A 57,671-nucleotide genomic window follows, 5' to 3' on the forward strand; every position below is an offset into this window, starting at 1 on the left:
TTTGGCGAAGTGCGTCGTCGCAAGCTTCCAGCAGCGGTTCGCGCTCTCGGGCCGGCAGTCGATCGGGAGTCAGATTCCGTCCGGACGCCTCCAGGAAGAGCAGCGGGCAGTAGTTGGCCACGAAGAAGTTCTTGAAGAACCGTTCCGGATTCCTGAACCGCCTCCGAGCCCAGCCCCAAAAACGCTCGCCGCTGACTTCACTGCGCCCGCACGCGAAGCCTTCGACCTTTCGCCTGGGATGCTCGCTTCTCGGGTGGCCAATCTCCGCATTGATTCCCAGCCAATCGCGGACGGCATGGACTTCGCCAAAGGGCACGCCGGTCTGGGCCATGCCCCACGGGCCGGGGTTCATGCCCAACAGGACGACGCCCCCGCCGCCCGTTGCGAAGCGGCGAAGGTATTGCTCGTACGCGGAGCGGGCATAGATCAGCGGGTTGTATACGTGTGAAACGGGGGACTCAAAGGAAAGGCGGCCGAGCCTCCGGCAAAGCCGGTCGGCAATCTTCAGCAGATCGTCAGCCGGATCGGCGTCCCGTCGGGAACTAGGCATTGCGCTCTCGGAACAGGGCGATGCTGGCGGTAAAACCGTGAATGAAGTTCCGCTGTCCGACGGGTCCGAATTCCCCTCCGCAGAAGAACCCCGCGACCGGCACGGGTCCGAGCAGCTCGCGGAGAACGCCCACGTCGTGACCGGCTTTGGGCCACATGTTTGTTCCCCGTCCGTTGCAGGAGAAGAGCATCGCCCCGGCGACTTCGCGCTCCTTTTCCGTCGCGAGCATCGCCCGCAGGTCTTCGTCGGCGCTGGCCGCGTCGCGCACGTGGAACTGCACCGTCGCGCCCACTTTGGCATGTCCGGCGATTCCCAGGGCGCCGCTTGCGCGATCGGCCCCGAGGATGTTCTGGATGAGGAAGTCGCCCCGCCCGAACGCGGCCTTGCGCTCGTCAATCACGCGGCCGAGGAAGAGCGCCTGCCGGGCCAGCTCGTCGTCCTCCTTGGGCAGTTGGACGATGACATCGTGCAGTTGTTCCAGTGCCGGTCGGCCGCCCAATTGCTGAATCACATTGCGCTCGCCCTTGGTGATCACGAAGGGCCGGCCGATCGGGCGGCATCCCTGCGAGACCACGGTGGACACATCGAGGCGCCCGGAGAGTGTTACGCCGACGATGCCCTCCTCGACCAGCTCCCCGGCGACGATCAGGCGATTCTCGCCCGGAGCGTGGCCTCCGCTGGCGATCCCGCCGACCACGGGAGAACCCGGAAAGAACTGGTTGATCTGCTCAATGAACTCGGCGACGTCCACGCGAAACGGGTCGGCCAGGGAGATGAACGTCGCCCCGCTCTCGGGAGAGACTCCGACGAGAGGTTCCCAGTCGAATTCGGTTCGCGCCGACTCGAGCTGGTTTTGGCGGATATGAAACGGGCGGACGGAAACCTCCGGCAAAGAGGCCGCGAGAAGCGACAGGGACGGCGTCCGCTCGACCTCCTGGTCGAAACCGATCGTGCCCTCGGCCGTGCACCCCAGCAGAACCGCACTCGGGAGTGTCGACAGGACCCGGTCAACGATCTCTGGAAGGTCGTCCTCGAAATGGGGTGTGACAAACAGCAGGGCCAGGTCGACCATGCCCGGCGTGACGCGCGAATCGATCGGGCGCAGGATCTCATCCACCGCCCGGTCGGCCCGGGCGGCGGTCGTCACGGAGGATGCGAAACGGATGGTCATGCTACCGGCCAACTCGGGACCGTCTGAGCATCGGCCCGCGTCTTCGGGTGGCGCGGCGCATGCGGCTCAGGTCCCCTTGAGACCTTAGTCCGAGGTGGCCCGGGAGGCAATTCGCCGCTAAGCTGAGGATGTCGCCCACGACTCGAATTTGACATGGCCAATCCCAGGGAAAACTACAACAATCTCAGCGGCGTGCCAATCGCACATCGTCACTGGCAGGTGTGCGTTCGGCCTGCCAACGACGCACTGGATGTCGCCGGGCGGGCCCTTCTTGCCGACGTCCATCAGGCTGAATTCCGCCGAATCAGCGCCGTGGGATCCAGCAAATATTATTTCCTCGTCGCCGAGCTCGACGCCGACGTCGTCGAACGACTGGCGGGCGAACTTCTGGCCGATCCCGTCGCCGAGCGTTTCCTCGCTGGTGAGGGATTCTCCAGGCGTGACACAAGCCGACCGGCGGTCGAGGTTCATCCGTTGCCAGGCGTGATGAACCCCGCCGCGTTGAGTACGCTCGACGCCGCCCGCCGCTGGCTTGCGAGGAACGGTTGGTCTCCCGACCTGCTCCACGCCGTTCAGACTGGCCGACGATACGAGATCGAAGGGGCCCGCGACGCGGAGGAACTGGAGCGCATTGCCGCCCGGGTACTGGCCAACGACTGCGTCGAAACCTGGTACGTCCAGGGGTTCGGGCGCAACGATGTTATTCCCGATGCACTGCCCGAGCCGCCGCAGCGGCCATTCGAACTTCGCCGCGTTTCCATTCGGGAGCTCGACGATGCGGAGCTCGAGAAGTTGTCGCGGCAGGGCCACCTGTTTCTCTCCCTGGACGAGATGCGCGCCATTCGCGATCACTTCCGAGGGATCGATCGCGAGCCGACCGACCTGGAGCTCGAGACGCTGGCCCAGACCTGGTCAGAGCATTGCGTTCACAAGACGCTCAAGAGCGAAGTGATCTATCGCGGACCCGACTTCGGGCGCGATGGCGAGGTCGAGGTTCGGTTCGAGAATCTGCTTAAGGATACGATCGCCGCGGCGACGCGTGAGCTCGCTCGCGAATGGTGCCTCTCCGTCTTCGTGGACAACGCCGGCGTCATCGCCTTCGACGACGAGTACGGTATCGCCTTCAAGGTTGAGACGCACAATCATCCTTCGGCGATCGAGCCCTACGGCGGCGCGGCCACGGGCATCGGCGGATGTATCCGCGATATCATGGGCTGCGGACTCGGCGCCAAACCCATTGCCTCAACGGATGTCTTCTGCCTCGCCCCCCCCGACTTCGATGCTGCCCGGCTCCCCGCCGGGGTGCTTCATCCCCGTCGCGTGCTCAAGGGCGTGGTGGCGGGCGTCCGTGACTACGGCAACCGCATGGGCATCCCCACGGTCAACGGGGCGATTCACTTCGACCCGCGTTACCTCGGCAATCCGCTGGTTTATTGCGGCTGCGTGGGACTCATACCCCGCAAATACATTAACAAGGAGCCGCGCGTCGGCGATCGCATCGTCGTTGCGGGCGGACGCACCGGACGGGACGGCATCCACGGAGCGACCTTCTCCTCGGCCGAGCTCACCGACACCCACGCCGACGAATTCTCGCACGCCGTGCAGATCGGCAACGCCATCGAGGAGAAGAAGCTGCTCGACGCCCAGTTGCGCGCCCGCGATCACGCCGATGGTTGCCTCTTCTCGGCCGTGACCGATTGCGGGGCCGGCGGATTGAGCAGCGCCGTCGGCGAGATGGGCGCCGAGCTGGGCGCCCGCGTGGAGCTCTCCCGCGTGCCGCTCAAGTACGCGGGTCTGCGCTACGACGAGATCTGGATCTCCGAGGCGCAGGAGCGCATGGTGTTCGCCGTCCCGCCCGATCGGCTTGATCGCTTTCTGAAGGTGTTCGCGGAGGAAGAGGTTGAAGCGACCGTCATCGGCGAATTCATTGGCGACGGCCGGCTCAGCGTCTATTTTGAAGACCAGCTTGTCGGCGAGCTCGACATGCGCTTCCTACACGATGGCCTTCCCAAGCGGTCGCGAAGTGCCACATGGACGGCACCAAGAGTCGGGTCCGTCGCTCGGCGCAACGCATCGAAAGCACGTCTCAACGAGCGCTTGCTCGCCGCGCTTGCCCACTGGACCGTCGCCTCGAAGGAGTGGGTGATCCGGCAATACGACCACGAGGTGCAGGGCCGCGGCGTGATCAAGCCGCTGGTCGGACCGCGAAGCGGACCTTCCGACGCGGCCGTGCTGCGTCCCCGCTACGACAGCGACCGCGGCATCGCTCTCGGTTGTGGACTCTGCCCCGAGGTGGCCGATGTCGATCCGTATTTCATGGCCATTGGAGCCGTCGACGAGGCCTTGCGGAACGTCATCTGCGTGGGTGCCGATCCGAGCCGCACCGCAATTCTGGATAATTTCTGCTGGCCGAAGGTCGATTCGGAGCAAGCACTCGGCACGCTGGTTCGCGCGTGCAGGGGCGCGGCCGACGTTGCGGTTGCCTACGGATTGCCGTTCATCTCCGGCAAGGACTCGCTCAACAACCAGTTCTCCATGAGCGCCGAAGAGTCCGCTCGCACCGGCCTGCCGCGAAACCTGGCGATTCCTCCGACACTCCTCATCAGCGCCATCGGCATTGTCGAGGACGTGAACCGCTGCATCACGATGGACTTGAAGGCTCCGGGAAATGTCGTCGTGTTGGCGGCCGCTTCCGAGGCACAGGCATTTCGAAAGGCACGAATGCACGAAGGTACGGAGGCACGAAGCGGAGAGGCCACGCATACTGGGATTCCGCATTCCGCATCCACCATTCAGCATTCCATCGAGCATCACCGCCGCGTGGCCGACCGTATCTGCTCCGGCACCGTTCGCGCCGCCCACGATGTTTCCGACGGCGGGATCGCGGTGGCGCTTGCGGAAATGTGTATTGGTTCGGGGTCCGGACTCGATGTATCGATTGATCCGGATACTCCCTTGTTCGATTCGCTGATCGCCACGTACATCCTGGAAATGAGCGAAGCCGACGCGAAGACGGCCGGGTGGATGATTCTCGGGAAAGTGACGGACGAGCCGCGCTTGCGCGTCGACGCCGGCCGGAACGGAACGATCGACCTGGGAGTCGATGAGCTGATTCGCACCTGGAAATCGCCGCTGTCCGAAGGAGGGCGATGATGACACCTCCGGTGCGCGTGCTCGTCCTTCGAACCGCGGGAATCAACTGCGACGAGGAGATCGTTCATTGCTGGCGGCTGGCGGGTGCAGAGCCCGTGCTCATGCACCTCAATGCGGTCGCGGCCGATCCTTCCGTGCTCCACGACGTTTCCGTCGTCACCATCCCCGGCGGGTTCAGCTACGGCGACGACATTGCCGCCGGGGCGATACTTGCTCAGCGGATTCTTCAGGATCTTGCCGATCCGCTGCGGCGCCTCGTCGAGCGCGGCGGCGGGATACTCGGCGTATGCAACGGATTCCAGACTCTGGTCAAAGCCGGCCTGCTTCCCGGAGGCGACTTCGGCCGCGATAGCGTAACCGTCACTTTCAACGATCGTGCCCGATTCGAAGCCCGCTGGGTCCGACTGGAAGTATGTGCGGACCACTGCGTGTTCTTGAATGCTGGCCCTGCTGCTGCTCCCCAGCCCCGATCAACACCGCCACGCCGATTCATGGAACTCCCCGTTGAGCACGCTGAGGGACGAGTGATCACCGCAAGTGCGGAAGTCACTCGTCGTCTCGGCGACCAGGGCTTGATCGCACTTCGCTACGTGGACGAGTCCGGCCGATACGACAGCTACCCCGCAAACCCCAACGGCAGCGTGGAGGGCATCGCCGGACTCTGCGACGCGACCGGACGCATCCTCGGCCTGATGCCACACCCCGACCGACACTTCGTCTCCACGCACCACCCGCTGTGGACGAGACGCCCGGCCGCGGACACACCAGACGGTTTGGCCTTCTTCCTCAACGCCGTGGAGTATTGGCGGCGCACTCCCACGGCTCGCTGAGTAAATAGGAAGACAACAGACTGTCGTCTCAGCGAAAATGGGGAATATCGCCGCTCAGTTCGCGCAACTCGTACAATCAGGGTGATAAAGCAAGGATTTTTTTCTTGACAAAATCGGAGGTTTGCGCAGACTTTACGCATTCTTCACGTCTGTTCGGGCCACATAGAGGAGAGAGGAAATGAAATCCCCGAAAAGTCGCTGCGCGCACGTCCTTGCCCGCTTCGGTGTCATTGGTCTGTTTGCATTTGGCGCGACGGGTTCGATCGCTCGCGCCGCGGACGAAATCAAAACGAAAAAGGAATTGCCCACCTGGTGGAAGACGCCCCAGCATCAGGACGACAACGCGGACTTGAACGACACCGAACAGCCCGACGGCACGCCGGGGTCGGACGGCCTGCCCGATGGCTGGGAGACGAGCGATCCGACCGTCGTGAATTCTCCACCGGGAACCTCGGAGACGACCATCCCGAGAGGGCAAAGTATCTGTCAGGTTGTTTCGAACGCGGCCGACACCGAGAAGTACAAGGAATACGCTTTCACGTTTTCCTACAAGACGGCTAATTTTGACAACGACGATGAAGTGACCGTGACGATTACGCCCCAGAATGCCGGCGGCGGGGCCGTGGCGTCGCCGGCGGTGGACACCCACACGTTCAAAGGGGGCAGCGGGAACTTCACCACCGTAACCATCTACACGCGATTCGAGGAACAGCCGGCACAGGAGGAAGTGTGTATTCAGAACAACGCGAATCTCGCCGGGGAGACACTGACCGTGGATTCCTTCGATTTCCGGACGACATGCGTCGTTCCCGCAGCGAGTACAGTGTCTTGCCCGAGTCCATCCGGAGGCGATGGCGGGTCGGATGTCCTGGTTACCTACGATCCGCCTTCGCAGACCCTGACGTTCTCGCTGGCGACCATCGACTTCCTCAATGTGGACGGAACGCGCCTGGATGACGGGTTGTTTCCGGATGATCCTGCCCGGGGAGCCACCGTTATCGTCGGCGAGTTTGCGCTGGGGGAAGTCCTGCCTGACGGCATCGAGTTCCGCGACGGTTTCATCACCGTCCAAAGCGGACCGGACATACTCTTCTCGGGGATCATTCCCCGCTTGTGGATTGACGATGAAGCCGCGGGCGACTTCGGTGCCAACATGTTCGGCGAGGTTCTTGAGCCCCTGTTTACCACCGGCCTTGGCTCCCTCTGGCTCGACCAATTCGCCGCCGGGTTCGAATCCAGTTGTGCGTGGCCCACGTTGTTCCTGTCGACGGCACTGCCCATCGAGCAGCCCATTCGCGACGGCCTCGCCGTAAGCTCTCCCGCGGAGTTGCAGCTTGGAAGTGGAGGGAACTGCGGGATGTGCGGGGTTACGGCCGGTGCCGTTCCGGCGGCGTCGACGTGGGGCCTGATCACAATGACCCTCGCGGTACTGGTCGTGGCGACATGGCTCGTGGTCGGGCGGCGCGAAATCGTCGAGAAAGCCTGACGCTACTTCCGTCCGATTCGCGGCATGACGGGGAGTCGGGATTTCCAACTGTACCGTCGGGGGCGGGGGATCATACGCTGGCGATATTGCTTAAAGTTCAATAGAGCAATATAATATTGCCGATGAGGATCGTCGACGATCAGGTCCGCCGTCTTGCCGCGGAAGGGCTCGGCCAGCGCCTTCGACGCATCCGTCGTGAAAAGGGCATGACCCAGGCTGAATTGTCTGCGGCTGCCGGCGTCAACCAGGGCTTCCTGTCCGCGATCGAGCGCGGTCGAGCCAATCCCCGCCGCCGCACGATCGACGCGCTCGCCGCCGCCCTGAACGTTCCGCAGGGAATCCTCATCGGCGGGGGGAGCCTTCACGACAATCCCCAGCCGCTGGTCACGCGGCAGCTTCCGCTGTACGGATCGATTCCGGCCGGACCGCCCGCTCAATCCCAGGAGCAGGCGGAGATGTTCCCCGTCCTGCGTCACCAGTGGTCGCCGGACCATTTCTGCCTCCGGCTGACGCAGGACAGCATGGAGCCGACCCTTAAGCCCGGCGACATCGTCCTCGTCCACTACCGGCCGGACGTCGATCCCGAGCACGTGCCCGGGCGCGTCTGCGCGTGCCTTGTCGACGGCGAGCCCACGCTCAAGCGGGTGGCCGTGGAGTGGCGCGAAGGCCGGCGCGTCGTCGTCCTGCGCGGAGATAATCCCCGTGTATCCCCCATCCTTCTCGACTCCACCCGCCAGTTCTCGATCCAGGGCGTTGTGCTGCGGCTGGTATGTCGGGAGCTCTGAGGATTCTCGCGAGCGGAAGCTGGAATGGAGGTATGACGCGGGTCCGGCCCATTGCGGCATGATATTCATAATTATTTATATAAAAGTAGTTTGCGTCGAATACGGCCGGCAATGTTCGTTTTGATATTGACAAGCAATATGCGCAGCACTATTGTTTGGTATGTGTTAGGTATTTAGCCTCGCCCCGGTCCGATTTCGGAGCGAACCATGGCCCGCAGTACCAAGTGCCACCCTTTTGATCGCACGCGAGAAACGACCCGCACCCGGCGCCGAAGCCGCGATGTTTTCGAACCCCGACCCCCGGCCCCTCGGCATCACGTCGAGCTCCGCTGTGTCCGCCGCCATCGATCCGCCCGACGCTCCCTGCGGACGGCCGATGTGGCCACGTCCTTCGGCCTCGATCTGCACGCGCCGCCGACCGTTGTCGTTGCGGACCTCGACATTGCTCTCGAACGTGGCGCCATCGTTCTTGTCCTCGGCCCCTCCGGCAGCGGCAAGAGCACCGTTCTGGCCGAGTTGGAACGCCGCTTCACCGCGGCGTGCAGCGTGCAACGCGTCGCGTTTCCGGTGACGAGTTCGGTCATTGATGCCGTGGCGTCGGACCGGCCGCTTTCCGAGGCGCTGTCGCTGCTGACCGCCTGCGGTTGCTGCGAGCCGCGGCTTTGGATTCGCCGATTCGACGAGCTGTCGGAGGGCGAGAAGTTTCGGGCCCGTCTGGCTCGCGCCCTCGGGCTGCTGCGCGAGCCTACACCCGCCGCACCGCTGCTGTGCGACGAATTCGGCTCCCTGCTCCATCGCCGCCTCGCCAGGGCGATTGCCTTCAACCTCCGCAAGCTGGTTTCGGCCCGGGGATTTTCCGTAGTACTCGCGGCGAGCAACGATGATCTCGTCGGTGATCTCCGCCCGGATGTCATCGTGCGGCTTGGCGGACAGGGTCGCGTGGCTTCGCAGCACTGCCGACATCGCGGCACGCATGTGTTCGGTCTTCGGCGCCGGCTGCGTGTCGAGCCCGGCTCGCGGCGAGATTACGACGACTTCGCCGCCATGCACTACCGCTCGGCGGACGAACTCGGCTTCGTCGACAAGGTGTACGTCCTGCGCGAGGGTGCGGCCGGCGATCTGCTGGGCATCGTCGTTTACGCCCACAGCCCACTGGAACTGTCCAAACGCAACACTGCGACCCAAGGCCGGTACATTCGCGACTCCGAAGCCGTCAACCGCGACTTCCGTATCCTGCGCCGTCTGGTCATTCACCCCGACGTGCGCGGCTGCGGGCTCGGCCATTTCCTGGTGCGCAAGACGCTTCCGCTGGTGGGCACGCGCTACGTGGAGTGTCTCGCGGGCATGGGCGCGTTCAACCCGGTCTACGAAAAGGCCGGGATGGTTCGCGTGGGTCAGTATGAACTGCCTCCGAAGACGAGTGCCGCAACTCTGGCACTTCGCAAGCTCGGCGTCGATCCTTTCAGCCGCAGCTTCGCCGTCGAGGTCGCCCGGCGGCGCGACGTCCGAGCGGTCGTCGCGGGCGTGGTCCGTGACTGGTACGCGGGCACCACCGGCGGTGGCGAGTCCCGCGTGGAGCGGCAATCGCCCGAGTTTCTTGCCCGTGCGTTCCGCGGCCTCATCGGCTCCAGGCCGGTGTATTACCTGTGGGAGCAGTAGCCATCGTAGCTGTGAGCCGAACCGCAGTTATTCCCGCGGTGGGACCTTGGTGCCGGGTTTTCTGACAGTTATCGCGTCGGTTGTTCGTCTCCTGGTCACAAGCGGCGTTCCTTCCGTATCTCAAGCCCAACGCCGTGGGAGGTGAAAAGTCGGTGATGATCAAGAAACACGTCTATATCGGGCTGGTCTCGGGGATCATGGTTCCCTGCCTCGCTGTGGCCGAGATCGCCTCAACACCCAGTCCGGAGGATGCCTACGCCCGCGCGGAATTCGGTTCACTTCCCGTCGAGTTTCCCATCACCATCGCCGGGAGCCAGATACTCATCGACGGCGTGCGCGTGAATGGCACCGGACCGTACCGATTTCTGCTCGACACCGGAGGCATGGGCGGCGGCAGGATTGATCGTTCGTTGGCCGAAAAGCTGGGGCTCATGCCCGTCGACTCGGTGCAGGCCGGCGATGGCTCGGATCGTCCCACGGTCAGCATGCCGATCTATGAACTCAACGAACTCTCCATCGGCCCGGCCACGTTTCACGGCGTGCGGGTGCTGAGCCGCGACTACAACGAGCATGGCGGCGCCGTTCGCGGACACATAGACGGCATCCTTGGCTTCCATCTATTCCGCGAGTTGCTGCTCACCATTGACTATCCGGCTCGGGCCGTCCGCCTAGATCGCGGATCCCTGCCCGAGCCCGACGGCAACGAGGTTCTCGCCCTGGCCGATGATGCGCCGGTCCCCACGATTCAGATTCAACTGGGAGACCGGTCCTACCCGGCGCACCTCGACACCGGCGCCATGGGCGCACTCAGTGTGCCCAAGGACATTTCGGATTCACTGCCGATCATGGGCGAGCGCCGCAAGATCGGCGAGGCCCGCACGGTCACCGGCACGTTCCCAGTCCAGGCCGCGACCCTCGACGGTGACGTGCGCATCGGCGGGAACGTCATCAAGAATCCCGAGGTCGTTCTTGATACGCCGATGCGAACGCTCAACATCGGCGGGCGGATGCTCGAGGACTTTGTTCTTTCGTTCGACCAGCGTCACGGGCGGGTGCGGATTGAGCGACGCGGCATGCGCGCCGATCCTGACGCACCGAAGCGCACGCACCTTCCCCGCGCGCCGATTGAACTGGCGATGCGGGTCGAGCGAGGCCGCCCGGTCATTCAGGCGTCCATCAACGGCAAGGGCCCGTTTCCCTTTGTTCTGGACACCGGTTCCGGCACCGTCATTCTCGCTCGATCCCTGGTATCCGAGCTGGCTCTGCAACCTCAGGGGAAAACGCGTGTCGGCGATCCCACCGATCCGCAGGCCATCGAGGCCGACGAATACACGATCGATGCGCTTTCCGTTGGAGACGCGCGCTTTGAATCGCTCACCGCCATTTCATGGGATTCGCCCATGCTTGAAACGGCGCTGGGCTCACCGCGTGGAATCATCGGCCTGCCCGTGTTCGCCCACTGCCTGCTGACCATTGACTACCCGGGGTCGCGCGTCGTGCTCTCGGATGGGATGCTCAGGGCCGGCGACGGGTCGGTTCCCCTCTATCGTGATAAGGGAATGCCCACCGTTCCCGTGCGGATCGGCGAGGTCATCGTAGATTCGCACATCGACTCGGGAAACATGGGCTCGCTTACCCTTCCCACAAGAATCGAGGACCGTTTGACAGTTCACGCGCCGCCGCGCGTCGTCGGCCGGGCACAGACGCCCAGCGGGAGCTTCGCGATTCGTGCCGCAAAGATCAAAGGCGATGTCGAAATCGCGGGGCAGGTGATCAAGGAGCCCGAAATTCAACTTACGGATCGGTTCGACTGGGGCAACATCGGCTATGACGTTCTGCGCCGTTTCGTTCTCACCTTCGATCAGATCAATGAGCGCGTGCGATTTGCCGAACCTGGCGGAGACGCCGCGGTCGCTCATCGCCCCTCACAATCCCCGGGGGAGAAAAAGCGCTACGGCATCCTGCTGGCACTCGCCGGCGACGGCCGGGCGGACGTTGACGGTGTCGTGCCGGGTGGAATTGCGGAGCGTTCCGGGCTGAGAGAGGGTGATCGCATCGTGGCGATCAATGGCGTGGCGTTGGCGAAGCTCGATCCCGACAAGCGCGATACGGCTCTGCGTTCCTCGCCGCTTCGCCTGACGGTTCTCCGTGACGACAAGGAACTCGAACTGACCCTGTCGTGGGATGACTGAGCATGTTCTTACGGAGACTTCCATGATACGCGCCCGGGCGGTCCTGATTGGGACACTGCTCGTTGTTGTTGTGGCATCCGTCCTCTACGCCGCGGCGGGGACCTCGGCCGACTACGTCGCGGTTCACGCGACCATCGATGCCTACTTCGAGGGCGCGGCGACGGCGAAGGCCGGGCCGTTCGAGAAGGCGTGGGATCTCGACGCCGGCCGGATGGTCTTCGTCCGCACGGTTGACGGTGTTGACTCGGTCCAGTCGGTGCCCGTGCATGACGCCATCCAGCACTGGACGTCTCGACCCGCGGAAGAGTCCTGGGGAAAGGTGCTCTCGATCGACATCATCGACGGGCGCATGGCCGTGGCCAAGGTGGAGATGCTCTATCGCGGACACATCTATGTTGACATGCTGTCGCTGTACAAGATCAACGGCGAGTGGAAGATCGTGAATAAGACGTTCGTGCGTCGGGGAGAGCCGTAGTGGCACAAACGAATCACGTGCCTGAACCAAATGGGAGTCGAGGCCATGGAGCTTTGGTCTCGCCGCACCAATGGGCTGTGGTACCCAGCGGATCGACGTCGACCCGAACGCAGACGTGGTCGTAGGTCTTCGTGTAGCCTACTTTCCCGTCGATGTCGAACTCCCGGAATTCGTATTCGAACTGGATTTCATGCCGCCCGACACCGAGTGTGGGACACAACAAATCGAACGCCGAACCCCAGGACATGCTACAGAATCCGAACTCGTAGAGTTCGCATGGCGCTTGCACGCCATCGATCCGACATTCGGTCAATTTCTCGCCGGTCCTTATTTTCATCGGGCGGCTCCCGATCTGATCCCCTGCAACAAGGAAGCCTATAGAGAAGCCCAAAGTGTCATTGGACGCCCAAACCGCGGAAACCTCGTCCTCATTGATTACCCCACGCCCTGGAACGCATTGGGCATTGCCACGCTCCATAATCGTCGGCCATTTAGTTGTCGTTGCCTTCTGGGTCAGTGGCGTCGAAGCCGTCCTTCCGTCCGCAACGCAGCCCGGGAGAATCAGTAACATGCCAGCGCCTAACCATGATAGTGTCGCACATCGCATGACGGGTCTCCGCAAATCGGGAATCTCGCTTGAGTGTTCCACCCGATTCTACACCTCTCTCAGCGTGTAGGTCTCGGACCGTACCAGAAGCATGCGCAGTTGCTCGTGCCTGGGCTTGGGGCCGATCGCGCGGATGTCGAAGATCAGCTTGCCCTCATCCTCGTGGAAGGCTCGCTTGCGGACGGACAGGCCGGCGTCGCGAAAGAGGGCGTCCACGCGGTCCAGGACGTCGTCGGACTTGGCCGTGGCGATGCGGAATTCCTGGATGTCGCGGTGCTCACCAATAACATATTCGACGCGATTGAAGAGCATCAGCGTGATCAGGATGACGCCCGTTCCTCCGCCGGCCAGGCCGAGCTCGCCGAATCCGCAGGCCATGCCGATGGCCGCCACCGCCCAGATGCTCGCCGCGGTGGTGAGCCCGGTGACGCTGCCGCCCTCGCGGAGGATGGCTCCGGCTCCGAGGAAGCCGATGCCGCTGACGATCTGGGCGGCGATCCGCGTGGACTGCTGCTCGGGTCCACCCACGGACTCGGATACCAGCGTAAATACGCACGCTCCCAGGCAGATGAGGACGATGGTGCGAAACCCCGCGGGCTTGTCGCGCAGTTCGCGCTCCAGCCCGACGATTCCACCGAGGACCACGGCCGCAAGGAGGTACACCACCTGATTGAGGTCGGGGAGAGTCGCGGCGGCGAGGAAGTCAGTGACGTAAGACATGAGTGAGCTTACCAAAGAAGCGGGGTAGACCGTACCCGCGGCCTATTCTATCACTTTCGCGCAGGCTTCAAGCCTGCGGGTCGGAAGAGGTGCATCGGGGGAACGCACGATGCCACGATTATGGAAAGGGCGGATCGTACCCTCTACTCGAGTCTTGAGCGGAGTTCCTTGCCGCATTCGGGGCAGCACGAGGACGTATAGAGCTTGGCGATGACCTGCTCTGCGAGGCTCATGGAGCGCGTGAAGGCCCAGATCATGCCTGCGGACGCGGTAATGACCAACCAGAATCCCAAGTCCTTTTCAAACTCGTGCCAGCTCACCTTTCCTTGCGCTAACTGCCAAGCGCCCATCGAAACAATTACTACGGCGCCGACAGCCGTCACAACAAAGCACTCGAGTAAGAACCGCCGGGCGCGCGTCTTGGTCTGCGCGTGTGCCCTGCTTTGGTCAATGAATTTTCGTTCCTCGGCCGTGAGCCCGCCAAGCGATAGAACTTCCATTTGGTATTCCTCCCTTGTCGTGACCCGCGCCCGCCTGTTTCGAAGATCGGGCTGCGTCCGACGCATATTTTATCGCGCCCGCGCAGACATTGGTCCGCGGCTCGGAAGAGGTGCGTCGGGGGACGCACCCTTCAACGACGGCCCGCATGGCGGACCCTGCGTCTTATTGAATCCCAGGAGGTGGCCTCGGGGTTTTCTCGTCCGGCCTCTTATCTCCAAGAGCGTACTTTTGCCACCGTCCGTTAGAACCTAATTCCCAGTAATACGTGCCAATGTCGGCGCTGTCCAACCAGATGCGATCCTCGGTGTCCCAGGCCACGTTCCACTTCAGTCGATCAGACGCGTCTGTTTGAATCCTGTCAATCACTTTTTCATTAGCATCATAAACGGTAAACACGAGGCAATAATACTGACCTGGTACCGCTTTACTCTTATTAACCGAAACCACAAGCGAGAATGCCCCGCTAGGAGAGACGATTGGTGGCCATTGGGAACGCCTACATCCAGGCACCGGAGTCACCATAGCGCCAAGCACGAGAAGGGTGAGCCATAATGGTTGACATTTCATGATCGTCCTCGCCTGGTTACACCAAGCCCTCCGCGCTTCGCCATTAACGAGCGATCGAGCCGAATGGCCAACCCGTCGAGCGGTCCATCCCGGCGCACCGTTTGTAGTGATGTAGGTCGGGCCGCGCCCGACGTTCATTCTACCACGCTCGCGCAGGCTTCAAGCTTGCGGCTCAGAAGACGGTTCGCATCTTGCACAATACCGACGGAGGTCACAGCCCGTCATACGCAGTGTTGCGTCACGCGACTCACCCTACAAAATCCTCTTCCCCTGCGTAGCTCTTCCCTCCGTGCCTTCGTGCCTGCTCCTACAATTTCTCCGTCACGCTCTTGCCTTGCAGGAACAGTTGCAGATAGTCCCGGCCGCCGGCTTTGGAGTCTGTGCCGGACATGTTGAAGCCGCCGAAGGGCTGCACGTCGACCAATGCCCCGGTGCACTTGCGGTTGAAGTAGAGGTTGCCCACGTGGAATTCGTGGCGGGCACGCTCCAGGCGCAGGCGGTCGGCGGAGTAGAGGGCGCCGGTCAGGCCGTATTCCGTGCCGTTAGCGATGTCCAGTCCCTCGTCGAAGCTCTTGCAGGGGATGACGGCCAGCACCGGCCCGAAGATTTCCTCCTGGGCGATGCGGGCGTTGGGAGCGACGGCGTCGATGATCGTCGGGGGGATGAAGTAGCCCTTCTTGGGGATGTTGGTCTCGCCGAGGACCATGCGTCCCTCGCCCTTGCCGATCTTGATGTACTCGTTGATCTTGCGATGGGCGGAGGCGTCGATGACCGCGCCCATGAAGAGATTCTCCGGCGTGACCGTGTCGCCGATGGTGAGCACCTTGGTGCGATCGATGATCCGCTCCATGAGGCGGGCGTGAACGTCCTCGTGGACGATCAGGCGGCTGCAGGCCGAGCACTTCTGCCCCTGGAACCCGAACGCCGCGGCCACCACGCCTTCCGCCGCAGCCTCGAGGTCGGCGGTCTCGTCCACGACAATGCAGTCCTTGCCGCCCATTTCCAGCACGGTGCGCTTGAGCCAGATCTGCCCGGGATGGACCTCGGCCGCCTTCTTGAAGATGCCGATACCCACTTCGCGCGAGCCGGTGAAGGAGATGAAGCGCGTCCTGGGATGTGACACCATCGTGTCACCCACGGTGGCGCCGGGGCCGGGCACGAAGTTGAGGACGTGCGGCGGCAGGCCGGCCTGGTGCAGGCACTCGACCATTTTCGCCGCGACAACCGGCGCCGTGCTGGCGGGCTTGAGGCAGACGGTGTTGCCCGTGACCAGCGCGGCCGTGGTCATGCCCGTGCAGATCGCCAGCGGGAAGTTCCACGGCGGGATCACCACGCCCACGCCGAGGGGCATGTAGCGGAGTTCGTTCTCCTCGCCGGGGAAGGGCGTGACGGGGTGAGCGCCCTTGAGCCGCATCATTTCCCGCCCGTAGAAGTCCATGAAGTCGATGGCCTCGCAGGCGTCGGCGTAGGCTTCGATCCAGGACTTGCTTTCCTCGTAGCACATCCATGCGGCGAATTCGTAGATGCGCCGGCGCATGATGGCCGCGGCCTTGATGAGGATGCGGGCCCGGGCGTCGGGATCCCAGCGGCTCCACTCGCGGAAGTTTTCGTGGGCGGATTTGACGGCGCGGTCGGCGAGGTCGGCGTTGGCCTTGGCAACGATGCCTACGACGCGGCCGGGATCGGCCGGCGAGGTGGACTGGAACGTGTCGCCGGGCAGGACTTTCTCGCCGTTGATCCAGAGGGGATAGCTCGCCCCGAGTTCGCCGGCGACTTTCTTCAGCGCGGCCAGCATCTTCGTGCGGGGGTTCTCCTGGCTGAAGTTCACGTAGGGTTCGGGGGAAAAGGGCATCAACATGGCAGGGTCCTTTCCGTACTGGTATGGCCGCTGAAGCGACAACGTGTTTCCGGTTTCGAAGCGAGCGGCGGTGCAGCCGTGATCGCGGCGCGGGAGCGCCCCCGGCGGTTGCGCCGCCCGGTCCGTCTCGTCCTGTTGTTGTATCTTCCCGGCAAGAATCAGGCCAGCGTGAGGCGGGGTGGGGTACCCGCAGACGAGGATGTGTCGGTCAGATCGCTCGCTTTCGTAGTCGGCCGGCGATGAGGAAAAGCAGGATGCCGTAGGCGGTGCAAACGCCGAATATGGCGACGATTCCGAGTGGTCCGGCCAGCCTCTCGTATGCCGTGGGAATCGCATTGCATAGGCGGCCCAGGTAGATGCCCGCGGCGCTGGCGACGCCGAGCACGACCAGCAGGATTCCGGCGAAGCGCGACCAGCCGCGTGCTCCGCGTCCCGACCAGAGTCCCAGCAGTCCCGCCAGGACGACGACGGTGCTCATGCCCTCGCGGACGTGGGCCGGTTTGAAGTGCCGGCCAAACTCCATCGCCACGCCGTATACGCGCCACGCGGCGTAAGCGAGCCCGAGCAACAGAAGGACCAGTGCGACGGTTCGGATGGCTCCCCCCAGCGCGCGTCCCCAAGCGAGTCCGCCCGCCAAAGCCAGGACCGAGGCAGTAAGCACCGCAAGCACCGGCCAGGCGTAGCGCGTGACGCCGATGACGATCTGCGCCGTTCGGCCGACAATGATGGGCGCATCTTCCCCCCGGGGAACGATGCCCTCGATGCCTACGCGCCGCCCGTTCGAACCATTACTTGCGGCTCCGGGCAGCGCTCGAAACAGATTCGTATTGGCCTCGCTAAGCTGAATTGCGGGCGTCTTGAGCATGACCACCATGTACAGTTCGCGATCCACCTTCCAGGGGACAAACCAGCCGAGCCCCGCCGCGGCGGCGATACACAGCAATCCCACGAACATACTCAGCGCGGTGCCACCTCCGCCCGGCCGCACGGTCCGCGCAGGTCGAACCGACTTCGGGGCGCGCTTGCCCGTGGCGCTATATATGACCTTGATGTCCAACGGTGCGGTAGGCATTCAGAACCGGCTGTTATGAAGACGGCGCGCCGCGCGGGCGGCGCTCTTCCCCATTCTACCCCGAAACGACGGGCCAGTTTCGCGGTCCGACGCTGGCCAGATGGCCCTCCCCCTGAATGGGAAACGCCTCCAGGTAGGCCGCGATGGATTCCGCCGAAACCGCGTCCACTTCCGCAAGAATCTGGTCGACCGTTCGCGGCTTGCCCCGATATTCAATATCGTCCATGAGCTGGGTGAGGCGATGATACGGCACTTCACCCTCGACCGCCACGGAGGTCCGTCGCCGGTTCTTCACCCGCTCCACCTCCTGCCGCGTGACGCCTTTCTCGTGGATTCGCCGCGCCTCGGATCGGATCGCCTCGACCAGCCGCTCGACGTTATCGGGCGGGCACGCCCCGTAGAGCATCATCGCGCCGCAGTCGGTGTAGTCGGCGTAATAGGCCCCCGCCCGGGAGCTGATTCCCGTCTGCACGATGTTCCAGAAGAAACGCGAGTTGTCGCCACCGAGGATGGTGGCCAGTGCCGAGGCCTCTTCCGAGCGCGGGTCGGATGCGCTCACCGCCGGGAACGTGAGCACCACGATCTGCTGCTTGAAGCGGTCCACCGGAAGAACGTCGACGCCGCCGCGAAGCGTGGGCAGCACGCGCTGCGGGACCGTTCCCGACATCGGCCAGGCTCCGCAGTACGACTCGGCCAGCTTGATGACCTTCTGCGGATCGACGTTGCCCGCCACGATCAGCACCAGATTGTCCGGCGCGTAGTTCTTCTGGAAGTGGTTCCACATCTGGTCGCGGGTGAGCGCCTTCACGGTGGCGTCATAGCCGAGGATGGGCCAGGCCAGCGAGTGCCCGGCGAAGACCTTCTCCTGCACGAACTCGATCGCCACGTGGTCGAGGTTGTCCTTGGACATGGCGATCTCTTCCAGGACCACGTTCTTTTCGGTGTCGAATTCCTCCTGCGGGATCTTCGAGCGGATCATGTCGGAGAGCAGTTCGAGCTGCGGCTCGAGGTCGTTCGAGCGGACCCAGCCGTAGTAGACCGTGCGGTCCTCGCTGGTGAAGGCGTTGTACGAGCTGCCCATGCGGTCGAAGTCGATGGTGATCTCCCGCCAGGAGCGCTTGGCCGTGCCCTTGAACATCATGTGCTCGAGGAAGTGCGAGACGCCGGCCAGCTCCGGGGTTTCGTCGCGAGCGCCGACGCGTGCCAGGAACCCGACGGCCACGCTGCACACGTCGGGCATGCGCTCGATGACGATCCGCAGTCCGTTGGGCAGCGTGTGCATCGTATATGGATCAGTCATGCTCAATTTCTTCATCCCTGTAGGGTGCGTCCCCGACGCACCTTTACCAGTTCTTTGTAGGGCATGCGGTCCGCATGCCTTCACTATTCAGGCTCCGGGTCAAATATCGCGGTAAGAATCGCGACCGGCCGGACATTCTTCCCCTTCATTCCCCATTTCCCATACACAATTCCGCATTCACTCCGCCAGCGGCCTCGGACCCAGCGTCACCACGCAGAGATTCTCCCGGCGATGTTCGCCGAGATAACGCCGAATATCCTCGATCGTGACCCTCTGCACTTTCTCGATCTTCTCTTCCCGCGGCATCGGCCGGCCGTAGAAGAACAGGTCGTTTACCAGCTCCACGCAGCGCGATCGCGTCGAATCGCCGCGCGTCTCCTGTTGGGCCACGATACCCGTTACGGCTCGAATAAGTTCGTCCGGCTCGATGTCCTCGGCCAGCCGGTCCACCTCTCGGAGCAGCGTCGCGTAGGTCTTGTCGCAGCGCTCCGGCGTCGTGGAAGCGCCCAGAAAGATCATGCCCACGCCGCGCGGTATTTCCTGCCATGCGCTGACCCAGTAGACCAGGCCCAGCTTCTCGCGAACCTCGGTGAACAGTCGCCCGCTCATGCCGCCGGAAAGAATCCCCAGCATCACCTGCTGAATGGGGAAGTCATCGTGGATGGCATCCACACCCGGCCAGCAGATGCCGATCTGCTCCTGCTCGAGGTCCTTGTTGTAGTGCGTCCGACCTGCGGAGAATGAGGGCGAGAACGCGTCCCGTCCGGTCCGCGTCTTGTCGCCGAATCCGTCGAAGCAACGCTGGAGCACATCGGCCGCGCGAGCGGGATCGATCGCCCCGGCGAGGCTGACCACGATCCGTCCCGTGCCGAAGTGGGTGCGCCAGTGGCGGACGAGATCGTCACGGGTGATTCGATCCAGGGTTTCCGATTCGCCGAGCGTATGGTGACCCAGCACCGGACCGAAGGCCTTCTCACCGATGTATTTGTCGGCCAGTCCCTGCGGATCGTCCTCCAGGGCGAGCAGTTCCTGCCGGGCGAGTTCGATGTTCGCGGTGAGCGACTCGGCCGGGAACGTCGGCGTGCGGATGATCTCGGCTTCGAGCTCCACGGCCTTTTCGAAATGGTCGGGGAGCACGGTGCAACTGAACGTCGTCGTCTCCCGCCCGGCGCCGATGCCCTGCCGGGCGCCGATGGCGTCGAACGCGTCGGAGACTTCCTGCCCCGTGCGGCGTTCGGTGCCCTTGTCGATGGTCTCGCCGATCAGCCGGGCGAGCCCGTAGCGATCCGGCGTCTCCATCGCCGCCCCGGCCAAGACGCGGATCTGAAACGAGACCACGTGCCGCTGGGGCAGGGGCAGCACGGCGTACTCGATGCCGCACGGCAATGTGTCGTGAACGTACTCGGACATGTCGGCTCCAGGACCCTCCGACCCCGGCCGGGACGATGCCCGCCGATCCGCGGAGGAAAGCCTTGGAGCCTAACGGCAGCGGGGAATAGCCGCAACGGGGGGTACGATCCCGGCGAGCGGCGTGGCATTAACCCTTGTAGCGTACGTCATCCAAGGCAGCTTTTTCTTGGGTGGCATGCCCACGCCTCGTGGGCATGTCTTCACCCCGAAGGGGTGATCGATAGCCAGGTAGAGTGCATCTCGATGCACCTATTGCTCCGCCCCCGCGCCGCTAATCCCTCCCGTTCGGCAGCGCAAGGGGGCAACTTGATACACCGTTTGGAATTGCGACAATGTTCGCGTGCGCTGATGTGCCTTCGACGGCAGGATCAGGGTGAGGGCGCGACTCATTACTTCACGCCTTTGGCGTGTGAACGTCGGCCGTGGTTTAGTCACGAAGAGGTGCATCAAGATGCACGCTTGGCTAAGTAGGCTAACAGCATGTCCTCCATGGATGGAAGAAATCCTCATCATAATTACCTTGCGCGGCATCGAAACCTTGCTTTTGTCGGCGCCATGATTGTCGGCCTGTTCTCGAGGTGGGCATGCCTCTATTTCTCCACCGTAGAAGACTTCTTTGTAACGAGGCTATACCAACCGATTTTTGGTCTATTACAAGTGTTTAGCTTCGTATCGCCACTGAATCCAGATCCGGAGTTGTACTTATTCAAAGTTGATACTCTGGATTGCGCATTCTATCTAAGCAGACTTCTTGTCGCAAGCCTATCGACTTCCGCGGCAATTCTGATGTTTCACATGTTTGCCTTTCGTACAGTACGGACGTCTGAGACGCGTTGTGGCCGATGCGCGTACCGGCTTCATGGCCTGACAACTCCACGATGTCCGGAGTGTGGCCAGGAAATATGAGACATATATTCAGAATACTATTGGTACTCTTGGTCTCTTTGCTGATTGGGGCAACAGTACACTCCCTTGTGACATGGCCCTTTTCGCCCGGATGGTTTTTTGAGAGGAATTTGACAGATTTTTTGCAAGGCCATTCGCACATTAATCAAGATATCGATTTTATTCTTGCCAAGACGTTGATGTCTTTACCTGGTATCACGGCTGGAGTTATTGCTTATCGCGTTTTGTTGGGTCGGTGTTACTTGGATGGATACACACGCTGCGGGGCTTGCCGGCGCATGCTACGTAATCTCAAGGAACCCGCCTGTCCATACTGTGGTCGCCCATTCTAGACGCGGTGCTCCTTGGCAACTAGGCCAGCCAGGCACGGTGTATCTTGACGCCGGGTGCCATGCCCACGCCTCGTGGGCATGTCTTCACCCCGAAAGGGCGACCGACAGTAGCCGCGGGCCAGCGCCGGGTGCCATGCCCACGGCGTCCTCGGCGTGGCCATGGATTGACAAGCCAGGTTAGATGCGCCTTGAAGCACCGATTGGAATTGCCACAATGTCCGCACGCACTGCGGCGCTTGCAACGGCAGGAGGAAGGTGCGACTTATTTTTTCACGCCTTTGGCGCGTGAACGTCGGCCGTGCTTTAGTCACGAAGAGGTGCATCAAGATGCACGCTACGCGGCTTGGAGGAGAAGGGTCTTGTACCGCACAGCGTTCGTATTCCCGGTGGTATCGAGCCTACTATTAATCGGATGCGTACAATCTGTCCCGTGTTTCGCTCGGCTAGAGCTAAGTGATCTAACGACTGGAGAGAGAATTACAGAGATTTTTCTCGAGTTCGCCACAATAAACACCCTTGGTGACTCGACGCCCGATGAGATCTTAGACTCTATCGGAAGGCGATACCCCGTCGTATCCGAAAGTTCAGGGACGCCTCGCCAAGCGGGTCGTGCCACGGTTGATGTTAACGTACGCGTCCTATCGTCAGTGGACATTTCCAGCGGGCAGGTTGATCGGTTTTGGTTGGTGCGGTTTGAGCGAAATGACGGACTGACAGAGACAATCATCATTGAGTCCCCACTAGAGACTCCAGATTTTGCAGATTTCGTGGGATTGAGGGGAAGCGGATCCCGCACCCGGGTTACGGTGGTCGGACAAGGATGTGGGAATCCAGCTAGGTAGGGTGCATCTCGATGCACCTCTTGCTCCGCCCCGGCGCCCCTATTCCCTCACGGGCGGAAATTCCACCGCCGACGTTCCGGGCCATTGGGGGTCGATCAATCCCGACCGAATAAAGCGGTGGATGCTCGACCACCGCCAATCCCGCGGAACGTCGACCAGCCCATGCCTGACCGGATTGAAATGAATGTAAACGACGTGCCTTCGCCAATCTCGCTTTCTACGAATCAAATGCTCGTAGCACCGTCGTAGCCAGACCGACCGCTGATGACGACGCCGTCCGCCATGTGCCGGATCGAGCAGCAAACATATGCGGGCATGGCTGAGGATTGTCGCCCGCCGAATTGGTCCATCAAGAGGCACGCTACGCGCCTACGCGCTGACCAAGAGGTGCATCAAGATGCACCCTGCCCCGTGCGGCGCGGCGCCGCGCGATCAAAGCCCGCCCAGCAGTTCCGACACCTGCAAGCCCAGGGCGTTGCTGATGCGGGCCAGGGCCCAGATCGACGCCGCGTTCTTGCCCAGCTCCACCTGCGAAAGCTGCGAGGTGGTCAGGTCGGTGCGGTCGGAAAGCTGCCGAAGGGTCAGGTTCTGGGCGAGGCGGTGGCTGCGGATGCGCTGGCCGATGAGGCGGTTCAGTTCGTTCTCGTCGGTGTAGATGATGCCCATCCGCTGGCAGGCGCGGTCCACGGAAGCGACCAGCTCATCCTGCTTGAACGGCTTGGGGATGTAGTCGCACGTGCCGCGACGCATCGTTTCCGTGGCGCTGTCCAGATCGGGATAGGCCGTCATCACGATGCAGCTCATCCGCGGGTCGATCGATTTCAGGCGCTCGACGACTTCGACGCCGTCCATCGCCGGCATGCGCAGGTCGATCAGCGCAACTTGAAACGACTCCTGCTCCGCCGCTTCCAAGGCCGAGTCGGCGTCGGTGAAGGTTCGCGGGCTGTAGCCGTGATCTTCGAGCAGTAGTCCGACGGTCTTGCAGATGGAGGGATCATCATCGACAACGAGGACTTTAATGTGGTGTCTGACTGCCATTTTTGGTGATCTCCAAGCTCAGAAAAGCTGAACTGAAAAAGGAGGTGAAGCAGTTCTGCAAATAGCCCGGATGGCATATGTTATCGGCCTGAGACTGTATTCCTGTGGGAGCAAGATTTCTCAGTTGCACGTTTGAAAAAACCAAAAGAGGACTTCGGTATTACGTTGGTGACAAGTATGCGTCACTTCCGAATTCCAGCGGAGCTACGAGAGCAAAGCGGGCTTTACTGCAAGGGCGCCTTGCTTCCGCTATCAGTGAATAATACGGCAGGGCTGGACGGAATTCAAGCAGCAGCGTGCAGAAAATGAGCGGCGGACCGGAAGTCAGCGGGCTTCCAGGTCTTCCATGCGGACTTCAAGCCGAGCCAGATCGGGTACGGGGATCAGGAACACGCCGGGGACCCCGGAGACGTTGGCCGCTTGGCCGGGAATGCCCCGAGCGGACTCGGTCTTGGACGAAATGTTAAGCATTGCTGTAGAATCGTTTGTCTTTACGCTCACTTGGCGGGCGGGTTGATCTAAGCCGAATTGAGCGGGTGGCGTATCGGTTTGGGTCAGGAAGCTCCCGGCCTTGAGATCGTGAATCTGAAGGAGGAGGTTCTGGACCTTGGCCTGATCCAGGGGCAGGTCGGGCTCGCTGGTGTACTTCCATGCGTCGTTGCTCTTCTCGAAAGCGAAGCTGGCATCGCCGTTTCGGATGGAGAACGAAGAAACGGCCTCGGGATCGAACCGGAACAGTTCGCCGGAGCGGAATTCCTCGCCGAGCTGATCGAAAAACGCACGGGGCAATGCGTAGATCTGGGGCGCGCCCTCCCGAGCGGCAACGGCCTTTCCGTCGTGCATGGTCACCCAGAGCGTGTACGTCTGCGATGGCGGCTGGTACTCGACCTGGACGAGATCGCCGCTGTTTGCCTCTGTGCCGTTGTCTTCGTCCGAGGCGTCGGAATCGGTCGCCGTCTTGCCTTCGGCCTTGGCCTTGGGCTCCATGCGAAACTCGACGGGGGGCCTGTAAGAGAAGGCGATGGTCACTTCGGGATCGCGCAGCCCGAATGCGCTGAGCTCACCGTTATCGGCCAGAACGGTTTCGGCGCGGAGGCCGCCGAGGTTATCGACGAACTTGCCGAGGCGGTCCTGTCGAACAGGAGCGGAAACCGGTTCGGCCATGATCCACTGCGACTCGGGCTTTTCGAATACGAGGGATTCCCGGTCGCCGGTGACGGGATTCGGGCGAGACAGCGACAAACGCTCGATGCGATTGGGAGAAAACTGAAAAACCGTGCGGTCGAGATACTCGCGCGGCGCGCGGAGCAGCGGCTGGATGTCTTCCACGCGGAGCTTGGAAACGGGGCCATCCTCAAAGCGGGCGTAGACGAGCCGCCGGGTCTGCGGGTCGGTGTAGTTGCCGATAACCAATCGCTTGGCGGACGTTGACGCGGGCGTCGTCAGGCGGATGTCGATCTGAGGTTGATCCAGCCCGTATTGCGTCGGGTCGCCGGCCTGGTCCTCAAACACGACGGCGCGGAGGTTGCTGACGGTCGCGATCAGCTCATCGACAAGGGCGTCCTCGGCGCGCCGGCCGTCGTCAAAGAACCATCGTCCGTCACGTCGAACGAAGGCGGCCGAGCCTTCCGGTGTCGTCAGGTCCACGCGGGATGGGGCGGCGATCGGTGTGACGGTGACGCGCAGGTCGCGCCATTCGGAGGGAGAGAGGCGCAGCTTGTCGGCGGCGACCTTGAGGATGTCGCCGACGGCCGCGGTGCCGCCGAGCCGGACGAACACCTTCGAGTCTTCGCCGAGCGGCGATTGCGTGGACATTTCGAATTCGTGGGTGGTCAATTCGGTGCGGGTCTTGGGCTTCTCTTCGCCGCCTTCCTCCTGGTTGGATTCATCCTTCGCCGATTCGGTCTCGTCGGATTCGACAGGCACCTGTTCCTCGACGGTTGCGCGGAAGGTGTAGGCCGCGGGTTCGAATCCGTAACCGCGAAGGCGGGCGGGGTCGTCGCTGTGCCACTTGAGGGCGCGCATGTTTCCGAAGGTCTGGACCATCGCCTTGACCTTGTCCGTCGCCGGTCCGGAAAAGGGTTGCTCGAAGCGCCAACCGGTGCGGCCGTCGGGCACAAGGATGTAAGTGACGGGCTGATCACCGGTGCGATCGACGATCTCCACGCGGCGGACGTCCTCCGGCTTGAAGGACCAGAACTCCTGAACGCGATAGGCGATGCGGGAGGGAAGGAGAAGATCCTTGAATGAGGTGGTCGAGACAAGGATTTCGTCCTGGCCGGGGCGGCGGGCGTAGGACTCGCTCGGGGATCGGGCGATACCGACTTCGAGCGAGGCCGACTTGCCGTCGGCATCGGTGATGGTGGCCGTCCATTGGGGCGGGGCGAGTCCGGCCTCCTCGGGCGTGACGCTGCCCGGCTCCCCCGGTTTGAATGAAAGGACATACTGGGCGCGCTTGAGCGAATTGGCGATGCGCTCGACCTGCCAGCGCATGACCTTCATGGGGGTGGGAGCGGTCATTTCCCAGATGGGGTAGCCGTTCTCGTCCTTGTCCGTGGCTTCGAACACCCAGGGCTCGTCCTCGCCGTTCCGCTGGACAACGATCTTGACCGGATCGCCGAGCGATTCGGCGAGTACATCGCGGGCGACGGCGGCACCGGGATTGGCCGGTCCGCGGTCCGCTTCCTCCTCGGGCTTCGGCGGCGCGTTGGTTACGTAGAGGAAGCCGGCCACCAGGAGTGAGAGCAGAACGACGAGGTAGAGGGTCGTCTTGGTGTTCATGGTTAAACGTGCCTACCGCCTGCGAACGAGCCAGACGACGCCGCCCAGGGCCAGGGCCAATGCAGGCCAGGCGAAGATGGTCAGCGCCTGAATGACGCGTTCGGTATCCTTGTTCGCAATTTCCAGTACGGAGACGTCGATGGGCTGGCCGACGTTCATGAATTCAGTGTTGTCGTTGAGCCAGTGCAACGAGTTGAGCACCAATGTGACGTTGCCGGGGTTCCTGGAGCGCATCATCAGACCCTGGGCGCCCATCATCAATTCCCGGGCGAACGCGATCTGATCGATCATGAAGTCGCGGGAACTGACCACGACAATCTTGTGGTCGCCGTGCTCTGCGGCGACGGCGATCGTGAACGGGCCCGTCTCATCGTCGGGCATTCGCGTCAGGTACTCGCGCTTGGAGAGCTGTTCCTGGTAGTCGGAAAGGTTGTGTACGCCCCAGACGCCATCCTTTTCCGGCTGAACGATCAGGTCCTGAACGGTAACGCCCTCGGGCAGCTTGTCCGACCGCTCGAGCGGGGCGCACCAAGGAAGGTAGAGATCGCGGGCGCGGGTACCCGAAACGATCACGTGATTCGTGACGTCCGGCTCGTCCATGGTGAAGAAGTCCTGGCGGATGACGTTGTACTGGCCCGCCTTGACGCTGGCGGTCTGGATGAGCAGGACTTCGTCTTCGACCTTGATGCCCCAGTTGGACTGGAGGTAGTCGTTGAATTCGTAGCTTGCCGGAACTGGCGGAAACGGTCCGGGCATCCACCCGGCGAGAAACATGGCCCGTCCGCCGTTCTTGTCCAGCGCTTCGAGGAGGGCCTTGCTGTGGCTCTCGGAGAAGGGCGGCTCCTGGCTCGGTTGCCCGAAGGGCCCCGCCGGCGGAGGCGTCGGGCGGAGGACGACGTAGATGATGCGCGTCGGCTCCGGATCGAAGGTCGGCGGGGTCATGGACGAAGCGAGGTCCCATTCTTTCACGTTGAAGTTGGCATCTTCAAGCTGCTGTTGCATTGTGAGCATGTCGCCCGCGGGATTCTGCCCGAAGCCCGGGGTGAACAGCGGCCGGCCTCCGTAGCGGACGAAGATGACGGCGGTCTGCTCCTGGTGGGTCGTGCGAAGGATGGCTGAGGTCACTTTTTCCTCGCCCTTGAACCCCCGCTGCTCGAAACGAGCGCGCAGGCCGAGGGTCTCGTCGCGGGGCGGCCAGACGTCCTGAAACTCGACGACGGTGGCATCGTTGGGGGTCTCGACGAGTATGGCGTTGCTGGTGGGCTGCATCTTGGCGAAGAGGTCTTCGATGCGAAGGGGTTCGAGTCCCTGGAGTCGCGTGATCTGGGCCTCGACCTTGCCGGTGATGTCCGCGAGGCGGTTGCCCATGCCGCGAAGGTATTCGAGCTGGGCGGGAGAGAGACTCGCGTCCTTCCCGACCTGGCCCTGGGCGTAATTCGCGAGCTCCTTGAAGTTGCGAGCGAGCTCATCGTAAAGCTGGCGGAGTTCATTGACGGCGGCGCCGAGCTGCTTTTCGGGGGACTGCGTGTAGGCCTCGATCTGCTGGCGGCGCTGCTGCACGCCCTGGACGAGGTAATCCAAGGCGTTCTTGATGGCCGCGAGCGGGCGGGGCAGCTCGCCGCCGCTGAGTCCGGTGCTGAAGGCGCCAATGGTGTTGAGTTCGTCCTGGAGCGTCTGGGCGACGACGGGCGCGATGTCGGTCTGGTAGGTCTCGATGACGGACTCGTACGTCTTGATGTTTTCCTTGAACTTTGGAAGGTCGCGGAGGCGGTCGCGCAGCTTGCGCATCTCCTCCTGTTCCTTCATGGGATTGATCCAGTCGGCCGTGACGCGGGCGCGGTTGGTGGCTTCATAGAGGTTGAGCAGGTCCATGACCGGCCGGCGGTAGCGCTGCTGGTCTTCCTCGTCGAGGTCGGTCTCGAAGTAGAGGGAGGTCAAGCGGACGGGCTGGTCGAGGCTGTTCAGCAGGTTGACGGTGCCCTCGCTGAGGCTATTGACGCCGCTGGAGGTCATATCCCAGCGCTGAGAGAGCTTGAAGCCGATCATCTGGGCGACGACCACGATGGCGGCGACGAGAAGGATGCTGAGGGCGACGTTGGCGCCGACGCCAATGCGTCGTCCGGCGGAACCCCTGGGCTGTGCTTGCGCGGCTACTGCCATCGGCGCATCTCCAAGACTTTCACCGCCAGGAACAGGAAGAAGGCGGTGGAGGTAATAAAGAAGATCAGGTTGTTCAGATCGACGAGGCCGCGGGTGAAGTCGGCATAGTGGGCGGCGATGGATATCTGCTGGAGCAGGACCTTGACGTTTCCTTCGACAAGGAGCGAGAGACGCTGGCTGGCGAAGGTCATGAGGGCGAGCAGGGCACTAGCGCCAAGCACGGCGACGACCTGGTGGCGGGTGATCGTGCTGAAGAACAGGCCCACGGAAATGAACAGCGAGCCGAGCAGCAGCAGGCCGAGGTAGTGGCAGACGAGAAGCCAGGGATCGAGATTGCCGTAGACGGCCAGGAGGACGGGATAGAGCAGGGTGCTCAGCAGGAGCACGCCGTAGAAAGCCAGGCCGCCGAGAAACTTGCCGAGGATGACCTCGGCCTCGGTGATGGGGACCGTCAGGAGCGACTCGATCGTTCCGCTGCGGAGTTCCTCGCTCATCAGTCGCATGGTGAGCATGGGCAGGACGAAGACGAGGATCAGCACCATCCAGAACTCGACCGTGCTGCGCATGGAGGCTTCTTCGCCGGAGCGGAAAGTCCCCAGCCCGAAGGCCAGCCCGACGGTGAAGAGGAAGATGGCGAGCACCGCGTAGGCGACGGGGGAAAGGAAATACGCCCCGAGCTCGCGGTGGGCCATGGTGGTGATGTTTCGCATATCGCTGTTTCTCCGATCCGTCCTCACGTTAATACATGAACCGGGCGAGGGCTATTTTGTCTGCTCGGCGCGGGCCATGCGGTGCTGGTTGACCACCTGCACGAAGAAGTCCTCGAGCGTGGCACCGTCGCGGCGGATTTCGCGCAGCGACCAGCCGTTACGCGTCGTGAGCTTGAAGATGTCCTCGCGGATGTCACGATCGGGCTTGGGCTGGATGCTGAGCCGCAACCAGCCGTTTTCGCCCGCGGCATCGACAGCATTGACGCCGTCCATGGCGCGGACTTGCTTGACGACGTCGGCTTCCGGTCCGTGGAGTTCAACCACGACACGGGCGCGGGCGACGAGCTGATCGCGGAGATCGGCCGGTGAACCCTGGGCGACGATGCGCCCGGCGGCGATGATGATCGTGCGCGAGCAGGTCTGCTCGACTTCGGGCAGTATGTGTGAGCTAAGCAGGACCGTATGGCGCTCGCCGAGTTCGCGGATGAGGTTTCGCGTTTCGCGGATCTGGGTGGGGTCCAGGCCGATGGTGGGCTCGTCGAGGATGAGCACGTCGGGGTCGTGCATGATGGCGTCGGCGAGGCCCACGCGCTGCTTCATGCCCTTGGAGAGCTGGCTGATGGGGCGGTGGATGAATTCGCCCAGCCAGCAGCGTTCCGCGACGCGACGGATGGCGGTGTTGCGGGCGTCACGATCCATGCCGCGCAGCTTCCCGCGGAAGTCGAGGTATTCGCGCACGCGCATTTCGGGGTAGAGCGGGGTGGACTCCGGAAGGTAGCCGATGTGGCGGCGGACTTCCATGGAGTCCTTGAACACGTCGAAACCGGCGATGGTGGCCGTGCCGTTCGACGCCGGGTGGTAGCAGGTCAGTATGCGAATGGTGGTGGTCTTTCCGGCGCCGTTGGGGCCGAGGAACCCGATGACTCCGCCGCGTTCGACGGAGAAGGAGATGTTGTCGACGGCGACCAGAGGTCCATAGCGTTTGGTGAGATTGGTAACCTGGATCATCTTCGCAGTCCGCCTGTTACGCGTACGTTACGGAAAAAGCGGAGCTCGCCTGACGTTCCGCTTGGTGCAAAGCTCGATCAATCTGCGGCGTTTGGCATGCCCTCGCCGAGGTCGCTCTAGTAACAGCGCGGTAGCGCGAATGTCAAGCATTCGACATCGATTCGCCGCGCTGTGACGAGGACTTTACGTACGGGGATGCAGTGTGGTTCGCCAACGCAATTCGATGCGAGCCCGCTGCCGGATGTGCGCAGGGGATCTTCGGCGGGATCTCCCGGCGGACTGCCTTGGAGACGGGACCCAAGTGTGCTTCGTGAAAATGGGCGGGCTGGGTGTGGGATTCGTTGAAAAGGCGGAGGCGGGTTCGACGGAAGCGGAGCGAGCGGTGTGAGATCGGCGAGGGCGATCAGGTGCGGTTGCCCCTGTAATCAGGGCGCGGTGCGGGTTGCCGTGGTCGTCCGGCGGACGTGGCGGGCGGTGCGATGGGCGTCGACGGCTTCGAATGTCAGGCGGGCCCGGCGATTGAACCACGCTTCGGCGGAGTGAAATGCTCCGGCGGCGGCGCAGCGGTGGGCCATATCGATCAATCGAGGGCGATCATTCCACAGTTCGGCAATCTGCCGAGCAAGTGCCTCGTGGTTACTCCAGGGGGCTACGATGCCGCAGTACTCGTTCGCGACCCAACGGCGCGTGTACTCGAAATCGAACGATGCGGTAGGAACGCCGGCGGCCATGGCGTCGAAAATGCTGCGTGGGGTGTCTTCGGCCTCGGGCGTGTAAAGCATCAAGTGGTAATCCCGAAGCGAGGTCACGAATTTGGAGGAATATGGTCTGGCACCCAGGAAGCGAATCGCGTCGCGGAGATTCAGGTCGTGAGCAAGCCTGTTCAATTCCTCAAGTTGCTCGCCACCTCCGAAGATGTCCAACTCCGCCGGTACGCCGGCGCGTCGCAGGATGTCGACTGTGCGGATCGAGCCAATGAGTCCCTTCCATTTGGTGAGCCGTCCGATAAAGACCATTCGCAGTGTTGACGCCGCCCGCATTTCGACGGATTTCTTTTGCAACTCCTCGGGAGAGATCACCCAGTCGCGAAGGTGGGCCGTGTGAACGAAATCATGGACGTTCCGTGCACGTGGTCCGGCGCATTGGCACAGCGATGCCCCTTTCAGAAAGGAGACGCTCGCCCGGGCAGCGGCAAAGCGCAGCACGCGCTCATAGCAGCGCAGGTAAATCGCCGTTCGCCAAGACCGGCGGGGGCCCTGCAACTGCCGGATGTGGTTGCGGACGTCCATGTCCACGATGAAAACGGTCGCGCGGCCGGCGGACAGTCCGGCGTACAGACCCATTTGCGAGATCGGTCTGAACAGATCACTCATTCCTCCGTGCACGACTTCCGCTTGTTGTGCAAGGCCGCGCAGCGTTCTCCAGGTCGACGGGGCTCTGTGCCAGAATTGCCGCGCGCGCAGACCGGCAGGGCAGAGGGGGACGAAGCGTATGCCGTCCTCGGACTCGCGAAGTTCGCGTGGGACCTGCTGATGCCAGGGCGTGCCGGAGGGGCGTTCCGGGCATGCGACGACAATCTCTCCAAACCGACCCTGCAGAGAGTCTTTCAGGAAGACCAGGTCGTGTGCCCATTCAGCGGAGACAAGCCCCGCGCCAGGTGCCGAACGCTCAAAAGGAATATGGATGACGAGCAAGTACATGAGATCGGAAACGTCGATTAAATTGGAATCAGGCCCTGGTTATTCACCGCTTTATGCAGGCGTTTGCCGGACGGCAACGGAAGCGTACTGGCCCGGAAGACTCTCGGGCGGCAGACACTTGTATCCCAGCGGAGTAAGTCGGTCTGCAAAAGTGTTGAAGTCCACGTCGTCGTGGAAGGTGCAGACGAACGTATGCACGTAGGGGGCCCATTGATCCGCGTCGTCGAGCAGGGCACGTTCGGCGCCTTCGATGTTGGCTTTGAGGAAGTCCACGCGCGGAAAGCCGGACTCGCGAATAACGGAGGTCAGACGCCTGCCGGGAACGGGAACCCCGTGTTGGGCATTGGGCTCCACCTTGTATGCCCAGCTTTCGTCACACGCCTCGTCGAACAGGACGTCGGCGTCCTCGGACCAGACCGCAGCGTGCATCAGCCGGATGCGGTCGGCCTCGGGGTGCTCGCCGACGTTGCGACGGGCCAAGGCCATGTTCTTGGTCGAGGCGTCCACGCCGAAAATGCGGGCCTGCGGGAACCACTTGGCGAAGGCGAGCGTGCCCAGACCGGTGTAGCAGCCGAGGTCGATGATGTACTCAACGGAGGACGGAAGGAGCTCCTGGGGGAGGAGAAAGAAACGCTGGACGAATGTCTCCCAGAATACGGCGATGTCGGTCGAACCGCGGCGGAGATAGACCTTGTGTCCGCCCAGGGAGCGGACACGAATGGGAAGAAGGTCGCTTTCGGAGCCTGAAGGCGAGGGAGATTGAACGGCGCGACGCTGCCTGGCAAACGCCCGGCCCGCTTGCCACATCCGCACGAACGATCCGACGTCCGAGACGGCGTTCCACATCTTGAGTTTTCCGGGAAGGGCAGATGCAAACATGGCGGTTCTCTCTGATTTCCTAATCGATGTAGCCCAGGGCCCGGAGGCGATCGAGAATGGCCGTATCGACCTGGCCCTTCGGGGAATCGCCGGCCGGAGTCCAGCGTTGATCCTCGCGGTGGGCGGCGAGTCGTGCGGCGAATTCGTCGCAGCGCTGCGGGTGAGCGTGGGACACGTCGCGTGTGGCTTCGGGATCGTCCACAAGATCGAAAAGTTCGCGTCGGCCGTTGTCGTATTCCACGTAGCGCCAGTCGCGCGTCCGCAAGGACCAGATGCCGGTTTTCCATTCGTCGCGTTTCAGATTGGGGTTCATCTTTTCCATCATGCGAACCGTGCCGGTCTGAACGGGGAATTCGCTGAAGGCGGCGTCGAGGCCGGTCCAGGCGGCGTCAGAGGCGTTTGCAAGATAATGTTGAATGTTGAATGCGGAATTCGGAGTGTCGGAGGGTATCCAATCTTGCCTTCGTCCATCGATTCCCACATTCGTGCGCGCTGAGGCCTGCGGCTCGGAAGACGTGTTCTTTCCGCACTGCTCGAGAGCAGGGGTACACGGCGCATCAGAAGATGAGCCTGCGCAGACTGAAGCCTGCGATTCGCCTTGAGCCGCGGCCAGGCAGGTGTCATGAAGATGATGCAGTTGGACGATGGCCTGGCTGCGCGTGCCAGGCGCGAAGAGATCGGGGTGGCGAAGAATGAGGGGCACGCGCGTAAGGTAGTCGTGGAGACTGAAACCGTGGCCCCAAACGCCGTGCTCGCCGAAGGCTTCGCCGTGGTCGGCGCACACGCCGAGCAGTGTATTGTCGAGGCGATCGGAGCTTCGAAGGAAGTCGACGAGGCGACCGAACTGAGCGTCGGCGTGGAAGATCTCCCCGTCGTAGAGATCGACGGCGGCCTGGCGAAGATCCGGGTCGATCGGGCGATCCTCGGCCATGAGCCGGGCGAACATCTGCCGGCCGTTGATGTCGCGGAGGAAGCGGCGAAGGGCCGGGCGGTTCTCACTGAATCGCGTCCGCGCGGGGTGATAGAGCGCGTGGGGGTCCATGAGAATCACGAAGCCGAAAAAGGGCTGGGCGGCGCGGTTCAAGATGGAGATGACATCGCACACGGCGCGGGCGGAGTCGCCCTTGTCCTGGACGAGAATGCGCGAGGCGTCGACGGCTCGGGCGGCGGAGTCTCCAAATGCGCCGCGGACGAATTTGTACAGGCGATTGTGCTGGCGGAGGAGCCACTGGTCGCGCGGCCCGATGAAGGCGTCGAACCCGCGGGCGCCGTTGAGCTCGCTGCTGACAAAGGAGTTGTTGGAGACGCAGAAGGTGAAGTAGCCGAGTTCGCGCAGTTTTTCGGGCAATCGCGGCCAGGCGTCCGGCCAGACGCGGGCGTCGTCGCCGTTCACGCCGTGCTGGTGGGGGAAAAGGTTGCTGAAGATGGACGCATAGGAGGCGGGGCTGAAGGGCGCGGCCGAAAAGGCGTTGTCGAAGATGCAGCCCTCGGCCGCAATGCGCTCCACGTTGGGCGCCGTGTCGCGGTGATAGCCGTAGCAGGGCAGGTGATCCGCTCGCAAGGAGTCGATGCAGACAATCAGGATGTTCGGGCGTTGGTTCATAGAAGTTCGAATGCTATCGTTTTCGCTTCACCAGGCTTCGATCGCGGCCAGGAATGTCAGGCCAGCCTTGATCAGGTTCCTCCCCCAAGCGTTCGGCGACGCAGTACCGCGAGGCCGTTGGGGCCGCGGTTTTCGTCCTTGAGGATCAGTTCATAGTTCTCCGCGAATCCGGGCAGGTCCGCCCATGTGGCGATGCTCGCCCAATCGGCGATGTAGCTGACGTTGCGCTTGACGACGTATTCCGGAGTCCGGCCCTCGGCGCGGTATTCGAGCGCCTCGGGATTGACCTTGCCGTCAAGATTGATGGTGCGGTCGTGGTAGAAACCGAGCGTTCCGGTCTGGACGGCGGCGACCCATTGGTCGGCCGGGACGTTTTCGCGGACCCAGTCAACAACCTGGAAGTGCATGTGCTGCTTGCCGTTGCGATAGATGCGGGCATTTAGAGCGATGGTCAGGAGCAGCGCGAATGAAAGGGCGACGATCGCGGACCGGGAGAGCGCGGGTGCGGGACGTCGCAGCCATTCCAGAAACAGACAGGGGAGGATAACGGCCGAAAGCGTGACCGCAGGAAACAGGTATCGACCCAGAAAGCAGGCCATCCCGAAGAAAAGGGCATAGAAGACGAAGAGGCCCGCGACGAACAGGGCGAGTATGGCGATGCCGGGGGAGAATCTTGCAGTCAGGAACTTGCGAAAACTGAAGGCGAGTACGGCGGCGACCAGGACGGCGGCCATGCAGGCAAAGACGACGTAGGGGTTCTGCTCCAATTGGCCCGGGACGCGAAGGACGAGCGAGGCGTTCTCAACCAGTGCAACGAATGCCGGGAGCAGGTTGGTGGCGAAGCCGATGTCAAGTGACTGGGACCGGCCGCTGACCGGCATGAGATGGCCGAATCGGGAGACATTGAACCACAGCCACGGCGACGCCACGACAATGCTGGTGACGCCGATCAGGAAGCTCTGGACGAGCGCTCGCTTGAGAAGGCCGCGCCGCATACAGCGGTATAGATGAACAAGAATTAGTGCGGCGATCAGGAGGCAGGCGTCGTTTCGAGCGAGAAAGGCCAATCCGAGAACGGCGCCGAGCGTCAGGCATGCGGCCGCGTGCATCGAATCGGTGAGCCGGAGTAGGTAGCGGTCATAGAGGGCGATCGAGGCGATGATGAGCAGCGTGGCCAGTCCCGTCTCGAGGCCGTTCTGGGTGTGCATGACCGACGAGGGGCTGATGAACCAGACGCCGGCAACGAGGAGCGCCGCCGTCGCGGCATCGGGTCCTCGGTAGAAACATCGTGAGACGGCGAAATACAGCAGAATCGCGGCGGCTGCGGCGATGAGAATCTGAACGATTACAATCAGGAACAGTCCGGGCAGGCGCTCACCGCCGACGGCGCGGAAACAGGCGGCGTAGATCAACGTGGCGAGGGGCTGGGTTCCATTGGTGGCGATCTGGCCTTCGGAGACGGAGAAGCCATGGTTGAGGGCGATGTTGCGGGCGATGGTGAGCATGAGGTAGCCGTCTTCCGTGAAGCACTGCCGCTGAAGGCGATCACCGCCTTCGATGAGCGGGGCCACGCGGACCCAGGCCGTCACCAGCAGGGGGACGATGAGCACGGCGATCAGGAGGCGCCGATAGGCGGTGGCGCGAGTGGCCGATAACGCGCGAACTGCCGGAGCGTTGCGCAGCGGTTGTGACGCCAAAGTGCGCGAGGCCATGCTTGTCTCAGTTTTGGCGCTGATCATGGGTCCAGTTGCTTTGACCTCTTGAACATCTCCCGCAGGACCAGCCAGGCGAAGCGGCTGTCGTCGACGAGGTATCGCCTCCAGAGTCGTCCCGGCTCCTGAAACATTCTGTGGGCCCATTCCAGCCCCAGGCGCTGGAGCCAGCGCGGCGCCCGGACCACGTCGCCGCACAGGAAGCTGAAGCTGATGCCGACGCCGACGCTCAGTCGAGCCCGATAATCATTGCGATGCGCAGCGATCCACTTCTCCTGCTTGGGCGAACCCAGCCCAACGAAGAGGATATCCACATCGGCGGCGCGGATCATCTCAATGATCCTTCCGTTCTCATCGGCATCTTTCTCGAACCCCATGGGTGGGCAATAGGTTCCGGCGATGCGCAAGCTGGGATGGCGGGCGCGGAGAATGGCCGCGGAGCGATCCGCCGTGCCGGGGTCGCCGCCGAGCAGAAAGACTGAGAGTCCTTCCCGGGCGGCGCGAGCGCTCAGCGCTGGAAACAAGTCAGACCCGGCGACGCGCTGGGGCAGTCTCCGCCCGACCAGTTTCGAGGCCCAGATCAGGGGCATGCCGTCGGCCACGACCATGTCGGCATCGAGATAGAGGTATCGGACTTCGGGCCGGCGTTCGAAGCGCACGACATGATCGACGTTGGCGGTGACCACGTACGACGGTTCGTCCCCGCGGGCCAGTTCGACCAGGGCGTCGAGGGTTTCCTCGAAGCGAATTGCCCAGAAGGGAATGCCGAAGAGCGAGACGCACCGCTGGCGCAGACTCACCAGTCTTGCGACGGGCGTTACTTCGCGCGACGGGACAGCGGATTGAGTCTGGACAGTTGCCATGTTCTCAAGAAACGCCGGAAACGCGGGTCCTCGTATCTTCGGGCGCGGCGCAGGGCGGCGCCGGTGTAACCGGCCAGGATCAGCAGGCCGCCGATGACATACGGCCGTTCGAGCATGCGATAGGCCGTGATGGCCAGGGCGTACAGCGGGTGCGTGCCCATGAAGTACTGCCCGCGTCCCCAGCGCAGGCGGCCGTGGTAGATGCTCTTGAAGGACGATCCCATCGGGCGAAGGTGAATGAAGCGGAGTTCATCGTCGCGGAAACTGCGCGCGTTCCAACCGAGCATCCGGCAGCGGTGGCAGTCGATGCCGTCCCACATCACTTCGCGGACGAAGCCGCCGATCTCGTGGAAGCAGGCGACGCGGTAGAGCTTGGTTTGCCCCTGCGAGAAGTCGTCGCTGGTGCGTTCGGGTACGAGTCGGCCGTCGATATCCAGCCAGCTTTTGCCGCTGGCCGTGCCGAGGCGGGGATCTGCGGCGAATTTCTCGAACAAGCGTTGAAAGTATGTCGGTTCGAATGCCAGGTCGCCGTCGAGTTTGCAGACGAAGTCGTAGTCGTCGAGATTGACCAGCGAGCAGCCTTCGTCAAACGCCTCGACCACACCGCCGCCGACGCGGCGCTTGCCGCGGTCTTCGCGAACGTGAACGCGAATCCAGTCGTGGACGTCCGCGGCACGGCGGGCAATAGCGACGGTGTCATCCTTCGAGCCATCGTCGATGATGAGCCACAGCGTCGGGCGAATCGTCTGCGCGACCATCGAGTCGATCGTGCGCTGAAGGTATGCCGCTTCGTCGCGAACAGGGGAGATGACGACGCAACGCGGCGGCGCGACGTTCGGTTCAACCGGTGGAGCGTTCGTCAAAGCGGATGAGGCGCCGGCCGGTGGTTCGGTTGGGTCCGAAATCCTGTTTGGAGACGAGATTGTCGTGTTTGCCTTCAAGGTCGCGAATCGAAAGAGATTTTGGCGGGCACAGCCCGACTTACCTTGTGGTCCGCACGGCGGACCCTTCGGATAGCTCCGCGCAGACCGAAGCCTGCGGCTCGCGATTGGCGAGACGCTCGCGCAGCAGTTCGACGAGCGGCCGGACGGTGACGCGGGAATCGAATTCTCGGACGATGCGTTCCCGAGCCGACGCGGCCATGCGTCGCCTTACTGAGGGATCATCGGCCAAATCGGCGATGGCCTGCGCTAGAAGATCAGGCCGTGCGGGGCTGACCAGCACGCCGTCCTCGCCATCGCGGATCAATTCCGGAATGCCCGTTATTCGTGAGGAGACCGTCGGCAGTCCCGAGGCCATGGCTTCCATCAGCACAACGGGCAGTCCTTCGGAGAAGCTGGGCAGCACGAACACATCCGCCGCGGCATAGAAGTCACCGATGTGGTCCTGCCCGATAGCGCCGGCGAAGGTCACCAACGATTGGATTTCGTGTCGTGCGACTTCCGCTTCGAGCTGCGAACGCTTGGGGCCATCCCCGACGAACGTGCAATGCACCGGTACGCCGCGCTGCTTCAAGTCGTGAAGTGCGGCGAGCAGAACCAGGTGCCCTTTCTCCGGAGAGAGGCGTCCAACGGTCAGGAGCTTCAGTGGATGATCAGGCGAAGGCGCCACGAATTCGCGCGGTCGATCGGCCGGTGGCTGAAAACGTTCGGGGTCGATGCCGCAGAAGACGCGATGGATCCGCGGCCAGTGGTTCGGATCGGATTGCAGCATGGCCTGGGCCCGCCCAAAGTCGGATACGCAGGCGGTGAAGGCCGCGGATGCGATCTTGCTTCGCAGGCGCGACGTGACCGGATCGCCGAAATCTGCATGACCGTGGATGGTGAGACTCCACGACCCATCGCAGATGCAGGCGGCGAGCCTGGCGACGTTGGCGGCGACGTTCGCGAAATGGGCGTGAACATGTCGAATACCACGCCGGCTCAGTTCATCGGCGAGGATGCCAGCCTCCGCGAAGTAATACATGTACCACACCCCGTTGCGCAGGCCCGGGGGTCGATCGCGCAAAGACTCCAGCAGAGCACGGAAGTAGCCGGCCGGCCGTCGGAGGAATGCACGAAGATGGGCGACCAGGAGTCTCAGCGGTCCGGCGGGAAGTATGGCGCGGGTCCGGGCGCTTTCCGCGCGGTCGAGTTCGGTGAGCAGCTCGTTCGGCGGAACGCGGCGAACGGTGAATGTCTGCACGTCGAAGCCGGCGTCGCGCAGGGCGAGAATCTCGCGCATGATAAACGTGTGCGAGATCGCCGGGTAGCGGCTGCAAAGGTAGGCGACCCTCACGGCGAGACTCCATTGGCGGACGGTCGTTCGGTACCACCCCGACGCGCTTCGCGCAGGAAGAGTTTGTCGCCTGCGCCGGTCAATTCCAGGGCGAACAAGGCGTCGGAGGGTCGATCGCTTCCGCCAACGAGACGTTCCTGGGCGACAAACACGCGACGGAGGCGCATGACGTCGCGGTGCGGATCGTTGAGGCCGGGCAGCGTGGTTACGGCCTGTCGAATGCCCGCGTTTCGCGCTTTGCTTACCACGACTTCGTTGAAGTCGCCGTTGGGATAGGCCAGGGACACGATCGGCTGGCCCATAACGGCCGAGAGATCCGCACAGGATCCGGCGAGCTCCTCGTCGATTTCCGCGGGTGCGAGCCGCGGGAGAATGGGATGGGTACGGGTGTGCGAGCCGATCTCGTGCCCCTGGTGGGCGAGCTCGCGCAACTGCTGTGAACTCATGATGGCATCGGCATGGTCGGGAGTGCCGTTCGACGGGCGAACGGACGCAAGCTCGACCGCGCAGGCCACGACTTCGCGCCGGAAGGCGGCGTCGAGCTCCTTGGCCTCGGCCACGATGGTCCGCGCGGGATCATGGGAGACGGATGAGAGTCGTTCCTGCAGCCAGCGACGCGGCTCCTTGGGGCCCTCGCAGGGCGGCGTGTGCTCCACATCGATGGATTCGAGTTTCCGAATCGCCCGGGCGAGACGGTCGTACCAGGGCGATTCATCCGTATCCACGAGCCTGCTGATGGCGAAGAACGTCGCAGGGACGCCGTGCTGTCGAAGGACCGGTGCCGCGAAGGTGGCATTATCGCGATAGCCGTCGTCGAAGGTGACCACAGCCGCGGGCAGGTCGTGTAGCTTGCCGCGGCGGCGTTCTTCGACGGCGTCCCGAAGCGTCAGGCAGCGGTAGTGTCTTGACAGCCAGCGCATCTGCGCGTCGAAGATCTCTGGTGTCACCGCAAGCGAGGGGAACGGCGAACCGGCGCGGTCGTCCTCCGGAAGTACGCGGTGGTAACAGAGGATGATCAAGTCCCGACGGTGGAGCCGTCGGATGAGGGCGCTGATACCGGAGGCGTGCAGCGCGCCGGCAGCGGTCGTGCGGAGGATGGCCTTTACGTGACCCAGAGACGGTATCCTATCGGTACTCGATGAGTGCTTTGGGAGAGCGCTTCAACGTGCTTCGCAACCAGAAGTCAATCGACCCGACCGTGATGGGCAGCTTGGCCACATAGTGGTGCAACGAGTAGAGCACGGCGTCGGAGAGCGAGCCGAGTCGCCCGCGCATGCGCCAGGCATTGCGCATGATGAGCGCGGCCACGAGAATCATCCAGAACACGAACGGAAGGGGCGCCCAAAGGAAGATCGAAAGGATGACGGCGAGCAGGGCGACGGTCACGTGGATCGGCCCGCGCCAGCGCGCCCGCCGCCAGGAGTGCAACTGCGGATGACGTCCGCCGACCTCCGCGTAGGCGTGACCCGTGCGCGTACATCGCTTCCAGTACTGACGGAATCGGGTCATGTTCATGTCGTGCAGGGTCATGGGCTCGTCGAGGCAGAGAATGACCTTGTGCTGTCCGCTGCGGATTCGGAAGCAGAGGTCGGGCTCTTCCCCGGCGATCAGCGTTTCGTCGAATCCGCCGGCCTGGCGTAGCACTTCGCGGCGGAACATGGCGTCGCCGGCGCAACTTTCGGCCTCGCCGGGACCGACGAACCAGTCGTGGTGCGTCCAGAAATTGTAGATGGTCGATCGCGGAGCGACTTCCTCGCGCCGGCCGAACACGCAGGCCACCCGAGGATCACCCATGGCATTGGCCGCTTTTGCGAACCAGTCGCGGTGGATGACCGTGTCGCCGTCGAAGAAGTGGACGAACTCGTGATTGGCCGCGGCGGCGCCCGCATTGCGTCCCGCGGCCGCGCAGGGTCGCGTGGGGTGAATGGTAATTACCTTTGCGCCGCGTTCGGCGGCGATCCGGCAGCTATCGTCGGTCGAATCCGAATCAACGTAGATGATCTCCAGCTTCCCTTCCGGGTAAGCGGCAGCGCGGATGGACTCGAGGCAGCGCACGAGGCGCTGGCCTTCATTTCGGCCGATGACCACGACGCTGATCGACGGTAACGCCTGCGGTGCCTCCGCCGCGCGATCGCCATGGGGCGTCACGACCGACTCTGCGCCGGACATCTGAGACGGGTCATCCGCCATCGGCAAGATAGGGATTGATGAAGACACGGTAAGGCGTTCGATCGGATGCGTTTTTCCCGGTTCGACACAGGCGGGACCAGATGGCGCGCGGCAGGCGCTTCAACGTTCGCCAGTAGAGCCGGAGCAGGAGTTCCTTCTCGAGAATGGCAATCGGCGCCTGGTTGGTGCCGAGGAGCCTGGCCTTGATCAGCACGAGAAGCGCAAGGACGATATGGATGCACTCGACCCACGCCGCGTAGAGCATCCCGCGGTGCTTGACGAAGTATCGCACGCGGCTGTTGCGCTCCACCGTAAGATACTTGATACGCGCTTCGGGGTTGGGGTTGGACTGCGGCTCACTCTGCCGGTCAAGGTGCATAATGCGCGCGTGCGGCGTGTACCAGACGGCGTGGCCCGCCTTGCGTACACGATGGCACCAGTCCACTTCGTCATACGTAAGGAAGAAGTAGGGGTCCAGCCCGCCGACGCGTTCGAGCACCTCGCGGCGCGTGAGAATGGCCGCGCCGCTCACCCAATCCACCGCCCGCTCGTCCTCGCCATCCCACCAGAGCATATCGAAGCGGTTGTAGAAGCGGCTCTTGGGGTGACGCCACGCGAGCCCGGATAGGCCGAAGGCGTAGGAGAGCGCCGTGGGGAAGGCCCGGGCTGATATTTGTCGCGAGCCGTCGCCATTAAGGAGCTTGGGGCCGACGGCGCCGACCTCCGGGCGTTCATCCAGGACCTTGATCAGGATGCAGATTGCGTCCGGTTCGATCACGGTGTCGGGATTCAGGAGAAACACGTAGCCTCCGCGGGCGATGGCGAATGCACGATTGTTGGCCTCGGCGAATCCGAGGTTGGCGCGGTTCTCCAAAATGTGGACCTCGGGGAATTCTGCGCGAACCCACTCGAGTGAGCCGTCCGTGCTTCCATTGTCGGAGAGAATGGTCTCGGCGGCGATGCCGCGCAGCGCCTCGCGCAAGGCGGGCAGGCAGCCGCGCAGCACGCGAAGGTTGTTGTAGTTGACCACCACCACCGTCAGGTCAACGGAGGATGTCTCTTCGTGCTCACCCATTACCAAGAACGACCAGTCGTTTGTGCAACCCGAATCGTGCGAAATACAAGAGCACTGCCCAAGAGCAGTGGCATGCAGCCTTACCGGGCGATGATTTGCCACGGATTGAATCCGATGAGCTTGTCGAACTCGCCGGGCGGGACGCGGGTCTCATCGGGATTCGTACGGTTGTATTCATGGCTGGCCACGCTGCACATCAGCGTGTCGGGCTCGAGGCTCATCCACCCGTGGTAGACGCCCGGTGGGACGACGATCATGCTGGGTTTGCGATCGCTGCCGATGAGAATGTCGTGCTTGCGATACGTCGGGCTGGTCTCGCGGTCGTCGACCAGCACGAACTTGGCCGAGCCGTGGACGATGCAGAACCAGTCGTGCAACTCGCGATGCTTGTGGTAGGCGCGGGTGACAAAGGGGATGCGATCGCCCACCATGTACACCTGCCCGAACTTCGTGACGTATGGGTCACTCCCGTGAACTACTTCGTAGAGGTAGCCGCGATCGTCCTCGTGGACCGTAAGGAGAATCTGCTGTACGTCGTGAATATTCATGGTGAGGTTCCTTATCTCGTAAGAATCTAGAACGGGATCGAATCAGTCAGACGTTGCGCGGGTGGCTCTCAGCCGGCGCGCAAGCCCTTTTCCTCCAGGTAGGCGCCCAGCGCGTCGCGCCAGTGGCGAAGGCCGTTCACACCGAGATCGTCGATCCGGCCGCTGTCCAATCGCGAGTAGACCGGCCGGCGGGCTCGCGAGGGAAACGCCGCCGAACTGACCGGCTCGATGGCGTGCTTCACCCCTGCCAGCTCGAGCGTCGCCGTGGCGAAATCATACCAGGTGCAACCGTCGGCATTGGCGACGTGGACAGTGCCGGTCGCGCCGCGCTGCAGGAGTTGAATGACCGTCCGAACGAGATCGAGCGTGTACGTCGGCGACATGTACTGGTCGTTCACGACCTTGAGGGGGTCTCCCGCCTTCGCTTTTCGAAGGATCATCTCGGGGAAAGTCCATCCCTTCTTGCTGGTCACCGCTCCGAAGAGGCTGCTGGAACGGACGATCAGGTGATTCTCCGCGGTCATGCGCACGCACTGCTCACCGGCGACCTTGCTGACGCCATAGACGTTGACCGGTCCGACGATGTCGTCCTCCAGGTAGGGCTCCTTGCGGTTCGACTGCTGCCCGAAGACGTAGTCGGAACTGAAGTAGACGATCTTCCGCCCGCCGACGGCCGCCGCGCGTGCGACGTTCAGCGCCCCGAGCGCGTTGACGGCGAAGGCCCGGTTTCCGTCGTCCTCGCAGCCGTTGACATCGTGAAAAGCGGCAAGATTGATGATGACGTCGGCGTCCATCGAGGACAGACATCGCTCGACCGAGGCGGCATCGGTGATATCCAGGTCCGCCCGGGTGAGCGGGATCCACTGTGTGGGGGAAAGCACCTTGCGGAACTCCTGTCCCACCTGCCCGGCCGAGCCGATTACTGCGAGTTTCATAGTCACCTCAATACGTCACGAGCCAACGAGCGTCGCCGTTCAATCCGCCGCGCAAAGCCTATCGTTCCCGTGGTGCTTCGCCGGGGAGGAACACGCTTCCCCCCATGGCCTTCAATCGCGTCTCCATGTCGCACAGGAGCTCAAGCCAGCGGATGTTGTAATAGATCGGGTTGTCGATATCGATACCGCCTTCGAGTTCATCCCACATCTCATCGACGGAGCGCCCCATTTCGTGCTGCGGATTGAATCCCAGGGCGTTGCGGAATCTGTCTCCGTCCACGCGATAGCTGCGAGAGATGCCCACGGGCTGGAGATCCAGATCCAGGCGGATGCCCTTGTGTCCCTCCAGCGTGCGGCGCACCTCATGGGCGAGCTTGATCACCGGATAGTTATCCGACAGGGCGTTGAATATCTGCCCTTTGACCTTGGCTTCCGGCGCGGACAGGGCGATGCGATACGCGTCGACGGCATCATCGATGTGGAGCATGGGCCGCCACATCCGCCCGCCCGCGTGCAGCGTCAACCGCCTCTTGGAATAGGCGTCGCGGGTGAAGGTATTGATCACCAGGTCGTAGCGCATGCGCGGTGACTGTCCGTAGACGGTTCCCTTGCGCAACATGACCGGGCAGAAATTGCTGTCGGTGAGATTGAGCAGGCCGATCTCCGCCTGGCGCTTGGACCACGAGTAGGGTGCCTGCGGGTCGACCGGGAACTCCTCGCTCCGCATCTCGTTGTCCGGGTTCATGGTGTAATAGATGGAGCACGACGAGGCGAACACGAAGCGCTTGACCCCCGCCTTCTTGGCCATTTCGCCAATGCGGATCGTGGCATCGGTATTCATGGCCTTGTTGGCCGCGGGATTGAACTCGGCGGTGGGGTCGTTGGAGAGCCCCGCCAGATGGACCACGGCGTCCATATCCTTCAGCGCTGACGGCGGCAGGGCCAGGATATCTCCGGGGATGAGTTCGATCCGGTCGCGGACGGGAGCGAGACCGCCGTCACCGAAGATGAGCTTGTCCACCACGCGGACGTTGTGCCCGTCCGTCAGAAGCGCGGGGATGAGGCGACAGCCGATGTATCCCGCTCCGCCGGTAACCAGTACGTTCATGCTACATTCCTTCTAATGAACAAACCCGCAGCGCGGAATCAGGGTTTCCGTGCGATGCTGTCCGAGGCCAATTTTCGGAGCGCGACGGCCCAGCTCGTGCCGTGGTCCAGAATCACGTCTCGATAACTGCCTGCGCCGCCCTCTCCCGGTATATCGGCTGAGCCGAGGGGCGGTTCCACGCTGGCGGAATCTTTGAACGCCTCGGCCACAGCTTGGGCGACCACTCCGTTGCCCTGGGCCGTCAAATGGGAATCGTCCAGGAAAAACGACTCCGGCGACATGCCGCCCAGCTCCGCTTCGCGAAGCAACGCGGGCATTAGATCGAGGAAGGCCAGTTTGTGCTCTTGGGAGTAGTCGGACAGCCGTCGCTGGGGGGCGTTCCTGCTCCTCGGGTTGGCAAGCTGGCTGCGGTAGGGGACCACGGCCAGAAGCAGACCCAGTTCTTCCGAGCGGTTGAGGTCTACGAGCTTATCCAGTTCAATTTCCTGCTGCTGCCACGCTTCTTCGATCTGGGCGGCGTAGGGCTGTTCCCAGAGCAACCGGACGGCGTAGGCTTCGCGCCGCTGGGCCTCGGCAGTCGTCGGTGTCAGAGCAGTAAGTATTCCGCTGTAGTGGCGGAGGTGGGCGATCGAGCGGAAGAACCATGCGCCGGTACCGTCCGGAACACCCTGGAAACCGAGCCCCGTCCCTCCGAAACTGCGCAGGGCGGTGTACTTCTCAGTGATGTCGTTCAAGCAGATCAATAAGATGACCAGTCGCGGCCTGTAGCCGTGCTCCAGACAACGGCGGAGCTGATGCGTCTCCTGAAATGTGCAATAACCCGGGACACCTGTGTTCACCACGTCCCAGTACATCTCGGGGCGTTGTTTATTCAGGAGTCCCTGGAGAATCTGCGGGTAGGCATATTCCGCGTCCGAACCCTGACCGAATGTGACGGAATCGCCCAGGCAAATGACGCGCACAACGTTTGGATTCGTTTTCAACGAGATCGGAGGGGAACGGAAACCATCGGCGTTTGTGATCAGGGGGACGCCCGCATACAGCCCATTGAAATTAGGCTTCAATTGCCAGCCGACTTCCGGTGCAGATTCAAAGGCCGTTACGCCGCCGGGCACCCGAGGATAGCGAAAGGCAGCAACCAGTTCGAGACCGATGAGCAGACTGACGAAAAAATAGGCGCCGAGAAGGATCCTTATGGCGGCCCAACGCTTCCCGAGCCGCAGTACTCCAAGAGTGACCATGATTGAGATCAGCGCAAGTGCAGCGGCATACGTCGCACTGCACGCCGCATTGAATCCTCCTCGCCCGGCCAGACCGCCATGTTGCCAAACGACAACGGCGATTGCGGCAACGACCAAAGAAACGGCCGCGCCGATGAGCCCAAGCATCATGCCTCCACGCCGAAGCAGCGCGGTGCCGCCGGGGGCAATCTGGTCCCGGGGATCCGACAGGCTACCTTCATCCGGTTGCTGCATTCTCCAGGCTTACCTGCCTAAGCGCGGCACGCGTCCCGCTTACTGGTTTTCCTACGTTGTCCCCCCCGCGGCATACCCGGCAAATACGGTCCGATGGGCACTGACAAAGCGCTCACGTTGCAGCGCGGCCGTCAGATTCGTAACCAGACCTCCACAGGCTAACGTCAGAACGGGGCTCACGAACGCGTTAAACACGAGATTACAGGACTGAATCGCCACGGCCACGAGCAGAGCCATGACCACCGCCTCGCCCTCGAAAGGCGCGCGGACGCGGGCACTGATCAGGAGGGGATAGCACCACCAGAGAAAAAACAAGGTCAGGCCCGAAAGTCCGTAGATGCCGACGTAGATGATCCAGAGGCCGTCAACGGCCGTGACCGATTCGCCCTGCTCGTCGTAAACACGGTTTCGCCCCCAGCCGCCCCAGCCGAAAATCGGACGTTCCTTGGCGTGCTCCAGCAGGAGTTCCTCGGCATCAATCCGATACTGGAGCGAAGCAGCGCGCTCTTCGGATAGGACTTCCACGTTTCGTGTCAGCCAGTCCCCCTGCGTGACGCCAGTATAGCGGGCTGACATCCAGGCAAAGGCAAAGCAGGCGGGGAGGACCACAATCCAGCGCGCCCCCGTCCTGGACCATACCCACAGAATGCCCAATCCCCCGATCGCCAGAATCCAGGGGCCCAACGACATGGAGGTGAGCAGTCCCAGTGTAGGCAGAGCGACGAGCACTTCGGCCGGGACCCCGAACATGGGCGTAAGCTGCTTGCGAAGGTACATCCACCAGGCGAGAACCGTGGTCCAGGCGAAGAAAGTCCCAAGAGCGAGGTTGGCCGAGAAGAACAGGATGGGGCGATAAAATCCCCAGCGGGCGGCGATCATGAACCCCCGTTCCTGCGGGTAGAATCCGTACAGTGAGGCGTGGAGCTGGGGGCTCATGCGCCATTCCCAGACAGCCAGGATGGCGTAGATCGCTGCAAATCCCACGAAGACGCGCCCCGCCTCCCAGCGGTCGCGTGGTGTATTGAGCAAGGCCCGCCCGAATACGAATGGGACACCGTAGTTGAGCACCTGGCTGAACGTCGCGGACATTCCATCCCACGAACCCAGCCCGTTCACGACGGAGGTTACGTACACGCTGATCGCAAAAAAGAGCAGCAGGATTTCGGCCCAGCCGAACCGCAAGCGGGCCAGCAAGGCCGGCTGAAATAGCGCAATCCCGCAGAAGACACCAAGGCTCGTGCTCATCACCTTGTCGATGTCCGGCAGGCCGGAAATCGACACGCGGGCAACGGGCAGAAACAGCCAGCCGAAGCTGAACGCGACACTTACCGCCCGGACAGGTGACATCAGCGCAAACAGGACCGCGCAGGCCGGCACCCAACCGATCAGTACGAGGAATGTGAAGGATTGGTCCATCCGTCTTCGTTCGTGTTCGCAGTCCGCGCCCGGCCGGCTACGTCGCGGCTGTCATTCTTGTCGCGGAAAGAAGGGCGGCTTCGAAACGGTCCGTGGCATCGTCCCATGAATAGGCCCGTGTGGCTTCGAATGCCGCGTCAGACATCGCCTGCCATGTAGCCTCGTCCATGCGGCAGATCTCAACGATCGCCCGAGCCATGTCGGCGTCGTCGTCCATGTTCACCAGGAGTCCTCGGCCTCCTTCGAGCAACTCCGGCGCGGCACCGGCCGGCGTGGCGATGACCGGCGTACGGCACGCCATGGCCTCCAGAATCGGCAGCCCGAATCCTTCCTTGCGACTCGAGAAGAGCCACGCATCGCAACCGGCATAGATCGTGGCCAACTCATCTTCGCGGGCATGACCGTTATGCACAGTGCCCGGTGGCAGGGGCAGATCTTCCGACGGCGGTCCGCCGCCGAACGTGATCAACTTCAGCGCGGGGATCTGCTCGCGGGCGAGACGCACCGCCGCCAAGGCCGTGTCGCATCCCTTTTGGGGGCGACGAGAATAGACGGTTCCGACCGTCGGTGCGGGCTGTTTGCCGCGCCGCGGGGCCTGGAACTGCTCCTGGTCCACGCTATTGAGTACCAGGTCGATCTCGCTCCCGGCGCAGTGCTCGACGACGAGATCACGCAGCCAGCGGCAGATGGTGATCTTGTGCAGTGGCAACCGCCACGTTTCCGCGACCTTATCCAGCGGCTGCCCCCCATGCGCGCCGTAGTCCTGCACGAAGTAGGCCTTGGCCCCTTTTCGCGGCGAGAATCCCGCGACCCAATGGGCGGTTTCCCACCACGTCGCAATAACTACATCCGCGTCGGGAACATCGGCGTCCGTCATCGGCCGCCAACGGTCGATCACGCGATGGTCCACGCCTGTGGCGTCCAGGTAGGAAGCGGGGCGGGACTCGGCGCTCGGCCAACCTCTTCCATCGACGAGGCTGCGAAAACGCTGCTTGATGGGAATCGGTCGGCGCGGCGTCGAGACCACGTAGACCTGATGACCTCGGCGACGGAGTCGCTCGGCGTAAATGGCAATGACCCTTGTGCCGCCGAGGTAATTGGCGTCCGGAAGGACGAAGGTGATTTTCACGATGCGAACATCCTCCGCACGGAGGGCATGCGATACAGCGCGATTGCCCATGCGGCAGCACCGGTCGCGCCGACCAGGAGAAACACGGCTGCGTCGGGCAAGCCCGTTCGGGTGAGACCCGACGCCAGGACGACTCCTGCGGCCGCGGCGCCGGCGGTCAGGAAAATGAACGGCACGTCGGCACCGATGCCGGGCAGTCCGATACGACGGACGGCCGTGGCGGACACCAGGTAACGGCAGGCCTCGGCGAGCACGAGGCCGCCGACCGCTCCGTAAAATCCATACAGTCCAAAGCCCAACGGGATCAGCGCGATAAGTCCAACGAGCTTCGCGAAATTTCCGGCCGCGACCCACGATGGACGTCCCGTGGCCAGCAGGGCGCTTCCGTTGGTGCATTCGAGAATCTGGAACCAGGCCATGACGGCCAGGAGCTGCATCAGCCCGCCGGCGGCATGGAACTCAGGCTTGTACAGTGATCGAACAAAGTAAGGCCCCGAGGCGATCGTCAACGTGATCAACGCCGCGCCGACGAGCAGCAATGGGCGGCGAGCGCGGACGTAAGCGGATGGAAGGTTGCCGCCTTCGCGCACGACGCGACTGTAGGCCGGGAAGACCACGCTCGATCCGATTCGCACGATGACCTGCGTGGGCATCGTGGCGAACAGGAAGGCAATCCCGTACACACCGAGCATGGCGAAGGGGATGGTCTTGGCGAAGATCAACTTGTCGGACTGAGCGGCCAGAAACGTCGTGAGCGTGCTCAGGAAGATCCATCTCCCGAAATGAACGAGTTCCCGCGCGGCTTGTGAATCCCAGCGGAGTCGGCAGGGCACCCCAGGAAGCAACAGATGCGAGAGCGTCATCCTGATGGCCCCACCCAGCACGGTTCCGGCGACGAGCGCCCAGACCGTGGGGTGCAGCACGGCCCATACGATGGTGACCGTCAGCCCCAGCGCTTGTGCCAGCAGCTCGAGCATCGTCAATCGGCCCAACGCGAGGTTTCGGTTGTGGATAAATAGTGCAGTGGAGTTGAATCCCGTCGCTAGGGCGAACAGTCCTGCTGCCGGCAGCAGTGCAGCGAGCTCGGGCTGCTCGTAGAAGCTCGCCAGCGGTACGGCCAGGACGCATGCCGCGACCCAGAGAGCGCCTCCGCGGATGACCTGCACTGTCCAGGCGGTGTTGAGGAAGGCCGGGTCATCGCCGCGTCGATTCTGGATAATACTGGGGCCGATGCCCACGTCCGAGAACATCTGAAGCCCTTGAAGCACGACGTTAACAAGTGTCATCAGGCCGAACGCCTCGGGCACCAAGAGGCGGGCCAGGACCACGTTCCCGGCCAGTCGTAGGACCTGCGACGTACCGTACCCCAGGATCGTCCAGATCGAGCCGCGGACGGCCCGGGCGCGGATCGTGCCTCCATCGGGCTTCGGGGAAGAGGTCCCTGCTTCCGACAGAAGCGGGGCTGGCGGGACAGCGGCCGCACGATCCGCGGGCATCAGGTTGGCTTGTCGGGTCGTACTCATTTCGAGCCCCGTGGGCTTGTGGGGCATCCTTCTTCGATCCGTCACAGCAGGGGAGGCATGATCTTCGGGCAGACTCCGTCCCCGTCGAGTACCGCCTGATTACGACGGAACTCTCTTAGGAACAATATGTTACGTCGCATCGAGGGCGAATCAGACCACTTCTCAATGTCCCGCGACGACACACTTCCAGCGCCAGCGGGTGGCCGAAACTGCTATCAAACTCGCCTCGTGCGCCCTGTGAGAATGTTCGGCCCCGGGGGGCTTCCCCTTGAGCGGTACGCCGGTGGGGCAGGGACCACCGATTCGCGAGGTCCAATTTCTTGGGGCCCTCGACTCCGACCGTACATCAATGCCACTTGAGTGCTGAGCGCGTCATTCTAGTCCGGACCAGGGGGCCTACAAGCAGGGGGGCGTTAGCGCTGCGAAAACGGGACGGTTCACCGGGCGGCGCGCAAAGAGGCCCCCATCGAAATCCGATTCCGATGGGGGCCGGTCTGACGCGTTGCGTGTCGGCCTGCGTTCCGCGTCCCAACAACGTTGCGGAATGCGGCGCGGCCGCCCTCAAGAGACCAATCGCTCAGCGGATCAATAGCCGCTGAAGCCGGTCTGAATGAAATCGGTCCGCTGCGTCTGCGTGACCGTCGAAGTCGTCGTCGTTTCCGGCAGGTCAACGTGATCCAGGCGGACGGACAGGACGCACTCCTGCTGAAGGGCGTTGGCCACCTGCACCGGAACGTTGTCATTGACCATCGTTGCCGAGACGAGACGCGTCGGTCCGTGCTGGAAGATGACCGTGCTGTTCTTGGCCAGCGTGGTCAGCGTCCCCTTCGCGCGGTTGATGGCGTCGGCCTGCTGATCGAGGTTTTGCAGCATCGCCTGCGTCTGCTGCCGCTCACCCTGAAGGGCGACGCGATTGGCGCTTGTCACCTTGCTGCGGTTGTAGAGGCTGTCGAGACGCTGCATCTCGGTGTCGAACACGACGCGCTCGCGGTCCAGTTCGCTCTTGACTTGATCGAGCACGTTGAAGTTGTCGTTCGGCGTGAGCATCTCGGCGACAAACGCCAGACCGATGGCCCGCTCGCGGCAGTCGGCGACCTGGTCGTTCAGGCGGTCGATCTGCGCCAGCGTCCGCTGCAAGCGGATCTCGTTCGTGACGAAGCGCTGATTGTGGTGATACAGGTGGTCGGTGACCGTGAAGTAGTTCTTTCGGCGAACCAGGCGCTTGGCCTCTTCCTGAAGGACATTGCGGATGCCCAGAAGGTCGCTCCGCAGATCATTCAGACGCTGGAGCTTGCCCATGGTCTGGTCGTAGTCGGCGGCGAGGACGACCTTGGTCACCGGCTGGCCGCTGCGGACCAAGTTGAGATCCTGGTTGTTGAATGTCGGGTTCGTCGTCGGGAAGAAGGGCTCGGTCCCGCCGGGCATGAGCAACACGTCGGCGAAGCTGAAGGATTCCGTCAACGCCGTCTGGAACTGGGCCTGCTCGGCCGCTTCCTGCGCGATGGCGCGATTGATGCGATTCTCGAGACGATCCAACTCGCGAACCTGCTTCTGGAACTGGCGGAAGTCGCCCGCATCGCCGCTGTCGAATTTTCCGGCAACGCCGGCTTCATAGCCCAGCCACTGCTTGTAGTCGCGTACGCCGTCGCGCCACTGGCGATAGGTATCCAGCAGGCCGTTCGTGTGATTGATGCTCAGCCAACCCTGCCAGATGTCGCCGTCATCCACGTCGAAGAAGCGGAAGATGTACGGGCCGGGCTCCAGCGGCGCAGACGTAAACGTCACGTCCTGACCGTTGATGTTCTTGCCCCAGAGCACGACATGGTAGGGACTGGTGGCATCCACCCAGGCGCAGGTGTTGCACGTCGTGCCGTTGCCGTGGGCGCAGTGGCCGCCGCAATCGCCGTGGGCGTACGTGCTCGTGCAGTTCCCATTCGTGCAGTCGTCGGCGACCGTGAAGGCCTTTGTGTTCCAGTACGTGGTTTCGCCACCCGTATTGCAGTTCTTTACGACCTTCGTGCAATCCGAGCAACCCGAGCAGTGGTTCGTGCAATTCGAGCAATTCGAACCGAAGAAGGACCAGCCCTTCGAGCAGTGATTCGTGCAGGTATCGCTGAACGAAGTCAGGCGTGTATTCGCCTGGAAGTCCGGACCGGCCGGCTCAAATCCCGACGGCAGCACGAAACGGACGGACATGGCCGTGTAGTCCGCCTGGTTGGCCGGCGTGTTCTTGTTGAACATGGCGCAGCCACCCATGGCCAGAGTACCGACCAACAACAGAGAAACAGAGGCAACCTTTCGCATCGACTCATCTCCTTTATTGAGGGCGCGGGCGGTTCCAGCCCAACCCGGAACCCATGCATGCGTCACCGCAACGCCAGACGTTCAACGGTATTTCGGCAGGTAGTAGGGGGCAGACCAATAAAACCCGGACCGAGGTTCGCGAAGGTCCGGAAATGAACTCGAGAGGGCCGTCCGATAAGATCGTAGATGCTCCATGCAGGGAAGGGCTGTCTCAGAAGCCTATGATTCGTGCCTCGGAGGGCGTGCGCGGAGCACGTTGTAGATCAGTGCCGTCCACAGGGCGACAACCGTCGCAAAAAGGGCCGTGACCGCCTCCCGATCCGTAAGGATGTCGTTTTCCCACAGAATCCAACTGGCTCCGGCCAGAATCGCAATCACCAATTCCAGCAGGTGGCTGGGGCGTATCGGCGTCGGCGGCGAGCGCATGCGATTGGGATCAAGCGGTACCATGACATGTCTCGGACTTTCCGTTTCCAGTCGCAATGATTCCCCGAGGCAGAGCGTGGGATATCGCCGCGGCCTTCGCAAGCCGATGCGTCCAGCGGCGGCCATGCGTCCGGAATTCTCCGGATTGGCCTGCGTGATTCCGAGGTGGCGTTCTGGGACGTGGCCCGGACGCGATCATGTTCGGATCGCGGCACCGCGCGCCGGTGAGCCGATCCTGCGCAATGCCTGTACGACCAGCCGGGGCATTTCTGTCGGTGAGGCCGCATGTTCGACGGCGCCGATGTCGGCGGCGGCCTTGGGCATGCCGTACACGACACAACTGGCGGCGTCCTGGCCGAAGGTGATGGAGCCCGCCTGGCGCATGGCCAACAGACCGCGGGCACCGTCTGCGCCCATGCCGGTCAGGATGATGCCGACCGTCTGGCGGGCGCATTTCTCGGCGACGGAATGGAAGAGCACGTCGACGCTGGGACAGTGGCGGTTCACCGGCGTGTTGCCCGCGTAGGCCAGCGTGCGGCGCGTGCCGGTCACCCGAACGACGAGCTGGGCGTCGCCACGGGCGATGAACGCACGCCCGGCAATCAGCTCATCCCCCTCCACAGCCTCGCTGACTTTCAGCGGGCAGAAATCGTTCAGGCGTTCCGCGAAGGACGCCGTGAACCCCACGGGCATGTGCTGCACGATGGCGATGGGAGGAGAGTCGGCCGGCATACGCGAGAGCAACGCCTTGATGGCCTCGGTTCCGCCGGTGGATGCGCCCACGGCGATCAGGTAACGCTGGGGATCGATTCCCGCGGCACGGAAGGAGATCTCCGGGACGGCCGGCTTCGCCGCGATGAGCGGCTTGGGCGCGCTGGCCATCGCCGCGGCGCGGACTTTGTCCGCCAGTTCCTCGCCAAGGTGAACCATCGCGGCCGTTCCGCCGGCATTGGGTTTGGCGACGACGTCGACGGCTCCGATCTCGATGGCTTCGAGGGCCAGACGACTGTTGGCCGGGGCGACCCCGCTGCACATCAGCACGGGAACGGGGTAGTGAGCGCGGAGCTTGCGGAGAAAGGTCATGCCGTCCATGCGCGGCATTTCGATGTCAAGGATGATGACGTCGGGGCGATGCTGGGCGATGAGGTCGCGGGCCTCGAAGGGGTCCTTGGCACCTCCGACGAGGTTGATGTCGGGCTGGTCGGAGAGCACCCGGGTGAGAATTGAGCGGATAATCGGCGAGTCGTCGACGATGAGGACTTTGATGGGCTGATTGCGTTTCACCGTTTGACTCCTGCCGATCGCGACGAAATCCGGGGCCTGCCCGCTTCAGTCGCCGGCGCTAGCTTTTTCGGTATACGGTCGGCTCCACATAGGCGAGCGGATGCTCGATTCCGTTAAGGCTCTCCGAATGCCCGATAAACAAATGACCGCCCGGGCGAAGATGCATGGCGAATCGATTGACCAGGCCCTGTTGCGTCGGGCGGTCGAAGTAGATCATCACGTTCCGGCAGAAAATGACGTCAAACCCGTGTTTGAACGGAAACGTCGGGGCCATGAGGTTGAAACGCCCGAAGGTGATGAGATCCCGCAGCGGCTGAATCAGCCGGGCCTTCGCCCCTTGCCCGTCATGGATTTTCTCAAAGTAATTCGAGCAGTAGGCGGGCGGTACCGTACCGAGACGATGCGTTTCATAAGCCGCTTCACGAGCGGTTTTCAACATGCGCGTGGAGATGTCCGTCGCCAGGATGCGGACATCCGCGCGCCGATTTCCCTCCAGGGCATCGGCAATGGTCATGGCAATGGAGTGCGGCTCCTCGCCGCTGGAACAACCGGCGCTCCAGATGCGGAAGTTGTCCGTCGAACGGCGCTTCATTCCGGACTTCCACCAGCGCGATATTAGTTCATGAAGCAGATCGAAGTGTCGCTTCTCGCGAAAGAGGTGCGTGGTGTTCGTGGAGATCGCGTCGAGCAGGTTGCAGAGTTCGGCCCCCGTCTTGTCGCTGCGGACAAGTTCGTAGTATTCGCCGTAGGAGCTCAGGTTCAGTTGGCGAAGGCGTTTCCCCAGGCGGGCGCGAACAAGCTGCGCTTTCTCCGCGCCGAGGTTGATGCCGCTCTCGGCGTAGATGAGCTTCCGGAAGCGCTCGTATTGCTCCTTGGAGATGTCTTCGGTTGCGGCGGTCGTGGGTGGCGCGATCATGGCGACTTCCCGGTACCGGCGAGATCGACCGCCCACCAGATCAGGCGCAGTGGAATTCCCTCGACGCAGAGCACGTCCGTCGCCACGCCGCGTTCCGTGTTCAGCGGTCCGGTGCCGTCATGCTCCACGGAGGGAATTGACAGATTGAATACGTCCTCGGACCCGTGCACCGTGGTGATGAACTGCCCGCAAAGGATGTTCATGAACTCCTTGACGGCGTCCTCCGCCCGCGCGGGAAGATCCGGGTCGTCGCGGTCGAGCCCCAGCAGGTTCGTGGCGAGCAGCTCGGCGAAGGCCTGCGGGCTTGTCAGGCAGAGGGTCCCCGCGCAGGGGCCGTAGTAGCTGACGCGCGTGTGCCAGACCCGCTCGGTTTCGAGTGTGCCTGCTCCGTTCGCATTGTCGCCATCTGTAAAGAGGAAGGCGAGGTTGGCGAGCACATCAGAAACTATCGTCGTCAGCGTCCCGGTATTCGGTCTTGCCATCGGGCAGTACTCCGAGAATAGGCATCAGCACGTCACGAAGTTGTTCCGGCTGAAAGGGCTTGCGTACGTATCCGGCCACGCCCAGTTGACGCAGTTCGGCGATACGCTGCTGACTTCCCTCGGTCGAGGCGACGACGACGGGAATGTCGCGCAGGCGATCCACCTGCTTCATACGCGTGAGCAGTTGCACGCCGTTCATCGTGGGCATGTTGATGTCCACGAGCAGCGCCGCGAAATCGTGGTCGTGCAGTTGGGCAAGGGCTTCGATTCCGTTGGCGGCTTCGCGAATATCGCCGACGTCCAGGCCGGTCATGCGGATGGTCCGCTTGATCATGGCGCGGATGGTCGCCGAATCGTCGACGATGAGAATGTCTCTATTCATCGGTCGTCTCCTACCTCGCCCCCGTCCCTACCGCGTCGGTCGTGCCCTGGGCGAACAACGCCTGCACGCGTTGAAGTTCCATGGTTACCTCCAAGCCAATTCGTTCCAGGTCGGCCTCGCGCAGACCGCAGCGCTCCATCACGGCACCGTCCGCCCGATAGCTCAGTCCGTCCTCACCGATTCCGATTCCCAGCAGCAGGCAGACGCAATCCCCGATGTGGACCGCATCAACAAGCGGATCGGCGGGATGGGCATCGTGGGGCGTATGGTGGAAGCGTATGCAGCGGACAATCGTCTCGGGGAGTGACCATTTCTCGGCGATCTGCGCTCCGACCTCCGCGTGAGAATATCCGAGGATTTCCTGCTCGGCCTCCCCAAAGCTGACCTTCCGCTCCGTGACGAGGCGCATGATTTCCTCGAACTCGCGCGAGACATGGTTGGACAGCACCACCTTGCCAATGTCGTGGAGGAGCCCGGCGGTGAAGGCCATGGCCGCGCTCGGCAGCTTGAGAATCGTCGAGATGGCCGAGGACGCCAACGCCACCGCCACGGAGTGTTTCCATAGCAGGCCCGGTGCAAGCCCGTACCCTTCCTGAGGCCGCGCCAGCAGCGAGTTCGTATGCACGGACATGACCAGTTGCAGCACCCGGGAGGTCCCCAGACATACCATCGCGTCACTCAGCGATGTGATCTTTCGCGACAGCCCGAAGTACGCGGAGTTGCAGAGTCGAAGCACATCGGCCGTGACCACCTGGTCGTATCGCACGGCCTCGACAATGTCGTCGACACTGCTTCGCGGATCCCCCACGGCCTTCATCAGCTTCAAGGCCGTGTCCGGCAAGGCCGGCAACGCTTTCACCTGGGCGACGATCTCCGCAATCGTGGTCATAGTTCGACCTCCTGACCCTGACTCCGGACCGTCACGCGTCCCGTGCCGACGTCAAGCCGTACGGTGCGACTGATATTCCCGCCCACGTCCTCAGCGTCGATGAGTACGCCGTTCTTCCAGAAGATCTTGCGGAGCATGACGTAGTTCCGCTTGCCGATGTTGAACGTGCCTGCATCGTCCAGGAGTTGTGACCCGCCGGCGACCTTGACCACCATGCGCTTCTTGGTGGCTCCGAGTTCGTAGGCGGCACGAAACAGCTTGGGAATGCCCAGGTCCGCGAACATCGCGGGATTGGCGACGGCTTTCTCCTTGGATAGCGACGAATCCGGAAGCATGTAGTGGATCATGCCGCCCACGCGGACTTCGGGATCCCAGACCGTCACCCCGATACAGCTGCCCAGCGAATAGGTCACCAGGGTGCAACCGGGGTTGCTGGAGACCTTGACATCAGCGATATCCACGA

The 57,671-nt window shown here is 62.8% G+C and carries 47 protein-coding genes (2 of these 47 cut by a window edge); 7 read left to right on the forward strand and 40 right to left on the reverse strand.

Going from position 1 to position 57,671, the window contains the following annotated elements; all coding sequences use genetic code 11:
* Both J5J06_09845 and J5J06_09850 read right to left on the reverse strand, forming a co-directional pair.
* On the reverse strand, positions 1–550 hold the 5' portion of the coding sequence (locus J5J06_09845; protein ID MCO6437376.1) for a single-stranded DNA-binding protein. It extends 191 nt beyond the left edge of the window; the window shows 550 of its 741 coding nt (coding positions 1–550); the start codon lies at positions 548–550; its stop codon lies beyond the left edge, outside the window.
* The gene (locus J5J06_09850; GenBank protein ID MCO6437377.1) at positions 543–1,721 is read right to left on the reverse strand and encodes an FIST C-terminal domain-containing protein; all 1,179 of its coding nucleotides are present in this window, start codon (positions 1,719–1,721) and stop codon (positions 543–545) included. Before J5J06_09850 ends, J5J06_09845 begins: the two co-directional genes overlap by 8 nt.
* Positions 1,722–1,874: 153 nt before the next feature.
* On the opposite strand from J5J06_09850, the gene purL reads away from it, so the two are divergent.
* The 7 genes from purL (at position 1,875) to J5J06_09885 (ending at position 12,301) form a co-directional block, all read left to right on the forward strand.
* Entirely contained in the window at positions 1,875–4,874 is a 3,000-nt protein-coding gene (purL, locus tag J5J06_09855; protein MCO6437378.1) for a phosphoribosylformylglycinamidine synthase subunit PurL, read from the forward strand.
* Positions 4,874–5,704 (forward strand): phosphoribosylformylglycinamidine synthase I, encoded by an 831-nt coding sequence (gene purQ, locus J5J06_09860; protein ID MCO6437379.1) that lies wholly within the window; start codon positions 4,874–4,876, stop codon positions 5,702–5,704. Before purL ends, purQ begins: the two co-directional genes overlap by 1 nt.
* 178 nt (positions 5,705–5,882) lie before the next feature.
* Entirely contained in the window at positions 5,883–7,190 is a 1,308-nt protein-coding gene (locus J5J06_09865; GenBank protein ID MCO6437380.1) for a hypothetical protein, read from the forward strand.
* A 122-nt stretch (positions 7,191–7,312) separates the two neighbouring features.
* Positions 7,313–7,975 (forward strand): LexA family transcriptional regulator, encoded by a 663-nt coding sequence (locus tag J5J06_09870; GenBank protein ID MCO6437381.1) that lies wholly within the window; start codon positions 7,313–7,315, stop codon positions 7,973–7,975.
* Between the two features lie 378 nt (positions 7,976–8,353).
* The gene (locus J5J06_09875) at positions 8,354–9,634 is read left to right on the forward strand and encodes a hypothetical protein (GenBank protein MCO6437382.1); all 1,281 of its coding nucleotides are present in this window, start codon (positions 8,354–8,356) and stop codon (positions 9,632–9,634) included.
* A gap of 152 nt (positions 9,635–9,786) precedes the next feature.
* Complete coding sequence (locus tag J5J06_09880) at positions 9,787–11,826, forward strand: aspartyl protease family protein (protein MCO6437383.1); 2,040 nt, start codon at positions 9,787–9,789, stop codon at positions 11,824–11,826.
* A 22-nt stretch (positions 11,827–11,848) separates the two neighbouring features.
* Positions 11,849–12,301, forward strand: coding sequence for a nuclear transport factor 2 family protein (locus J5J06_09885; protein MCO6437384.1), 453 nt, complete (start codon positions 11,849–11,851; stop codon positions 12,299–12,301).
* 13 nt (positions 12,302–12,314) lie between these two features.
* Here J5J06_09885 and J5J06_09890 read toward each other — a convergent pair whose 3' ends face one another.
* The 38 genes from J5J06_09890 to J5J06_10075 all read right to left on the reverse strand — a co-directional run.
* Positions 12,315–12,638 carry a hypothetical protein gene (locus J5J06_09890; GenBank protein MCO6437385.1) on the reverse strand — a complete coding sequence of 108 codons (324 nt, stop codon included), beginning with the start codon at positions 12,636–12,638 and terminating at the stop codon, positions 12,315–12,317.
* Between the two features lie 318 nt (positions 12,639–12,956).
* Entirely contained in the window at positions 12,957–13,628 is a 672-nt protein-coding gene (locus J5J06_09895) for an MgtC/SapB family protein (GenBank protein MCO6437386.1), read from the reverse strand.
* Between the two features lie 143 nt (positions 13,629–13,771).
* Positions 13,772–14,128, reverse strand: coding sequence for a hypothetical protein (locus J5J06_09900; protein MCO6437387.1), 357 nt, complete (start codon positions 14,126–14,128; stop codon positions 13,772–13,774).
* A gap of 875 nt (positions 14,129–15,003) precedes the next feature.
* On the reverse strand, positions 15,004–16,554 hold the full coding sequence (gene pruA / locus J5J06_09905) for an L-glutamate gamma-semialdehyde dehydrogenase (GenBank protein ID MCO6437388.1): 1,551 nt from the start codon (positions 16,552–16,554) through the stop codon (positions 15,004–15,006).
* A gap of 208 nt (positions 16,555–16,762) precedes the next feature.
* The gene (locus tag J5J06_09910) at positions 16,763–17,626 is read right to left on the reverse strand and encodes a hypothetical protein (protein MCO6437389.1); all 864 of its coding nucleotides are present in this window, start codon (positions 17,624–17,626) and stop codon (positions 16,763–16,765) included.
* 55 nt (positions 17,627–17,681) lie between these two features.
* Positions 17,682–18,926: an insulinase family protein gene (locus tag J5J06_09915; GenBank protein MCO6437390.1), complete on the reverse strand. Its 1,245-nt coding sequence runs from the start codon at positions 18,924–18,926 to the stop codon at positions 17,682–17,684.
* 177 nt (positions 18,927–19,103) lie between these two features.
* Positions 19,104–20,336, reverse strand: coding sequence for an insulinase family protein (locus J5J06_09920; GenBank protein MCO6437391.1), 1,233 nt, complete (start codon positions 20,334–20,336; stop codon positions 19,104–19,106).
* Between the two features lie 69 nt (positions 20,337–20,405).
* Complete coding sequence (locus tag J5J06_09925) at positions 20,406–20,585, reverse strand: hypothetical protein (protein ID MCO6437392.1); 180 nt, start codon at positions 20,583–20,585, stop codon at positions 20,406–20,408.
* A 2,263-nt stretch (positions 20,586–22,848) separates the two neighbouring features.
* Positions 22,849–23,454 carry a response regulator gene (locus J5J06_09930; protein ID MCO6437393.1) on the reverse strand — a complete coding sequence of 202 codons (606 nt, stop codon included), beginning with the start codon at positions 23,452–23,454 and terminating at the stop codon, positions 22,849–22,851.
* A 324-nt stretch (positions 23,455–23,778) separates the two neighbouring features.
* Positions 23,779–26,235 (reverse strand): DUF4340 domain-containing protein, encoded by a 2,457-nt coding sequence (locus J5J06_09935; GenBank protein MCO6437394.1) that lies wholly within the window; start codon positions 26,233–26,235, stop codon positions 23,779–23,781.
* A gap of 12 nt (positions 26,236–26,247) precedes the next feature.
* Positions 26,248–28,395, reverse strand: a complete 2,148-nt coding sequence (locus tag J5J06_09940; protein ID MCO6437395.1) for a Gldg family protein — start codon at positions 28,393–28,395, stop codon at positions 26,248–26,250.
* Entirely contained in the window at positions 28,386–29,105 is a 720-nt protein-coding gene (locus J5J06_09945; protein MCO6437396.1) for an ABC transporter permease subunit, read from the reverse strand. The genes J5J06_09940 and J5J06_09945 overlap by 10 nt, the downstream gene beginning before the upstream one ends.
* A 51-nt stretch (positions 29,106–29,156) precedes the next feature.
* Positions 29,157–30,113 (reverse strand): ABC transporter ATP-binding protein, encoded by a 957-nt coding sequence (locus J5J06_09950; protein ID MCO6437397.1) that lies wholly within the window; start codon positions 30,111–30,113, stop codon positions 29,157–29,159.
* A 425-nt stretch (positions 30,114–30,538) separates the two neighbouring features.
* Positions 30,539–31,486: a glycosyltransferase gene (locus J5J06_09955; GenBank protein MCO6437398.1), complete on the reverse strand. Its 948-nt coding sequence runs from the start codon at positions 31,484–31,486 to the stop codon at positions 30,539–30,541.
* 378 nt (positions 31,487–31,864) lie between these two features.
* The gene (locus tag J5J06_09960) at positions 31,865–32,692 is read right to left on the reverse strand and encodes an FkbM family methyltransferase (protein MCO6437399.1); all 828 of its coding nucleotides are present in this window, start codon (positions 32,690–32,692) and stop codon (positions 31,865–31,867) included.
* A 19-nt stretch (positions 32,693–32,711) separates the two neighbouring features.
* Positions 32,712–34,295, reverse strand: coding sequence for a sulfatase (locus J5J06_09965; protein MCO6437400.1), 1,584 nt, complete (start codon positions 34,293–34,295; stop codon positions 32,712–32,714).
* A 71-nt stretch (positions 34,296–34,366) separates the two neighbouring features.
* Positions 34,367–36,007, reverse strand: coding sequence for a glycosyltransferase family 39 protein (locus tag J5J06_09970; GenBank protein MCO6437401.1), 1,641 nt, complete (start codon positions 36,005–36,007; stop codon positions 34,367–34,369).
* Positions 36,008–36,030: 23 nt separating this feature from the next.
* Positions 36,031–36,807 (reverse strand): WecB/TagA/CpsF family glycosyltransferase, encoded by a 777-nt coding sequence (locus tag J5J06_09975; protein MCO6437402.1) that lies wholly within the window; start codon positions 36,805–36,807, stop codon positions 36,031–36,033.
* 17 nt (positions 36,808–36,824) lie between these two features.
* Positions 36,825–37,733 (reverse strand): glycosyltransferase family 2 protein, encoded by a 909-nt coding sequence (locus J5J06_09980; GenBank protein ID MCO6437403.1) that lies wholly within the window; start codon positions 37,731–37,733, stop codon positions 36,825–36,827.
* A 118-nt stretch (positions 37,734–37,851) separates the two neighbouring features.
* Positions 37,852–39,147 (reverse strand): glycosyltransferase family 4 protein, encoded by a 1,296-nt coding sequence (locus J5J06_09985; GenBank protein MCO6437404.1) that lies wholly within the window; start codon positions 39,145–39,147, stop codon positions 37,852–37,854.
* Positions 39,144–40,166 carry a polysaccharide deacetylase family protein gene (locus J5J06_09990; GenBank protein MCO6437405.1) on the reverse strand — a complete coding sequence of 341 codons (1,023 nt, stop codon included), beginning with the start codon at positions 40,164–40,166 and terminating at the stop codon, positions 39,144–39,146. The genes J5J06_09985 and J5J06_09990 overlap by 4 nt, the downstream gene beginning before the upstream one ends.
* Before the next feature lie 106 nt (positions 40,167–40,272).
* Positions 40,273–41,316: a glycosyltransferase gene (locus tag J5J06_09995; protein ID MCO6437406.1), complete on the reverse strand. Its 1,044-nt coding sequence runs from the start codon at positions 41,314–41,316 to the stop codon at positions 40,273–40,275.
* Positions 41,317–41,326: 10 nt separating this feature from the next.
* Positions 41,327–42,391 (reverse strand): glycosyltransferase family 2 protein, encoded by a 1,065-nt coding sequence (locus tag J5J06_10000; protein ID MCO6437407.1) that lies wholly within the window; start codon positions 42,389–42,391, stop codon positions 41,327–41,329.
* Between the two features lie 80 nt (positions 42,392–42,471).
* Entirely contained in the window at positions 42,472–42,939 is a 468-nt protein-coding gene (locus J5J06_10005) for a dTDP-4-dehydrorhamnose 3,5-epimerase family protein (GenBank protein ID MCO6437408.1), read from the reverse strand.
* Positions 42,940–43,007: 68 nt separating this feature from the next.
* Complete coding sequence (gene rfbD / locus J5J06_10010) at positions 43,008–43,874, reverse strand: dTDP-4-dehydrorhamnose reductase (protein MCO6437409.1); 867 nt, start codon at positions 43,872–43,874, stop codon at positions 43,008–43,010.
* Positions 43,875–43,932: 58 nt separating this feature from the next.
* Positions 43,933–44,982 carry an SDR family oxidoreductase gene (locus J5J06_10015; GenBank protein ID MCO6437410.1) on the reverse strand — a complete coding sequence of 350 codons (1,050 nt, stop codon included), beginning with the start codon at positions 44,980–44,982 and terminating at the stop codon, positions 43,933–43,935.
* A 38-nt stretch (positions 44,983–45,020) separates the two neighbouring features.
* A complete protein-coding gene (locus J5J06_10020) occupies positions 45,021–46,457 on the reverse strand; it encodes a hypothetical protein (protein ID MCO6437411.1) in 1,437 nt (478 codons plus the stop codon).
* Between the two features lie 51 nt (positions 46,458–46,508).
* A complete protein-coding gene (locus J5J06_10025) occupies positions 46,509–47,873 on the reverse strand; it encodes a hypothetical protein (protein ID MCO6437412.1) in 1,365 nt (454 codons plus the stop codon).
* 37 nt (positions 47,874–47,910) lie between these two features.
* On the reverse strand, positions 47,911–49,002 hold the full coding sequence (locus J5J06_10030) for a glycosyltransferase family 4 protein (protein MCO6437413.1): 1,092 nt from the start codon (positions 49,000–49,002) through the stop codon (positions 47,911–47,913).
* The gene (locus J5J06_10035) at positions 48,999–50,525 is read right to left on the reverse strand and encodes an oligosaccharide flippase family protein (protein ID MCO6437414.1); all 1,527 of its coding nucleotides are present in this window, start codon (positions 50,523–50,525) and stop codon (positions 48,999–49,001) included. Before J5J06_10035 ends, J5J06_10030 begins: the two co-directional genes overlap by 4 nt.
* A 585-nt stretch (positions 50,526–51,110) precedes the next feature.
* Complete coding sequence (locus tag J5J06_10040; protein ID MCO6437415.1) at positions 51,111–52,829, reverse strand: hypothetical protein; 1,719 nt, start codon at positions 52,827–52,829, stop codon at positions 51,111–51,113.
* A 219-nt stretch (positions 52,830–53,048) separates the two neighbouring features.
* A complete protein-coding gene (locus J5J06_10045) occupies positions 53,049–53,279 on the reverse strand; it encodes a hypothetical protein (GenBank protein ID MCO6437416.1) in 231 nt (76 codons plus the stop codon).
* Positions 53,280–53,450: 171 nt separating this feature from the next.
* Positions 53,451–54,539: a chemotaxis response regulator protein-glutamate methylesterase gene (locus J5J06_10050; protein ID MCO6437417.1), complete on the reverse strand. Its 1,089-nt coding sequence runs from the start codon at positions 54,537–54,539 to the stop codon at positions 53,451–53,453.
* Positions 54,540–54,597: 58 nt separating this feature from the next.
* Positions 54,598–55,455 (reverse strand): protein-glutamate O-methyltransferase, encoded by an 858-nt coding sequence (locus tag J5J06_10055; protein ID MCO6437418.1) that lies wholly within the window; start codon positions 55,453–55,455, stop codon positions 54,598–54,600.
* On the reverse strand, positions 55,452–55,937 hold the full coding sequence (locus J5J06_10060) for a chemotaxis protein CheX (GenBank protein MCO6437419.1): 486 nt from the start codon (positions 55,935–55,937) through the stop codon (positions 55,452–55,454). The genes J5J06_10055 and J5J06_10060 overlap by 4 nt, the downstream gene beginning before the upstream one ends.
* Positions 55,894–56,319, reverse strand: a complete 426-nt coding sequence (locus tag J5J06_10065; GenBank protein ID MCO6437420.1) for a response regulator — start codon at positions 56,317–56,319, stop codon at positions 55,894–55,896. The genes J5J06_10060 and J5J06_10065 overlap by 44 nt, the downstream gene beginning before the upstream one ends.
* Before the next feature lie 10 nt (positions 56,320–56,329).
* Complete coding sequence (locus J5J06_10070) at positions 56,330–57,208, reverse strand: HDOD domain-containing protein (protein ID MCO6437421.1); 879 nt, start codon at positions 57,206–57,208, stop codon at positions 56,330–56,332.
* Positions 57,205–57,671, reverse strand: the 3' portion of a protein-coding gene (locus tag J5J06_10075) for a chemotaxis protein CheD (GenBank protein ID MCO6437422.1). 10 nt of this gene lie beyond the right edge of the window; the window shows 467 of its 477 coding nt (coding positions 11–477); its start codon lies off the right edge, out of view; it ends in the stop codon at positions 57,205–57,207. Before J5J06_10075 ends, J5J06_10070 begins: the two co-directional genes overlap by 4 nt.

The organism is Phycisphaerae bacterium (assembly GCA_024102815.1).
Classification (GTDB): domain Bacteria; phylum Planctomycetota; class Phycisphaerae; order UBA1845; family UBA1845; genus JAGFJJ01.

Bases quoted from the DNA above. Each gene is read 5' to 3' on its own strand.
- J5J06_09850 (MCO6437377.1), bottom strand. From the start codon at position 1,721: ATGACCATCCGTTTCGCATCCTCCGTGACGACCGCCGCCCGGGCCGAC.
- purL (MCO6437378.1), top strand. From the start codon at position 1,875: ATGGCCAATCCCAGGGAAAACTACAACAATCTCAGCGGCGTGCCAATC.
- purQ (MCO6437379.1), top strand. From the start codon at position 4,874: ATGACACCTCCGGTGCGCGTGCTCGTCCTTCGAACCGCGGGAATCAAC.
- J5J06_09865 (MCO6437380.1), top strand. From the start codon at position 5,883: ATGAAATCCCCGAAAAGTCGCTGCGCGCACGTCCTTGCCCGCTTCGGT.
- J5J06_09870 (MCO6437381.1), top strand. From the start codon at position 7,313: ATGAGGATCGTCGACGATCAGGTCCGCCGTCTTGCCGCGGAAGGGCTC.
- J5J06_09885 (MCO6437384.1), top strand. From the start codon at position 11,849: ATGATACGCGCCCGGGCGGTCCTGATTGGGACACTGCTCGTTGTTGTT.
- J5J06_09890 (MCO6437385.1), bottom strand. From the start codon at position 12,638: ATGAAAATAAGGACCGGCGAGAAATTGACCGAATGTCGGATCGATGGC.
- J5J06_09895 (MCO6437386.1), bottom strand. From the start codon at position 13,628: ATGTCTTACGTCACTGACTTCCTCGCCGCCGCGACTCTCCCCGACCTC.
- J5J06_09900 (MCO6437387.1), bottom strand. From the start codon at position 14,128: ATGGAAGTTCTATCGCTTGGCGGGCTCACGGCCGAGGAACGAAAATTC.
- pruA (MCO6437388.1), bottom strand. From the start codon at position 16,554: ATGTTGATGCCCTTTTCCCCCGAACCCTACGTGAACTTCAGCCAGGAG.
- J5J06_09910 (MCO6437389.1), bottom strand. From the start codon at position 17,626: ATGCCTACCGCACCGTTGGACATCAAGGTCATATATAGCGCCACGGGC.
- J5J06_09915 (MCO6437390.1), bottom strand. From the start codon at position 18,926: ATGACTGATCCATATACGATGCACACGCTGCCCAACGGACTGCGGATC.
- J5J06_09920 (MCO6437391.1), bottom strand. From the start codon at position 20,336: ATGTCCGAGTACGTTCACGACACATTGCCGTGCGGCATCGAGTACGCC.
- J5J06_09930 (MCO6437393.1), bottom strand. From the start codon at position 23,454: ATGGCAGTCAGACACCACATTAAAGTCCTCGTTGTCGATGATGATCCC.
- J5J06_09935 (MCO6437394.1), bottom strand. From the start codon at position 26,235: ATGAACACCAAGACGACCCTCTACCTCGTCGTTCTGCTCTCACTCCTG.
- J5J06_09940 (MCO6437395.1), bottom strand. From the start codon at position 28,395: ATGGCAGTAGCCGCGCAAGCACAGCCCAGGGGTTCCGCCGGACGACGC.
- J5J06_09945 (MCO6437396.1), bottom strand. From the start codon at position 29,105: ATGCGAAACATCACCACCATGGCCCACCGCGAGCTCGGGGCGTATTTC.
- J5J06_09950 (MCO6437397.1), bottom strand. From the start codon at position 30,113: ATGATCCAGGTTACCAATCTCACCAAACGCTATGGACCTCTGGTCGCC.
- J5J06_09955 (MCO6437398.1), bottom strand. From the start codon at position 31,486: ATGAGTGATCTGTTCAGACCGATCTCGCAAATGGGTCTGTACGCCGGA.
- J5J06_09960 (MCO6437399.1), bottom strand. From the start codon at position 32,692: ATGTTTGCATCTGCCCTTCCCGGAAAACTCAAGATGTGGAACGCCGTC.
- J5J06_09965 (MCO6437400.1), bottom strand. From the start codon at position 34,295: ATGAACCAACGCCCGAACATCCTGATTGTCTGCATCGACTCCTTGCGA.
- J5J06_09970 (MCO6437401.1), bottom strand. From the start codon at position 36,007: ATGGCCTCGCGCACTTTGGCGTCACAACCGCTGCGCAACGCTCCGGCA.
- J5J06_09995 (MCO6437406.1), bottom strand. From the start codon at position 41,316: ATGTCCGGCGCAGAGTCGGTCGTGACGCCCCATGGCGATCGCGCGGCG.
- J5J06_10000 (MCO6437407.1), bottom strand. From the start codon at position 42,391: ATGGGTGAGCACGAAGAGACATCCTCCGTTGACCTGACGGTGGTGGTG.
- J5J06_10005 (MCO6437408.1), bottom strand. From the start codon at position 42,939: ATGAATATTCACGACGTACAGCAGATTCTCCTTACGGTCCACGAGGAC.
- rfbD (MCO6437409.1), bottom strand. From the start codon at position 43,874: ATGAAACTCGCAGTAATCGGCTCGGCCGGGCAGGTGGGACAGGAGTTC.
- J5J06_10015 (MCO6437410.1), bottom strand. From the start codon at position 44,982: ATGAACGTACTGGTTACCGGCGGAGCGGGATACATCGGCTGTCGCCTC.
- J5J06_10020 (MCO6437411.1), bottom strand. From the start codon at position 46,457: ATGCAGCAACCGGATGAAGGTAGCCTGTCGGATCCCCGGGACCAGATT.
- J5J06_10025 (MCO6437412.1), bottom strand. From the start codon at position 47,873: ATGGACCAATCCTTCACATTCCTCGTACTGATCGGTTGGGTGCCGGCC.
- J5J06_10035 (MCO6437414.1), bottom strand. From the start codon at position 50,525: ATGAGTACGACCCGACAAGCCAACCTGATGCCCGCGGATCGTGCGGCC.
- J5J06_10040 (MCO6437415.1), bottom strand. From the start codon at position 52,829: ATGCGAAAGGTTGCCTCTGTTTCTCTGTTGTTGGTCGGTACTCTGGCC.
- J5J06_10045 (MCO6437416.1), bottom strand. From the start codon at position 53,279: ATGGTACCGCTTGATCCCAATCGCATGCGCTCGCCGCCGACGCCGATA.
- J5J06_10055 (MCO6437418.1), bottom strand. From the start codon at position 55,455: ATGATCGCGCCACCCACGACCGCCGCAACCGAAGACATCTCCAAGGAG.
- J5J06_10060 (MCO6437419.1), bottom strand. From the start codon at position 55,937: ATGGCAAGACCGAATACCGGGACGCTGACGACGATAGTTTCTGATGTG.
- J5J06_10065 (MCO6437420.1), bottom strand. From the start codon at position 56,319: ATGAATAGAGACATTCTCATCGTCGACGATTCGGCGACCATCCGCGCC.
- J5J06_10070 (MCO6437421.1), bottom strand. From the start codon at position 57,208: ATGACCACGATTGCGGAGATCGTCGCCCAGGTGAAAGCGTTGCCGGCC.